At 63.3% G+C, this 57,671-nt stretch carries 43 protein-coding genes (2 of these 43 running past the window's edge); 28 read left to right on the top strand and 15 right to left on the bottom strand.

What is annotated here, in order from left to right:
* A protein-coding gene (locus EDF61_RS10975; protein WP_133834113.1) for a hypothetical protein crosses the window boundary here: on the top strand, positions 1-444 show its 3' portion. 183 nt of this gene lie to the left of the window's left edge; the window shows 444 of its 627 coding nt (coding positions 184-627); its start codon lies off the left edge, out of view; it ends in the stop codon at positions 442-444.
* A 726-nt stretch (positions 445-1,170) separates the two neighbouring features.
* Here EDF61_RS10975 and EDF61_RS10970 read toward each other — a convergent pair.
* Positions 1,171-2,052, bottom strand: a complete 882-nt coding sequence (locus tag EDF61_RS10970) for an SPFH domain-containing protein (protein ID WP_133834112.1) — start codon at positions 2,050-2,052, stop codon at positions 1,171-1,173.
* Positions 2,053-2,185: 133 nt separating this feature from the next.
* Here EDF61_RS10970 and EDF61_RS10965 point away from each other — a divergent pair, with 133 nt between their 5' ends.
* Positions 2,186-3,175, top strand: coding sequence for an aldo/keto reductase (locus EDF61_RS10965; protein WP_105656191.1), 990 nt, complete (start codon positions 2,186-2,188; stop codon positions 3,173-3,175).
* A 23-nt stretch (positions 3,176-3,198) separates the two neighbouring features.
* On the opposite strand, the gene nirB is transcribed toward EDF61_RS10965, so the two are convergent.
* On the bottom strand, positions 3,199-5,814 hold the full coding sequence (nirB, locus tag EDF61_RS10960; protein ID WP_133834111.1) for a nitrite reductase large subunit NirB: 2,616 nt from the start codon (positions 5,812-5,814) through the stop codon (positions 3,199-3,201).
* A gap of 358 nt (positions 5,815-6,172) precedes the next feature.
* Between nirB and nirD the strand changes: the two genes are divergently transcribed.
* Entirely contained in the window at positions 6,173-6,550 is a 378-nt protein-coding gene (nirD, locus tag EDF61_RS10955; RefSeq protein WP_105662151.1) for a nitrite reductase small subunit NirD, read from the top strand.
* Between the two features lie 263 nt (positions 6,551-6,813).
* Here nirD and EDF61_RS10950 read toward each other — a convergent pair whose 3' ends face one another.
* Genes EDF61_RS10950 through EDF61_RS10940 form a run of 3 tightly spaced genes read right to left on the bottom strand, consistent with a single transcriptional unit; the run spans position 6,814 to position 11,847 of the window.
* Entirely contained in the window at positions 6,814-8,304 is a 1,491-nt protein-coding gene (locus tag EDF61_RS10950) for an FAD-dependent oxidoreductase (RefSeq protein ID WP_105656193.1), read from the bottom strand.
* Complete coding sequence (locus EDF61_RS10945; RefSeq protein WP_133834110.1) at positions 8,301-10,436, bottom strand: molybdopterin oxidoreductase family protein; 2,136 nt, start codon at positions 10,434-10,436, stop codon at positions 8,301-8,303. The genes EDF61_RS10950 and EDF61_RS10945 overlap by 4 nt, the downstream gene beginning before the upstream one ends.
* Position 10,437: 1 nt before the next feature.
* Positions 10,438-11,847, bottom strand: a complete 1,410-nt coding sequence (locus EDF61_RS10940; protein ID WP_133834109.1) for an MFS transporter — start codon at positions 11,845-11,847, stop codon at positions 10,438-10,440.
* A 436-nt stretch (positions 11,848-12,283) separates the two neighbouring features.
* Here EDF61_RS10940 and EDF61_RS10935 point away from each other — a divergent pair, with 436 nt between their 5' ends.
* From EDF61_RS10935 to EDF61_RS10910, 6 genes are all read left to right on the top strand, one after another.
* Entirely contained in the window at positions 12,284-12,769 is a 486-nt protein-coding gene (locus tag EDF61_RS10935) for a nucleoside deaminase (protein ID WP_133834108.1), read from the top strand.
* 12 nt (positions 12,770-12,781) lie between these two features.
* Positions 12,782-14,284, top strand: coding sequence for an NCS2 family permease (locus EDF61_RS10930; RefSeq protein WP_105662034.1), 1,503 nt, complete (start codon positions 12,782-12,784; stop codon positions 14,282-14,284).
* A 272-nt stretch (positions 14,285-14,556) separates the two neighbouring features.
* Positions 14,557-16,062 (top strand): xanthine dehydrogenase small subunit, encoded by a 1,506-nt coding sequence (locus tag EDF61_RS10925; protein WP_133834107.1) that lies wholly within the window; start codon positions 14,557-14,559, stop codon positions 16,060-16,062.
* Complete coding sequence (xdhB, locus tag EDF61_RS10920) at positions 16,059-18,392, top strand: xanthine dehydrogenase molybdopterin binding subunit (protein WP_133834106.1); 2,334 nt, start codon at positions 16,059-16,061, stop codon at positions 18,390-18,392. Before EDF61_RS10925 ends, xdhB begins: the two co-directional genes overlap by 4 nt.
* A 2-nt stretch (positions 18,393-18,394) precedes the next feature.
* The gene (gene xdhC, locus EDF61_RS10915; protein WP_133834105.1) at positions 18,395-19,213 is read left to right on the top strand and encodes a xanthine dehydrogenase accessory protein XdhC; all 819 of its coding nucleotides are present in this window, start codon (positions 18,395-18,397) and stop codon (positions 19,211-19,213) included.
* A gap of 126 nt (positions 19,214-19,339) precedes the next feature.
* Positions 19,340-20,104 (top strand): hypothetical protein, encoded by a 765-nt coding sequence (locus EDF61_RS10910; protein ID WP_105656202.1) that lies wholly within the window; start codon positions 19,340-19,342, stop codon positions 20,102-20,104.
* Between the two features lie 114 nt (positions 20,105-20,218).
* Here the strand turns inward: EDF61_RS10910 and mmuM are convergent, their stop codons facing one another.
* Positions 20,219-21,166 (bottom strand): homocysteine S-methyltransferase, encoded by a 948-nt coding sequence (mmuM, locus tag EDF61_RS10905; RefSeq protein ID WP_286172206.1) that lies wholly within the window; start codon positions 21,164-21,166, stop codon positions 20,219-20,221.
* Positions 21,167-21,296: 130 nt separating this feature from the next.
* Between mmuM and EDF61_RS10900 the strand changes: the two genes are divergently transcribed.
* The gene (locus tag EDF61_RS10900) at positions 21,297-22,745 is read left to right on the top strand and encodes an amino acid permease (RefSeq protein WP_133834103.1); all 1,449 of its coding nucleotides are present in this window, start codon (positions 21,297-21,299) and stop codon (positions 22,743-22,745) included.
* A 22-nt stretch (positions 22,746-22,767) separates the two neighbouring features.
* Here EDF61_RS10900 and EDF61_RS10895 read toward each other — a convergent pair whose 3' ends face one another.
* Both EDF61_RS10895 and EDF61_RS10890 read right to left on the bottom strand, forming a co-directional pair.
* A complete protein-coding gene (locus tag EDF61_RS10895) occupies positions 22,768-27,222 on the bottom strand; it encodes a type VII secretion EssC family protein (protein ID WP_133834102.1) in 4,455 nt (1,484 codons plus the stop codon).
* Positions 27,219-28,265 carry an RDD family protein gene (locus EDF61_RS10890; protein WP_133834101.1) on the bottom strand — a complete coding sequence of 349 codons (1,047 nt, stop codon included), beginning with the start codon at positions 28,263-28,265 and terminating at the stop codon, positions 27,219-27,221. Before EDF61_RS10890 ends, EDF61_RS10895 begins: the two co-directional genes overlap by 4 nt.
* Before the next feature lie 145 nt (positions 28,266-28,410).
* Here EDF61_RS10890 and EDF61_RS10885 point away from each other — a divergent pair, with 145 nt between their 5' ends.
* From EDF61_RS10885 to EDF61_RS10860, 6 genes are all read left to right on the top strand, one after another.
* Positions 28,411-28,698: a WXG100 family type VII secretion target gene (locus EDF61_RS10885; RefSeq protein ID WP_066141890.1), complete on the top strand. Its 288-nt coding sequence runs from the start codon at positions 28,411-28,413 to the stop codon at positions 28,696-28,698.
* A gap of 134 nt (positions 28,699-28,832) precedes the next feature.
* Positions 28,833-29,156, top strand: a complete 324-nt coding sequence (locus tag EDF61_RS10880; RefSeq protein ID WP_105656206.1) for a hypothetical protein — start codon at positions 28,833-28,835, stop codon at positions 29,154-29,156.
* 18 nt (positions 29,157-29,174) lie between these two features.
* Positions 29,175-30,560 (top strand): hypothetical protein, encoded by a 1,386-nt coding sequence (locus EDF61_RS10875; protein ID WP_133834100.1) that lies wholly within the window; start codon positions 29,175-29,177, stop codon positions 30,558-30,560.
* Positions 30,561-30,624: 64 nt separating this feature from the next.
* Positions 30,625-31,251: a hypothetical protein gene (locus EDF61_RS10870; protein WP_166650782.1), complete on the top strand. Its 627-nt coding sequence runs from the start codon at positions 30,625-30,627 to the stop codon at positions 31,249-31,251.
* Positions 31,248-31,850: a hypothetical protein gene (locus EDF61_RS10865; RefSeq protein ID WP_133834098.1), complete on the top strand. Its 603-nt coding sequence runs from the start codon at positions 31,248-31,250 to the stop codon at positions 31,848-31,850. The genes EDF61_RS10870 and EDF61_RS10865 overlap by 4 nt, the downstream gene beginning before the upstream one ends.
* A gap of 116 nt (positions 31,851-31,966) precedes the next feature.
* Entirely contained in the window at positions 31,967-32,467 is a 501-nt protein-coding gene (locus EDF61_RS10860; RefSeq protein WP_133834097.1) for a hypothetical protein, read from the top strand.
* Positions 32,468-32,745: 278 nt separating this feature from the next.
* Here the strand turns inward: EDF61_RS10860 and purB are convergent, their stop codons facing one another.
* The gene (gene purB, locus EDF61_RS10855) at positions 32,746-34,155 is read right to left on the bottom strand and encodes an adenylosuccinate lyase (RefSeq protein WP_133834096.1); all 1,410 of its coding nucleotides are present in this window, start codon (positions 34,153-34,155) and stop codon (positions 32,746-32,748) included.
* Here purB and EDF61_RS10850 point away from each other — a divergent pair.
* Both EDF61_RS10850 and EDF61_RS10845 read left to right on the top strand, forming a co-directional pair.
* Positions 34,136-34,567 carry a hypothetical protein gene (locus EDF61_RS10850; protein WP_133834095.1) on the top strand — a complete coding sequence of 144 codons (432 nt, stop codon included), beginning with the start codon at positions 34,136-34,138 and terminating at the stop codon, positions 34,565-34,567. The genes purB and EDF61_RS10850 overlap by 20 nt on opposite strands.
* Positions 34,568-34,569: 2 nt before the next feature.
* Positions 34,570-35,919 carry a hypothetical protein gene (locus tag EDF61_RS10845; protein WP_133834094.1) on the top strand — a complete coding sequence of 450 codons (1,350 nt, stop codon included), beginning with the start codon at positions 34,570-34,572 and terminating at the stop codon, positions 35,917-35,919.
* A 182-nt stretch (positions 35,920-36,101) separates the two neighbouring features.
* Here EDF61_RS10845 and EDF61_RS10840 read toward each other — a convergent pair whose 3' ends face one another.
* Positions 36,102-36,488 carry a phage holin family protein gene (locus EDF61_RS10840; protein ID WP_105656214.1) on the bottom strand — a complete coding sequence of 129 codons (387 nt, stop codon included), beginning with the start codon at positions 36,486-36,488 and terminating at the stop codon, positions 36,102-36,104.
* An 82-nt stretch (positions 36,489-36,570) separates the two neighbouring features.
* Here EDF61_RS10840 and EDF61_RS10835 point away from each other — a divergent pair, with 82 nt between their 5' ends.
* From EDF61_RS10835 to EDF61_RS10810, 6 genes are all read left to right on the top strand, one after another.
* Entirely contained in the window at positions 36,571-37,680 is a 1,110-nt protein-coding gene (locus EDF61_RS10835; RefSeq protein WP_133834093.1) for a histidinol-phosphate transaminase, read from the top strand.
* A 127-nt stretch (positions 37,681-37,807) separates the two neighbouring features.
* Complete coding sequence (pdhA, locus tag EDF61_RS10830) at positions 37,808-38,950, top strand: pyruvate dehydrogenase (acetyl-transferring) E1 component subunit alpha (RefSeq protein ID WP_105656216.1); 1,143 nt, start codon at positions 37,808-37,810, stop codon at positions 38,948-38,950.
* Entirely contained in the window at positions 38,951-39,928 is a 978-nt protein-coding gene (locus tag EDF61_RS10825; RefSeq protein WP_133834092.1) for an alpha-ketoacid dehydrogenase subunit beta, read from the top strand.
* A 20-nt stretch (positions 39,929-39,948) separates the two neighbouring features.
* Positions 39,949-41,364: a dihydrolipoamide acetyltransferase family protein gene (locus EDF61_RS10820; RefSeq protein WP_133834091.1), complete on the top strand. Its 1,416-nt coding sequence runs from the start codon at positions 39,949-39,951 to the stop codon at positions 41,362-41,364.
* A 136-nt stretch (positions 41,365-41,500) separates the two neighbouring features.
* Positions 41,501-43,006, top strand: coding sequence for a hypothetical protein (locus tag EDF61_RS10815; RefSeq protein WP_133834090.1), 1,506 nt, complete (start codon positions 41,501-41,503; stop codon positions 43,004-43,006).
* Positions 43,006-45,582 (top strand): hypothetical protein, encoded by a 2,577-nt coding sequence (locus EDF61_RS10810; RefSeq protein ID WP_133834089.1) that lies wholly within the window; start codon positions 43,006-43,008, stop codon positions 45,580-45,582. The genes EDF61_RS10815 and EDF61_RS10810 overlap by 1 nt, the downstream gene beginning before the upstream one ends.
* Before the next feature lie 31 nt (positions 45,583-45,613).
* On the opposite strand, the gene EDF61_RS10805 is transcribed toward EDF61_RS10810, so the two are convergent.
* A complete protein-coding gene (locus EDF61_RS10805) occupies positions 45,614-47,671 on the bottom strand; it encodes a S9 family peptidase (protein ID WP_133834088.1) in 2,058 nt (685 codons plus the stop codon).
* A gap of 205 nt (positions 47,672-47,876) precedes the next feature.
* Between EDF61_RS10805 and EDF61_RS10800 the strand changes: the two genes are divergently transcribed.
* The 3 genes from EDF61_RS10800 (at position 47,877) to EDF61_RS10790 (ending at position 50,596) form a co-directional block, all read left to right on the top strand.
* The gene (locus EDF61_RS10800; RefSeq protein WP_133834087.1) at positions 47,877-48,653 is read left to right on the top strand and encodes a hypothetical protein; all 777 of its coding nucleotides are present in this window, start codon (positions 47,877-47,879) and stop codon (positions 48,651-48,653) included.
* 344 nt (positions 48,654-48,997) lie between these two features.
* Positions 48,998-50,359, top strand: a complete 1,362-nt coding sequence (locus tag EDF61_RS10795; RefSeq protein WP_286172205.1) for a TRAP transporter large permease subunit — start codon at positions 48,998-49,000, stop codon at positions 50,357-50,359.
* Between the two features lie 18 nt (positions 50,360-50,377).
* A complete protein-coding gene (locus tag EDF61_RS10790; protein ID WP_208294261.1) occupies positions 50,378-50,596 on the top strand; it encodes a hypothetical protein in 219 nt (72 codons plus the stop codon).
* Here EDF61_RS10790 and EDF61_RS10785 read toward each other — a convergent pair.
* Entirely contained in the window at positions 50,593-51,318 is a 726-nt protein-coding gene (locus EDF61_RS10785; RefSeq protein ID WP_133834085.1) for a GntR family transcriptional regulator, read from the bottom strand. The two genes, EDF61_RS10790 and EDF61_RS10785, sit on opposite strands and share 4 nt — an antisense overlap.
* Before the next feature lie 109 nt (positions 51,319-51,427).
* Between EDF61_RS10785 and EDF61_RS10780 the strand changes: the two genes are divergently transcribed.
* Positions 51,428-54,340 carry an FAD-binding and (Fe-S)-binding domain-containing protein gene (locus EDF61_RS10780; protein ID WP_286172204.1) on the top strand — a complete coding sequence of 971 codons (2,913 nt, stop codon included), beginning with the start codon at positions 51,428-51,430 and terminating at the stop codon, positions 54,338-54,340.
* Between the two features lie 74 nt (positions 54,341-54,414).
* Here EDF61_RS10780 and EDF61_RS10775 read toward each other — a convergent pair whose 3' ends face one another.
* The 3 genes in view from EDF61_RS10775 to EDF61_RS10765 are tightly spaced (at most 47 nt apart) and all read right to left on the bottom strand, a layout consistent with a single transcriptional unit that may run on beyond the window.
* Positions 54,415-55,893 carry an amino acid permease gene (locus EDF61_RS10775; RefSeq protein ID WP_133834084.1) on the bottom strand — a complete coding sequence of 493 codons (1,479 nt, stop codon included), beginning with the start codon at positions 55,891-55,893 and terminating at the stop codon, positions 54,415-54,417.
* Between the two features lie 14 nt (positions 55,894-55,907).
* Positions 55,908-57,323 carry an aspartate ammonia-lyase gene (locus EDF61_RS10770; protein WP_133834083.1) on the bottom strand — a complete coding sequence of 472 codons (1,416 nt, stop codon included), beginning with the start codon at positions 57,321-57,323 and terminating at the stop codon, positions 55,908-55,910.
* A 47-nt stretch (positions 57,324-57,370) separates the two neighbouring features.
* Positions 57,371-57,671, bottom strand: partial view of an asparaginase gene (locus EDF61_RS10765; protein WP_286172202.1) — the end only. Its footprint extends 695 nt past the window's final position; 301 of the gene's 996 nt are visible here — the last part of the coding sequence; the start codon falls outside the window, past its right edge; its stop codon occupies positions 57,371-57,373.

Raw genomic sequence — 57,671 nt, 5'->3', positions numbered from 1 at the left:
GCTCCTGAAGGCGACGTCGAAAACACTTTGTGCGGAATATTTCACGAGCAGAACTTCGTCGGGGATGTAGCATCCAGCACCTCAGGGGATCCGCTATGGATCACCGACGTGCAAGCTGTAGAGGCCACGGGCTGGGAATCAAAGCGATCCGTGGCAGCACTGCTACCCGAAGGTGAGACTAGCTTGTTGGCGTGGACTAATGAGAGCCTCAAAGAGGCAGAATTCAAAGAAATCGCTGAGAGATTAGTACCTTTAGAAAGTCCCATCGAAGTCCCTGCCGGGGAAAATGTGCAGGTAGGTCTCGAGGGTGCCGTGAAGAATGGTGTGGAAAACGCTGAAGTTTCACAGCTTCGGGTCATTTATAAGACAGATTTGAAATCGTCGAAAAGCTTTTCTGCTGTCGGAAATATCCGCTACGAATGGCGAGCTCAAAGCTGCGAGTGACCGTTGTGTGACCAAGGTTTCTTGGGCTATCACGTGGTTGAGAACAACAGAATCCCCCAGCCAATACGGTTAGGGGTTCTGTTGCTCCTATTGGAAGCTGACTAGATCAGTGCAGCATTTGTGTAGTCAAATTCGAAGCGCGCCCGCACGCTTATTGACCTTTCAGTTTCAGATGCGAACACATAGGAGTCACGCCGATTTTCGGCGTCGTAGAAACTTGGCGCTGGGGCGTGCTCAAATTCATTGACCTCATCGGCTGCCACCTGCTCCGGCGTGCGGAGAGCAGGTCTTCCTCCAGATCAAATACTGTGTTCTCCTATGGTGCAGTCTTGATGATCCCTTTCAGCGCTTTCACACGAGATGGATCTGAACCATGCCTGCACTCGCGCGAAGCCAGTCAGATGAACTGTGTAGGATTTCCAACCAATTGATAGAAAGAGACTCGGAAAAACACGACATGACCTTCTAAGACGACCCGGCTGAACAGCCAGTGGAAAACGCCTCAGACATCGCCGACAGGTTCGCGGCTTGAGAGTATTTAGGGATCATCAACGACTCTGTTTCAGAAAATTGACCCGCTCATCTCATTAGCAAGTAGCGATTCATAAAACTTTTCCCCACGAGTCACCCCGTAAACACCAGCGCAACGAAGTTCATTAGTGCAGGTCCAAAATTAAGCTAGTCATCGCCCCTGTCCTGTGGACGGGGGCGATGACCAAAGGGGGACTATTTGCTGTCTTTTTCGCCAGTCATCGTAATGGGCTGGACCCCTGAATTCGGGAAGCAGCCGATAGGGCTCTGGCCGGATTCGGCGACGATATCCAGGCACTTGGACGTCAGGGTTTCCGGAGTCAGCGAGCGTTCCAGGATCTTGTTGGCTTCGGCTTCAGCGGTGCTGGTCTGCTTGCGCTGCTGGGCCACGCGGGTCTTGGCGGTTTCCGCCTGCAGTTCATTGATGCGGTTCTGCGTCGGCTCGTCGAAATTGATGATCGGCAAGGTAACCGAGCGGATCTCGATCTGGGTCTTGACCTTGGCCTGCATCTTTTCCTGGACGGACTTCGCCAGGCCCTCCAAGTCCTGGCCGCCGCTGGCCGGTTCGCCGTATTCCAGCGGATCATAGGTGGCCATGACCTCGTTCAATGCGGCGCGGAAGTTGCGGTCGACGAGGTTGGACTGGATGCCCTCGAAGGTGCGGTAATCCAGGAACACGTCCATCGCATCGTCGGTCTTCAGCTGCCACTGGATCGAGGCGTCAACGTCGGCTCGGCCGTTGTTGCCCAGGCGAACCGGGATGGCGCTGCTGGCGGAGTAGACGTCGTTCTGCACCGAGCCATCCAGCTTCTCGACCTTTTCCCATGGCCACTTCAGGTGGAAGCCGTTGCTCACCACGGAGGTCGGCTTGCCCAGCGCGACCTTCACGCCTACAGTGCGTGGCTGCACGATGGTGGTTGACATGATGGCCAGCACGATCAGCGAGACGATGAAGATGCTGATTCCGGTGAAGCGCGTGGAAGAGCGGTTCTTGTTTTCTGGCTTCATGGATTTGCTGGCAAGCATGACGAGCAATCCTACGACGGCGCAAATGACCGCAAGAATAGTGGGGAACATGATCTCCTCGATGGTGTGACGGTAATTTATATTCTATCGTTTAGATAATTGAGAACAAATTCAGACACCGCAACACAGCAGAATGATCTGCCATCGACCGGAAATATGCACTGCGGGCACTAGACTCGGAGGCATGCAAAAACGAGAACTTGGACGTACCCACCGCAACGTGTCGGCCATTGGCCTGGGCACCTGGCAACTAGGCGCTGACTGGGGCTCGGTAGACGAGACCGACGCGCTAGCCGTACTCGATGCCGCCTACGAAGCCGGGGTGAACTTCTTCGACACCGCCGATGTCTACGGCGATGGCCGCAGCGAGCAGCTGATCGGCACTTGGCTGAAGGCCAACCCGGATGCCGGGGTCACCGTGGCCACCAAAATGGGCCGCCGTGTCGAGCAGCTGCCGGAGAACTACAACCTGGATGCCTTCCGCGCGTGGAATGACCGCTCCCGCAAGAACCTGGGCGTGGACACCCTGGACCTGGTCCAGCTGCACTGCCCGCCAACCCCGGTGTACTCCACCGATGCGATCTACGATGCGCTGGACACCATGGTGGATGAAGGCCGGATGGCCAACTACGGCGTTTCGGTGGAAACCGTGGATGAGGCGCTGGCGGCAATTGCCCGCCCGAACATTGCCACCGTGCAGATCATCATCAACGCCTTCCGCCACAAGCCGCTGGAAACCGTGCTTCCAGCAGCCCGCGAGGCAGGGGTGGGGATCATCGCCCGGGTGCCGCTGGCCAGCGGATTGCTGACTAACCGCTACACCCTGCAGACCGAGTTCGCCAAGGACGACCACCGCAACTTCAACCGCGACGGCTCCTCCTTCGACGTCGGGGAGACCTTCTCCGGCGTGGACTACGCCACCGGTCTTCAAGCCGCTGGCGAGTTCGCCAAGCTGGCTGCCGCCGAGGCGCCCGAAGCCACCAGTGCCCAGGTGGCTTTGGCTTGGCTGGCCGCCCAGGACGGGGTGAGCACCATCATCCCCGGAGCCCGCAACGCACAGCAGGCCCGCGCGAACGCGGCTGCCGGCTCGCTGCGGATCTCCGAGGGATTCAACGCCTCGGTCCGCGACCTCTACGACGCCAAGCTGCGCGAACAGATCCACCCGCGCTGGTAGGCAGCACGGGTGGGATGCCGTTCCTAGCCTTGCGGCGCCCCGACCGGGATGCTGGCACCTAGTGCCACCGGCTCGGCGGGGCGCTGCTGTCCGCGCTCGGAAACATATTCCAGCTCGGTATCCGGTGCGGCGGTGTTCACGAAGGAACGGAAGCGCTTGAGCTTCACCGGGTCGGCCAAGGTGGCGGCCCACTCGTCCTCGTAGTTGGCCACGTGGGTTTCCATGGCCGCTTCCAACTCGTCGGCCAGGCCCAGCGAATCCTCGATCACCACCTGCTTGGCCCGTTCCAATCCGCCATCCAGGTCCTGCAGCCAATGCGCGGTGCGCTGCAGCTTGTCCGCGGTGCGGATGTAGTACATCAGGTAGCGGTCGATGTACTTGAACAGCGTTTGATCATCCAGCCCGCCGGCCAGCAGTTGGGCATGGGCCGGGTTGGCGCCGCCGTTGCCGCCCACATACAGGTTCCAGCCATCGGTGGTGGCGATCACGCCGATGTCCTTGGCGCGGGCCTCGGCGCACTCGCGGGCACAGCCCGAAACGCCCATCTTCAGCTTGTGCGGTGCCCGCAGGCCCCGGTAGCGCAGCTCCATTTCGATGCCCAGCGCGGTGGAATCGAGCATGCCGTATCGGCACCAGGATGAACCGACGCAGGTCTTCACATTGCGCAGCGACTTGCCGTAGGCCTGGCCCGATTCGAAGCCGGCGTCCACCAGCTCGCGCCAGATCTCGGGCAGCTGCTCCAAGCGGGCGCCGAACATGTCGATGCGCAGGCCGCCGGTGAGCTTGGTGTACAGGCCGTATTTCTGCGCCACCGCTGCAATCACGCCGAGCTTCTCGGGGGTGATCTCCCCGCCCGGGATGCGCGGCACCACCGAGTAGGTGCCGTCCTTCTGCATATTGGCCAGCACGCGGTCGTTGGTGTCCTGGGCGCCGGCAAGACCTGCATCCATCGGGTGGGCGCTGGTCTGCGAGGAGAGGATATTGGCGATCACCGGCTTGCAGATATCGCAGCCCTGGCCGGTGCCGAAGCGTTCCATCACCTCGCCGAAGGCCTGCAACCCGGCCACGCGGATGGCTTCGTAGAGCTCCGGACGGGAGAAGGAAATATGCTCGCACAGGGCGGTGGAAACTTCCGCGCCGTCCTTGAGCATCTGCGCTTCCATGAGCTTCTTGAGCATCGGCACGCAGGACCCGCACTGGGTGCCGGCACGGGTGCACCCCTTCAACCCGGAAACGGTGGTCACCGGAGCTTCGCCCTCGAAACAACCACAACCGGAAACGGCATCGCGGATGGTGCCGGCGGTGACCGAATTGCAGGAGCACAGCACCGCATCATCGGGCAGTTCGCCCTCCGGCGCTTCGCCGCCCAAGGCGCTGAGGTACGCGCCTGGTTCGCCGGACAGCTCCCGTCCGAGTAAAGGACGCAGCGACTGGTACGGGGTGGCATCGCCAACGAAAATGCCGCCGAGCAGTGTCTTGGCATCGGAGGAAACCACGAGCTTCTGGTACAGGCCACGCGGGGCATCGGCATAGACCACTTCCAGCGCCCCCTCGGCGCGGGCGAAGCCATCGCCGAAGCTGGCCACGTCCACACCGGAGAGCTTGAGCTTGGTGGCGGTGTCGAAGCCAGCGAATTCGGCTTCGCCCCCGGCCAGCTGTTCGGCCACTATTTCCGCCATGGCGTTGGCCGGAGCGACCAGGCCGATGCAGAAACCCTCGTAGTTCGCGACCTCGCCGATAGCCCAGATGTGCTCGATATCGGTGGCGCAATGCGCGTCGATGACCACGCCGCCGCGGGGGCCCATGCCGAAACGGGGTGCCGGGCTGCCTGCTTCGTCAAGGGCCGCGTTGTAATTGCGGATCAGCTCATCGCGGGGACGAACACCGATCGAAACGACCACTATATCCGCATCGATGGTGCGTTCATCAGCCATCAGCACGCCGGTGACAGCCGTGCTGCCAGACTCCTGGCTGGTCAGGATTTCTTGCGGGAAAACGCCGTTGTGGACGGTGAATCCGGTTTGCTCGATGAGCCGGCCCATGGCCTGGCCAGCGCCTTCATCCAGCTGGGTGCCCATCAGCCATTTGCCGCCATCAATGACTACTGCCTCCGCACCCAGTGCTTGGGCACCCGCGGCAGCTTCCAAACCGAGCAGCCCGCCACCGATGGTAGCTACCACCGGGGTGCGGCCCAGGGAAGCTGAAAGTTCCTTGACCTTCTGCGCGATGGACCAGACATCTTCCAGCGTGCGGTACACAAAGGTGTGCTCGTTGCCGGCGATTGGCAACGTGGCCGCGTTGGAACCGGTGGCCAGCACCAATTCGTCGTAGCTGAAGATGCGTCCGTCTTCCGTGGTGACCGTCCGCTTGGTGCTGTCGATAGCGATGGCCTTGGCGTTGGTTTCCAAGGCGACATGCTCGGCTTCCCAGAGCTTCGGATCGCCGAGGGTGAGATCGACTCCGGGGTTGGTTAACGCCTGGGAGAGCGCCACGCGATCATAGGGAAGGTGGGTTTCTTCGGTCAATACCGTGATGCTCAGATCCTGCGGTGCGCGGCTGGCCAGGGCTTCGGTGAAGCGGTGGGCTGCGGGACCGCCGCCGATAACCAGGATGTTGCGTGCATTGTGTGGAGTACCCATGATCAATTTCGACTTTCGCTGGGAAACGGTGAGTTTCAGGCTGATGAGTCCACTGTAGAAAGCATGCTTTGCGCCGCAATTACCCTTGTGTTTCGGCCGGAGCAATTCTCTCCACCATCAGACGAAAGCCAGGTGAAGCGGCTGAAACATATTCGAATCATTCGCAATGGGCAATCGTTGCGCAAAGGCAATTGGACAGGATAAACCAGCGGATTTCCGGGAGAATCCAGGATTCACGGTGCCCATTTTTGCTGTTAGGCATGCTTTACGGACTGGCAACGGCTGGAAGCATCGGGCGAAACATGCGGCTTCTAAGCTCGGTATGTCAGCAGATGCCAACCACGAAGGGCTTACGTTCATGAGCACGCAAATTGCAGAAGACACCCGTGAAGCTACTTTGAGCTTGGCTCCGCTTTGCCGCAGTGCAGAGCTGGAGCGTGGATGGGGAGAAGCGCTGTGGCTTGAGGCCACACAGCTAGCCCTGTTCCGTACCGAAGAAGATGCCTTCTACGCAACCTCGCATCACTGCCCGAACAGCGGCGCGAAGGTCATGGCCCGCGGCATTCTGGGCGACACCATGGTCGAAGGAACCAGCGTGGCCACCGTTGCCTGCCCGCTGCACAAGGAAGTGTACCGACTGGATACCGGCGAATGCCTGAACGCCGATTCGCTGCCGCTGCCAGTGCAGCGGCTCATGGAAATCGAGGGACAGCTATGGATGGAGCAGAGCAAATGAGTATCAAATCAGATCGCAGCCTGAACGTCGAGCATTCGGCCTGGCAAGGCTGGTACGAACTGAACGACGAGACGGATTCGCTTGCAACCAACTAGCTCCGGCTATCGCATTTTCCAGCGGTGGCGTGCAAGAATAAGGCAACTCGCATCATCATCCAAACGCAGGGACGAAAGCTCACGGCTTTCGTCCCTGCGATTTTGCGTTCCGGCCGGGCATAGGCAAGGGCGGCCAGCTCGCTGGGAGCCGACCGCCCATTGGAGCCATTACGCCAGGGCAGGCGCCTTGGCCAGCAACTCTTCGATCTTCGCTTTGCACCCGCCGCATCCGGTGCCCGCACGGCAGTTCTCGCCGACCTCGGCGACGGTGGTGCAACCAGCGCCTACAGCATGGGTTACCTGGCCGTAGGTAGCGCCCGAACAGCGGCACAGCTGATCATCATCGCTGGGGATAGCAGCGATTTGATCCGTTGCCGGATCATCCAGCCGCAAGAGGGCCGAACGGTCTTCAGGCAACGCGGTGGCCCGTTCATAGGCCAGCACGAGTTCGGCACTGGTTTGCGGCAATCCCATGGCCAGGAATCCGGTGACCGTATCCTGCCGGGTGACGATCTTCAGGTACCGTCCGCGCGCAGGATCTGCATAGACGGTTGCCTGCAGATCGGTATCGTCCCAATAACCGGCGCTGATATCGCCGGCTGCAGTCAGCTCGATGCCTTGTCCCTTGAGCATCAATACATCAGAAGCAGAGAAGTCCGGGGCAGCAAGCGGCTCGGAGCCAGAGGAACCAGCCAGCCGCAACAACTGCTGGGACAACCATGCGGCTTGTGCCCAGCCCGGGGCCAGCAGTCCGACCGGTGGCTGTCCGGCAACTTCGGCACAGTCGCCGAGGGCGAAAATTCGCTGCTCGGTATCGGCGCAAAGGAATTCATCAGTCTTAATACCGCGGCCCACCGGTAATCCGCAGCCCGAGGCCAGCTCTGTTCTGGCTCTCACACCCGTGGAAATGAGCAGGGCATCAGCCTGGATCAGTCCGTGGGTGGAAGTCATCAGGCCGGTGAAACCCTGTGCATCCTTCTGAATGCCACTGGCCTTCGCACCAGGGATCACCTCGACACCTGCTTCACGCAGATTACGCGTCAGCAGCGCCCCTCCATCTGCATCCACGACGCGTCCCAAGGGAGCCGGACCATGATGCACCAGCACCGGTTGGGCGCCGGTGCGCGCAATGGCCAAGGCCGCCTCGATACCCAGAACTCCGCCGCCGAGAATTAAAATGCGTTGGCCCAGACCGATCGATTCCCGCAGCTGGTGGGCGTCATCCACCGTGCGCAGCGCGAAAACTCCGGCTGGCAGTGAAGCATCAGCGTGCGGATCGAAATTCAGGCCGTTGAGCGTGGGGATTACCGCTCGGGCGCCGGTGGCGAAAACAAGCCGGTCGTAGGACACATAGTCGTTGCCGCCCAGATGGATCCGGCGCCGTGAGCGATCGATGCCGGTAGCCTGCACGCCCAAGCGCACGTCGACTCCGGCATCGGCCAAGCGCTGCGGATCCACCATGCCCAAATGCCCGAACTCGGCGGCTCCCACTGCCAGTTCAGCGAGCAGCACACGGTTGTAGGCCAGGTGGTCTTCGGCGCTGATGATGGTGATGGCGCAGTGGCCGGCCGCCGCTGCCGGGAGCAGCCCTTCGACAAGGGACGCGGCGACGGGGCCGAAGCCAATGATGATAATGCGTTGCGGGCGTTGCTCGTTCATTGTTCCTCTTTCACAGCGCTCAGCGAAACATGGGCGTGCTTGAATTCCGGCATCTTGCTGCGCGGGTCGACCTTCGCCTCGGTCAGCAGGTTTGCGGTACCGGAATCCGGGTAGTGGAAGGGCAAGAAGACCGTGTCCAGCCGGGCATCAACGGTCAGCCGTGCGCGGGCGGTGACTTCACCGCGTTCATTGCTGATCACGACCTTTTGTCCTTGGACAATCCGGTGGGCCAGCGCGGTTGCTGGATGGATTTCCAGCAGCGGTTCCGGTGCGGCCTGGACCAGCTCGGGGACCCGGCGCGTCTGGGCGCCAGACTGGTAGTGCTCCAGCAGCCGGCCGGTCACCAGGGACACGGCCGACTTACTCATCCGGGGCTCCGGTTGGAAAGCAACTGGCACCAGCACTGCACGCCGATCCGCATGGGCAAAACCGTTAAGGAATAGCCGAGGGGTTCCATTGCGGATGCCGCGCTCGGCCTTCACCTCGGTGCCTGCAGGGCACGGCCAGTAGATGGCCGCCCCGGCATCGAGGTCATCCCAACGCACTCCCGAGTAGTCCGCTAGTCCACCGGCTGAAGCCAATTTGAGTTCTTCGAAGACTTCTCGGGCATCGGGGGAGAAGTGGCCGGGAGCATCCAGGCGTTGGGCGAGCTGGGCGAGGATCCACAGTTCGCCGCGCGCATGTTCCGGTGCCGCCAAGGCAGCGCGGCGGCGCAGGATCCGCCCCTCCAAGTTGGTCATGCTGCCTTCTTCTTCAGCCCATTGCAGCACCGGCAAGACCAGGTCCGCTTGGGCTGCGGTCTCCGAGAGGAAAAAGTCGCAGACCACCAGGAAATCCAGCCTGGACAGTGCGTGGATCACGCGCGACGCATCGGGTGCGGAGATCACCGGGTTGGCCCCGTGGACCATCAGCATGCGCGGACCAGTGGGGGTACCTAGCGCGTCGAGGAGTTCAACGGCGGGAAGCCCGGGACCGGGAATGGTTTCGGGGTCAACACCCCAGACGCGGGCTACATGCGCACGGTGTTCCGGGTCGGTGATCTTGCGGTAGCCGGGAAGCTGGTCGCACTTTTGCCCGTGTTCCCGACCGCCCTGCCCGTTGCCCTGGCCGGTGATGGTGCCGTAGCCGCCGGCCAGGGTTCCGGGCAAGCCGAGCAGCAGCGCGAGGTTGATCGCGGCGGTGACCGTATCGGTGCCGTTGGAATGCTGCTCGATGCCGCGGCCGGTGAGGATGTAGACCGGCTTGCCGCCGGCCTTCGCTTCGCTGGCTGCCTGCGCCAAGGCCCGGGCGGTGTGCCGGATCTGCTCGGCAGGAACACCGGTGACCTGGGCGGTGCGTTCTGGCCACCAGCTGGCCAAGGAGGCTTTCACTGCATCGAAACCGTTAGTGCGGGCGGCCAAGTAGCTGGTGTCGGCCAGGGACTCGGCCACCAGCACGTGGGCCAAGCCCAGCAGCAGCGGTAGGTCGGTGGCCGGGGTCGGCTGCAGGTGCCAGCCAGCATTATCGGCGCAGAGCTTGGCTGTAGCTGAACGGCGAGGATCAACCACGATCAGCCCGCCGTTCTCACGGGCTCCGGCCAGATGCCGGACAAAGGGCGGCATCGTATCGGCCACGTTGGAACCGAGCATCAGGATCATCCCGGCCGAATCCAGATCAGCCAGCGGGAAAGGCAATCCCCGGTCCAAGCCGAAGGCGCGGTTGGTGCCGGCGGCTGCCGAGGACATGCAGAACCGTCCGTTGTAGTCGATGCGCGAGGTACCCAGGGCAAGCCGCGCGAACTTGCCCAGCTGGTAGGCCTTTTCATTGGTCAGCGACCCGGAACCGAAGACCGCGAGTGCGTTGGCTCCGGATTCGGCCCGGATGCCCAGCGCCTTTTCGGCAACCAGATCCAGCGCATGCTCCCAGCTAACCGGGGCAAAGCTTCCATCGGGCTGACGGAGCAGGGGTGATTGCAGGCGTTCTGGGTGATCGAGCAGCGTGGCGGCGCTATAGCCTTTGCGGCACAGCGCCCCGCCATTGGTCTCGAAGTCCCGTCCCTTCAGGCTCACCGGTTCGGTGCCGTGATCCTGCTGGTTGGGTTCCAAGATGATGCCGCACTGCAGGGCGCAATAGGGGCAATGAGTGTCGGTCATCCTAGACTCCGTGCTGGGCGAAACGGGTGCCTGAGCGTGCATAGGCGAACCATGCGGTGGCCATGAGCAGCAGGTAGACCGCGATGAAGATGATGAACGCCGTGGTGTAGGCGCCGGTGCTGGATACGGACAGGCCCAAGGCCTGGGGAATCAGGAAGCCGCCGTAGGCGCCAATGGCCGAGATCAAACCGAGGGCTGCGGCCGCCTTGCGCGAAGAATCCACCTGGCTTGCCTGTTTTCCCTCGTCGCTCAGGGCAAAGACTGCCGGGATCATGCGGTAGGTCGAGCCATTGCCGATGCCGCTTGCGGTGAAGAGCAGCAAGAACAGGAATAGAAACATCCAGAAGTTGGCCCGTGGCAGGCTGAGCACTAGCGCAGCGGTAATCAAGGCCATGGCTCCGAAGGTCGCCACGGTGATGCGTGCGCCGCCGAGCTTGTCAGCGATCTTGCCGCCGTATGGACGGGCCAGGGACGCGACCAGCGGGCCGAGGAAAGCCAAGGTGATGGTTGCGGTGCCCAACGGCAAGGCCGCGTATTCGGGGAAGGTGTCAACGATCAGCTTGGGGAATACTGCCGAGAATCCAATGAAGGAGCCGAAGGTTCCCACATACAGTGCGGAGATGATCCACAGGTGCTTTACCTTCAGGCAGGCAATGGCGCCGCGGATATCTGAGCGGGCCGACGACAGGTTATGCATGTATTTCCAGGCACCCCATGCGGAGAGCAGAATCAACGGGATCCAGAGCATCCCTGCCAGCGGTAGCTGCAACGCCCCGGCGGCGAAGACCGTGACAATGACCGGTACAAGCAGCTGGGCGACCGCCGCGCCGAGGTTGCCGCCGGCGGCGTTGAGGCCCAACGCCCATCCCTTGCGGGAAGCGGGGTAGAAATAGGTGATATTAGCCATCGAGGAAGCGAAGTTTCCGCCGCCGAAGCCGGTCAGCGCCGCAAGGCTGAGCATGACCCAGAATGGCGTGGACGGATCAGCCAGGGCCAGGGAAATGCCGCCGGCCGGAATCAGCAGGAGCAGCGCGGAAATGACCGTCCAGTTGCGCCCGCCGAAACGGGCCACCATGAACGTGTAGGGGATGCGCAGTGTGGCACCGACGAGGCTCGGGATGGAGATCAGCCAGAACAGCTGCGTGGTGCTGTAGCTGAATCCCGCTACTGGAAGATAGACCACGACAATGGCGAAAAGCTGCCAAACGCTGAATCCGAGGAACTCGGCGAAGATGGACCACTTGAGGTTTTGGCTGGCTACCGCAGATCCGGTGCGCTTCCAGAATTCTGGATCCTCCGGGGTCCAATTGCTGACCCAGCGTCCCGGTTGCACTTGCAGTGCCTGCGATGTGTCAGATGCTTCTAGCTGTGCGCTCACGTTATCCGATCCCTTCTCTAGCACTTGATGCATCTGAGCTTCTCAAAGAGGTATTTCGCCTAGGTGCTCAGGTTGTTGCGCCGAAGGGAACTTAAATTCACCCGCCGGATCGGTGCGCCGATAGGCGGCTGTAATGTGTTGGAAACCCGAGCGCCGGGGCAACGATCCAGCTTAGGGATTCGCGGTGCTGGAGGGAGGGGCCAGTCCCGTCGGATCGCTGCTAGTGGGAGAGGGGATGAGCGGCAAGACGGCAAGTTTTTGTTCATGATGCGAAAAAGAGATTTCAAAAGAAGTGTTGCTTACGTCACAATCCGCTGATAATCTCGTAGCTGTCTATGGCGGGCACCCACCTGATGGGTCGCTATCTACCGGGCATGCAACTGATCGATTTCAGGTGACAAGCGCAACCGGTAGCTAGCGCCAAGCAGCGCGCTGCGGTTCTCTTGTCCAAAGCATGAGGAGCCACGCGATGAGCGTTACTACCACTGGCCAAGACTATCTTTCGATGGCCATCGATATTGCCACCACAAATGTCCACAACGCTGGCGGGCCTTTCGGCGCCGTCGTGGTCGCCTCCGACGGCCAGGTCTTCGAAGGGGTCAACCGCGTCACGGCCAACAATGATCCATCGGCGCACGCCGAAGTGGTGGCCATCCGCACCGCGGCCGCCGCCTTGGGGACCTTCGACTTGAGCGGCTGCGTGCTCTACAGCAGCTGCGAACCCTGCCCAATGTGCCTGGCCACCTCGCTGTGGGCCCGCATCGGCAAGGTCTTCTTCGCGGCCAACAGGCATGATGCGGCTGCCGCCGGATTCGACGACGCGGTGTTCTACGACTACTTCGAAGCAAAATCCAACCGCTCGCTGATGCCGGTGAACTGCTTCCAGTCCGAAGGCGGCGAGCACCTGTTGCCGTTCAAGGCATGGGATTCGCAAGAATCCCGGACCGACTACTAAAGGTCCAGGACCATGACCACGACAAGTCGCTTGCCAGCTGGCCCCCAGGGCGCGCAGCGCGGCAGCAAGCCGCGCCGGCCGGGCGGGCCGGGCGGCATCCTGGACGCGTTCTTCAGCATCACCGAACGCGGGTCCACGCTGGCGCGGGAATTGCGCGGCGGGATCGTCACCTTCTTCACGATGGCCTACATCGTGATCCTCAACCCGCTGATCCTCGGCGGATTCAGCGCCGAGGCCGCGCCCGTGGATGTGGCCGGCAACTGGCTTCCGGCCGCGCAGGTCGGGGCCATGACCTCGCTGACCGCCGGGGCCATGACCATCCTGTTCGGGCTGATCGCCAACCTGCCCTTCGGCCTGGCCGCCGGATTGGGCATCAACTCCTTCCTGGCCGTCTCGGTGATCCAGGACGTCACCTGGCCCGAGGCCATGGGACTGGTGGTGGTCAACGGCGTGCTGATCGTCCTGTTCGGGATGACCGGGGTGCGTACCGCGATCTTCCGGGCCATCCCCAAGGACCTGAAGGCCGCCATTACGGTGGGCATCGGGCTGTTCATCACCTTCATTGGGTTCGTGGACTCCGGCTTCGTTACCCGTACCGCCGCCGGGCCTCCGGTGCAGCTGGGCGATGGCGGGTCGATCGTCTCGATCCCGACCATGGTCTTCGTGGTGGGCCTGCTGATCATGGGCGCGCTGGTGGCCCGCGGGGTGCAGGGCGCGATCCTGATCGGCATCGTGATCTCCACGGTGCTGGCGATGATCGCCGAGCTGGTGTTCAGGATCGGGCCAGCCGGCGCGGATAACCCGCATGGCTGGCACCTGAACATGCCGGTGCTGCAGGGAAATATCGTCTCGTTGCCGGATTTGTCGCTGGCCGGGGAGTTCGACCTGTTCGGATCCTTCGGGCGGATCGGCGCGCTGGCGGCGACGATGCTGGTGTTCACCTTGGTGTTCACGAACTTCTTCGACGCCATGGGCACCATGACCGGACTGGCCAAGAATGCCGGTCTGGCGCGCAAGGACGGCACCTTCCCGCGGCTGAAGGCCGCGTTCGTGGTCGAGGGCCTGGGCGCGGTGGCCGGAGGCATGGGCTCGTCCTCCTCCAATACCGTCTACGTGGATTCGGCGGCCGGCATCGGGGAAGGAGCGCGCACCGGGCTGGCTTCGGTCATCACCGGCGTGCTGTTCCTGGGTTCGATGTTCTTCACGCCGCTGACCTCCGTGGTTCCCATCGAGGTGGCTGCCGCGGCACTGGTTCTGGTGGGCACCTTGATGTGCGCGCAGATCCGCGAGATCAACTTCAAGCGGTTCTCCAGCGCCATGCCGGCGTTCCTCACCCTGATCACCATGCCGTTGACCTACTCCATTGCCAATGGCATTGGCGCAGGGTTCATCGCCTGGGTGGTGGTGAACACCGCGGCCGGGCGGTATGCCAAGATCCACCCGCTGCTGTGGGTGGTGGCGCTGGGCTTCCTGGTGTACTTCGCACGGGGCCCGATTACGGCCCTACTGGCCTGAGTTGATACGGGCTATAGTAAGGATCCACTGAGGTGAGGTGGCTCACCTTGATGGTTTGCATGGATGTGAATGATCCGAATTCTGGAGGGTAATCATGGGCGGATGCCTCGCCTGGTCCAAGGGCCAGATAGCGCACGGAAACTGATCCCGCCGCAGCACGCGGCGGCGCCCTGGACGAGCCTGGAACCTCCGGCAGGGCGCCAGATCCCACCCATCATCCAATTCATTCATGGTGCGTCCGGCGATACCCGGGCGCAGGAGGTGTCAACGGCATGAGCGCCGAGGCAACGCAAGAGACAAAATGCCTGGTTACGGTCAACGGAAAGGTCCGGGAATTCGACGGGCCGCCGCATACCAACGCGCTGGATTTCCTGCGCGGGCAGCAATTGATCGGATGCAAGGAAGGCTGTGCCGAGGGCGAGTGCGGCGCCTGCTCGATCCTGGTGGCCCGCAGCGATGGGGAAGGCAGCAGGTGGACGGCGGTCAACGCCTGCCTGCTGCCGGCCGCGGCGCTCGACGGCCAGGAGATCATCACCTCCGAAGGGCTGGGCAGCGTCGCGGCGCTGCATCCGGTGCAGGAAGAGATGGCCAACCGCGGCGGATCCCAGTGCGGCTATTGCACCCCCGGATTCGTCTGCTCCATGGCCGCCGAATACTACCGCCCCGAGCGGACCGCCAATCCCGCAGTCAGCGCGGAGGATAGCGGCGCGCACGAGTGCGGACCCAATGAATTCGACCTGCACGCGCTGTCGGGCAATCTCTGCCGCTGCACCGGATACCGCCCGATCCGCGACGCCGCCTACGCCCTGGGCGAGCCCGAGCCGGATGACCCGCTGACTGCCCGGGCACAGCGCGCCGCACCGGCCCCGGCAGCCACGGATATCCAGCGCGCCGATACCCCTACCGGGGACCTGGGCCGTTTCCGCCGGGCCAGCGACCTGGATCAGGCACTGCAGATCCTGGCCGCCGAACCGCAGACCGTACTGGTGTCCGGTGCCACCGACTGGGGCGTGGAGGTCAACATCAAAGGCGCCCGCGCCCGCTCGGTGCTGGCCATCGACCGGCTGCCCGAACTGCGCCAGATCCACTGGAACGAGCGGTACCTTGAACTGGGCTCGGGCTGCACCCTGAGCGAGCTGGAACGCAAGCTCGCCGGGCAGGTTCCGCTGCTCTCCCAGCTCTTCGGGCAGTTCGCGTCAAGGCTGATCCGCAATAGCGCAACCATCGGCGGCAATCTGGGGACCGGCTCGCCCATTGGCGACACCCCGCCGGCGCTGCTGGCGCTGGAGGCCGAGCTGGTGCTTTCCAGCATCCACGGCAACCGGATGGTGGCGCTTTCGGACTACTTCACCGGCTACCGGCAGACCGTGCGCGAGCCGGGAGAGATGATCACCGCGATCCGCATCCCGCTGCCGCTGGCGCCGCTGACCAGCTTCCAGAAGATTTCCAAGCGGCGCTTCGATGACATCTCCTCGGTAGCCATCGGCTATGCGCTCACGGTGTCGGACGGCATGATCACCACGGCGCGGATCGGGCTGGGCGGCGTGGCCGCAACCCCGCTGCGCGCCGTGGCCACCGAAGCCGAGCTGGAAGGCCAGCCGTGGAACCTGGAAACCATCCGGGCCGCGGCACGCACCATGGGCACCGAAGGAACCCCGATGGATGACCACCGGGCCAGCGCCAACTACCGCAAGGCCATGCTGGCCTCCTCGCTTGAACGGTTCTATGCCCAGCAGCTTGAACGCCGCTTGGAAGCAGGACAGGAGCAGAACTCATGAGCCAGCTATCCCAACGCCCCGACGCACCGGTAGTCGGCCAGCGCCACCGCCACGAATCGGCGGCCGCGCACGTCACCGGCACCGCGCTGTATACCGACGACCTGGCTGCGCGTCTGGCCGGGGTCCTGCACGCCTACCCGGTGCAGTCCACCTGCGCCCATGGAAAAATCCTGGGCCTGGATGCCAGTGCGGCGCAGCAGGTACCCGGGGTGGTCCGGGTCATCACCGCGAAAGACATTCCCGGGGTCAATGACCAGGGCGCCAAGCACGACGAACCGCTGCTCCCGGTGGAAGAAGTCATGTTCTTCGGCCAGCCGGTGGCGTGGGTCCTGGGCGAAGACCTGGAAGCTGCCAAAGCCGGGGCCAGGGCGGTGCGCGTGGAGTACGAACCACTGGATTCGCTGATCACCATCAAGGACGCGATCGGGGCCAACAGCTTCCACGGCATCCAGCCCGAGATCTCCAAGGGCGATCCGGAGGCCGCCTTCGCGCAGGCGGCCCACGTTTTCGAGGGCGATTTCGAGTTCGCCGGCCAGGAGCACTTCTATCTGGAAACCCAGAACTCGCTGGCGATGGTGGATGAGAGCGGGCAGATCATGATCCACTGCTCCACCCAGCATCCCACCGAAACCCAGGACATCGTCTCGCATGTGCTGGGCATCGGCGCCCACGAGGTCACCGTGCAGGTATTGCGCATGGGAGGCGGCTTCGGCGGCAAGGAAATGCAGCCCCATGGCTATGCCGCGGTGGCGGCCCTCGGCGCGGTGCTCACCGGACGGCCGGTGCGGGTGCGGCTGGACCGCACCCTGGACATGACCATGACCGGTAAGCGCCACGGATTCCATGCCACCTGGAAAATCGGCTTCGACGATCAGGGCAAGATCCTGGCCCTGCAGGCCGAGCTGACCGCTGACGGAGGGTGGAGCCTGGATCTGTCCGAACCGGTGCTGACCCGCGCGATGTGCCATATCGACAATTCCTATTGGATCCCGAATATCAGGGTCAACGGGCGCATCGCCAAATGCCATAAGACCTCGCAGACCGCGTTCCGCGGCTTCGGCGGTCCGCAGGGCATGCTGGTCATGGAAGACATCCTGGGCCGGGTGGCCCCGCAGCTGGGATTGGACGCCCGGGAACTGCGCCGCCGCAATTTCTACACCCAGGGACAGGACACCCCGTACTACCAGCCGGTCCGGCATCCCGAGCGCTTGGAGGCTGCTTGGACCCAGCTGCTCGGCTCGGCAGGTATCGCCGCACGCGAGGAGCAGATCGCAGAATTCAATGCCGGGCACGAGCACGCCAAAAGGGCGCTGGCGATGACGCCGGTGAAATTCGGCATCTCCTTCAACCTCACCGCCTTCAACCAGGGCGGCGCGTTGGTGCTGGTCTACAAGGACGGTTCGGTGCTGGTCAACCACGGCGGCACCGAAATGGGACAGGGCCTGCATACCAAGATGCTGCAGGTGGCCGCCACCGCCTTGGGCGTGCCGCTATCCAAGGTGCGCATTGCTCCCACGCGCACCGACAAGGTGCCCAATACCTCGGCCACCGCAGCCAGTTCGGGCAGCGACCTGAACGGCGGCGCGGTCAAGGATGCGTGCGAGCAGATCCGCGGCCGGCTCGCGCAGGTGGCCGCCGGACAATTGGGGGTTCCGGCGCAAGATCTGCGCTTCAGCCGCGGCAGGGTCACCGCGCTGGGCAAGAGCGAATCGCTGGGTTGGGAAGAAGTGGTCAACGCCGCGTACTTCCAGCGGGTCCAGCTTTCGGCCGCCGGCTTCTACCGGACCGAAGGGCTGCATTGGGACCTCTCGCAGATGACGGGCAGCCCGTTCAAGTACTTCTCCTACGGGGTGGCGGCCAGCGAGGTGGAAGTCAGCGGCTTTGACGGCTCCTATGTGCTGCGCCGCGTGGATATCGTCCATGATGTGGGCGATTCTCTCTCGCCGCTGGTGGATCTGGGGCAGATCGAGGGAGGGTTCGTGCAGGGGGCTGGCTGGCTGACCCTGGAGGATTTGCGCTGGGACACCTCCGATGGCCCGAGCCGCGGACGGGTGGCCACCCAAGCCGCGAGCACCTACAAGATCCCGAGCTTCTCCGAGATGCCCGACGTCTTCAACGTCAGCTTGCTGGACAAGGCGCATGAGGAAGGCGCGGTCTACGGTTCCAAGGCCGTGGGAGAACCGCCGCTGATGCTCGCCTTCTCGGTGCGCGAGGCACTGCGTCAGGCCATTGCCTCCTTCGGCCGCTCCGGGCGTTCGGTGCCGCTGGCGTCCCCGGCGACTCCGGAAGCGGTGTTCTGGGCGATCGAAGCGGCACGGGAGGAGCGGTAGCCATGCTGTCGTGGATTGAAGCTGTCACCGCGCTGCGCAATGAGCGGCGTCCCGCGGTGCTGGCCACCATCACCGCGGTGCGCGGGCATGCCCCGCGCGAGGCCGGCGCGAAAATGGTGATTGCCAGCCAGGAGATCTTCGGAACCATCGGCGGGGGCAACCTGGAGATGGCTGCCATGGAACGGGCCCGGCAGATGATCAGCGCGAGCGGGAACCAGCCGCAGAGCATCACCATGAAGCTCAGCGACAAGGCCCCGGCCAAGTACGGCAGGCAATGCTGCGGTGGCGAGATCACGGTGCTGCTCGAGCCCTTGCCGGTTCCTGCCACGGTGGCGATTTTCGGGGTGGGAAATGTGGGCATGGAATTGGCCCGCATTCTCTCCCGCCATGACCTGGAGCTGCATCTGATTGATTCGCGCCCGGAATTCCTGGCGGACCTGCCGGCCCTTGAACCGAGCGTGGCGCGGATCCATTCGGCGGTGGCGGTGCTCGGGGAGCAGGTGCTCAGCTGCCTGCCTGGGGGAACGCACGTGCTGATCATGACGCACGATCATGCCGAGGATTTCCATCTGTGCGATGCCGCGTTGCGCCACCCGGGCTTGGGATCGATCGGATTGATCGGGTCGAGTGCCAAGTGGGCCCGCTTCCAGAAGAATCTGCGTGCCAGCGGCTTCAGCGACGAGCAGATCGCGGTGATCCAGTGCCCCATTGGAATCGAGCAGGTGCGGGGAAAGCAGCCGGCGGTGATTGCCGTGTCCGTGGCCGCCGATTTGCTGGCGAGGATCACGTCCGGGGCAAAGCAGCCGGTGCGCAGCGCCTAGGTGCGGGGCCGGCGGGCGATTATGAGAATTGTCTAACGTGGGGAACAAGTAGCAATGCTGGGGAGTTTAAACAGGGGAGAGCGGTGCTTCGTGCACCGCGCCCGCAACGTCTAGGAGGCCAATTCCATGTCCATGTTCGACAAGCTGCTGCGCAAGGGCAAGCAAATGGCCGGCGAGTACGTCCGGGAACAGCTCAACCAGCGCGGCTCCAATAGCAACCAGCGTGGCTCCAATAACCAGCAACGCGGCTACCAGCAGAATCCCGGCGGCTACCAGCAGCAGCCGCAGCACCAGAACTACGGCGAGCGCGGCTACGGCAACCAGCCGGCCTCGGCACCGTCGCGCGAGGACCAGGCCGCGATCGAGAAGTACCGCTACATGCTCCGTACCGCTCCGCCGCAGGATATGGAACGCGCCCACGCCGAGGCTTTCGCCCGGCTGACCCCGCAGCAACGCGAACTGCTGCATCATGAACTCTCCGAGCAGTTGCCGCCAGCAGAACGCCCGATGAGCCAGGACCCAAGGGACCTGGCCCGTTCGGCAACCCGCGCGGAGATGTCGCGTCCCGGGTTCATGGACAAGATCTTGGGTTCCGGCGGCAAGGGACGGGGTATGGGCATGGCTGCCGGCGCGGCCGGCGGCTTGGGTGTCGGCCTGCTCGGCGGCGTGGCAGGTGCGTTCATCGGTACCGCCATTGCCGGACCGCTGCTTGATGGTTTCGCCGGTATCGGCGAAGAGTTCGGTTCCATGGCCGAGGGCCTGGGCGATACCGTATCCGGTGCCGGGGAACAGCTCTCTGCGGCCGGTGAAGGCTTGGGCGGCCAGGCCGAAGGCATGTTCGGGGACTTCCTCGGCGGCGCCGGTGGGGACTTCGGCGACTTCGAGTTCTAAGGTAACTGGTCCCAGGCCGGCAGCAACTGCGTGTTGCTGCCGGCTTTTTCGCGCACTGTCCAGGCCTGCGGACAAGCCGCTGGCTCAGCGGAAGCCGAAGTGCCGGGACGGGCCTTAGCCGAGCTGGATGGCTTCGCGGACCCGGGTGATCTGTCCCGGGGTGACCTGGCAGCAACCGCCAATCAGGCGAGCGCCCGCGGCCACGAGTTCAGGAACCGCTCCGGGCAAATCATTGCCCTCAGTTCCTGGGACCCACACACGAGCTTCGTGGTCCCAAATTTCACCGCTATTCGGGTAGGCCAACAGCGGCAAGCCGGTTTCTTCTCCCAGGATCTGCAACGCGGCCACCGCTTGGGGTACCGGGCAGCAGTTCACGCCGACTGCGTCCCACACACCGGATTCCTGAACGATTCCGGCCACGACTCGAAGATCGGTGCCATCGCCCAGAACCACTCGGCCTTGATCATCGGCGCGCACCGCAAGGCTGAGCAACGCCGGCAGTTGCAGCTCCCGAGCCAATACGGTCAATGCTTCTGCTTCTGCCAGGCTTGGCACGGTTTCAAAGATGACCAGATCGGCACCGGCATCAGCCAGGATTTCCAAGCGCTTGCGGTGCCAGTTAGCCAGCTCGGAGGCCGTCTTGCGATAGGCGCCGTCGTATTCGGTCCCGGCGCCCGGTCCGGCACCGTAGGGCCCCACCGAGGCGGCCACCCAGCGTGCTGTGTCCGTGCGCCCAGCGCTGGAGGCTTCTCGCGCCAGGCGCACGCTGGTGCGCAGCATTTGTTCCATCTGCTGCTCGGAGCCCACCTGAGCCAGGCCGTCATAGCTGACCTGGTAGGAGCAAGTCGTGGCAACTTGGGCACCGGCAGCGAAAAAGTCCTGGTGCGCCGCGCGGACCTCTTCGGGGCGGTCCATGAGGATCTGCGCTGACCACAGGTGCCCGGTCACGTCATTGCCGCGATCGGCCAGATGGGTGCCGAGACCGCCGTCGAGGATGATTGGCGGGCTGCCTTCGGCGCGCAATGCGTCACGGAAATTGCTGGAGTGGTTTGGGGTATGCACGTCATCGAGGGTACACGGCGAGTGCTTGGATGACCGACCTTGACGCCGTGTGACCACAGATGACATGCCCGTCCGGGACTGCCGTCCAAGCTCGATATCCTGCAAGCGCATTCATTCCACAAGGAGCCCCATGACCGAGAGCATCGTCAGCACCAACGAGACTGCACCAGCCGATTCCGGACTGCTAAGAACCATGACCTCGCGTCATCTGGTGATGATCGCTTTGGGCGGGGTGATCGGCTCGGGCCTGTTCGTTTCCTCCGGATACACCATTGCCCAAGCCGGGCCGCTGGGCGCGGTGCTGGCCTATGCAGTCGGAGCCTTGGTGGCCTACATGGTGATGAGCGGGCTGGGAGAGCTATCGGCGCGGCATCCGGTGGCAGGAGGATTCCATGCACACGCCACCCGTGATCTTGGACCAGCGTGGGGTTTTGCTACGGCGTGGCTCTACTGGCTGTGCTGGGCGGTAGCCCTGGCCAGCGAATTCACCGCAGCCGGGCTGCTGATGCAACGTTGGTTCCCCTCGATTTCCGTCTGGGTCTTCTCACTGGTTTTCGCTGCCTTGCTGTTTGCGTTGAATGCGACTTCATCGCGGGTCTTCGGAGAAACCGAATTCTGGTTTGCGCTGATCAAGGTGGCGGCGGTGCTGCTGGTGGTTGTCGTTGGCGCCGCCACGATCATCGGCATCAACCCGGCCAGTGACGCCGGCGCGATTGGCCTGTCCAATTTCAGCACCGAAGGGGGACTGTTCCCTGCGGGGATCACCGGAGTACTGGTCACCGTCCTCTCGGTGTTCTACGCATTCAGCGGCACCGAGCTGATCGGCGTCGCGGCCGGCGAGGCGAAGAACCCGCAGCTGAGCATTCCGCGGGCCATCCGCACCGCCGTGGTTCGCCTGGCGGTGTTCTTCATCGGTGCCATCGTGGTCGTAGCCGCAATCATCCCGTTTGCCGAGGCAGGCGCGAATGAGAGTCCCTTCGTCACGGTCCTGGATGTCGCCGGCCTGCCAGCCGGTGCGGACATCATGAACTTCGTGATCATCACCGCCCTGCTCTCGGCAGGAAACTCCGGACTGTACTCATGCGCTCGCATGCTGCATTCCATGGGAGCCGCAGGCCAGGCGCCCAAGGCCCTGTCCAAGACCAACAGCAGGGGCATTCCGATGCTGGCCCTGAGCCTGTCGATCCTCGGCGGACTGGTATCGCTGTTCTCCAGCTTCATCGCGGCGCAGTCGCTCTTCATGGCTCTGGTATCCATTGCCGGGTTTGCGGTAGTAGCGGTGTGGATCGTGATCTGTGCATCGCACCTGTCGTTCCGCCGGCACTACGTTGCCCTGCATGGATCCACCGATTCCCTGCCCTATCGGGCACCATTGTTCCCGATTCTGCCGATCATCGCCTTGGTGCTGCTTGGCGCTTCACTGGTGGGTGTGGCTTTTGATCCAGTGCAGCGACCAGCACTGTACTTCGGCGTCCCGTTCACCCTTGCCTGCTTGGCCTATTACCGCTGGCGCCATGGCGCTGGGGTGTTCAGCCCGCAGCGTGAAGGGCAAAGTGCGGGATCGTTCGCGGGAAACTGAACCGGCGCAGAGTCCGTCGGCCCTACTGTTCCACGAGTGGAAGGTGGACCAGGGTGCGTTGCCCGTTTTGCACCATGAATCCGCGGCCCGGCGGGAATTCGTGGCGCTTGACGCGCGGGAAGGGCACCTTGAACAGCGAGTCCCCGTCGTAGGCGTCGGGCTTGAGCGCGATGCCGTGGCGGTTGGACTTCAGTTCGCCGAGCAGCCCGAAGCTGGAGGAGAACGCGTTGATGTCTCCGTCGGCGATCAACAAGTGGTCGGAGCGGTTGATGGCCTTGAGCAGTTCCTTCAGCGGGCGCTCGGCATCCGAATCGGCGAACTCGGTGAAGTTCTCCACAACGAACACGATCTTGCCCGGCATGGAATCGTCGGCGACCAGATCCAGCATGTCCTTGGCGAACTGCCGGGTCTCGGCCGGGCCCGAGGCCGTGCCGTTCCAAGTCCGCCAGCCGCGCAGCTCGGCGCGCCGGCCGCCAATGTGGAAGAACTGGGTAGCCGGGTTGGCGCGTTCCAGCGCGGTGACCATGGCGCGCAGGGTGTTGGTCTTCCCGCTTTGCGGCGGCCCGGCGATGACGAAGGTGCCGATGGGCTCGAAGCCGCAGGGTGCGAGGGTGGCATCCGACAGGCCGATGGCCGGCTGCCCGTTGACCGTGTCGGGCAGCGCCGCCGCGGAGAATTCCTGCGGTAGCGACTCGACTCCGGCCGCCTGCGGGGCACCGGAAGCTGCCAGCTCTTGGGCCCAGCTGGTGGTCAGCGCGGTCTGCTCGGCCACGTTCGCGGTGCCGCCCAGCACGGCGATCTGCGCCTCGTGGCCCTTGATGATGGCGCGACCCGGGGCACTGCGTTCGCCCAGCACATCCTTGGCCACGCCCAGCACGTTGTAGGCCTGCTCGTCGGCCATGCGCAGCACCACGCGCTGGGTGATGTTCGCGCTGATCGCGGTGGGCACCGCGCCGAAGCGGTCGGCGGTGGTGACCACGTGCACGCCCAGCGGGCGGCCTTCGCCCACGATGCGCATGAACACCTGGTAGTACTCGCCGCGGCCGTGGCCCAGCTCCCAGTCGCTGCGGAACTGGCCGAAGCCGTCGATCAGCAAGAAGATGCGCGGCTCGGACAAGTCCCCGGTGACCTGGCGGTATTCGCTCAGAGAGGCGGCGTTTGCGGCCGCGTACCGGGCCGAGCGCTCATCGAGGTGCTCGGCCAGGATGCGGAAGACGCGCTGGATGCGCTCCACGTCATCGCCGCCGATCACCGCGCCGACATGCGGCAGCGGATCGAGCGACCGCAGCGAGCTGGTGCCGAATTCCAGCGCGTACACCGCTGCGGTGCCGGCCGAAGGGTTGGCTCCCGCGGCGATCGCGATGCTGCGCAGGGCCGCAGACTTGCCCGCGCCGGAGGTGCCGTAGACCAGCAGGTGGCCGTCGGTATCGGGTTCGAACCAGGCGGTTTCCTGGGCCTGGTGCTCGGGGATGTCGGCCAGGGCCAGCGGGATCCGGCTGTCCGAATCCGGGGCGAGCTCGCGCAAGTCCACAGTGGCCGAGAGATCATCGAGCCAGGGCCGGCGGGGTGCCGGGATCCCGGCCCCGTTGGATGCGGCGATGAAGCTGGAGACCAGGCGCTTCTGGTCGTTCGGGCCGCTGTTCTCCTCGATGTCCGGTGTCCCCGATTCGGGCTGCTCCCAGACGCGCGCGCCGCCGAAGCGCAGGTCCTCCACCCGCACTTCGGCCGTTTCGGGCTCGTCGGTGGTCCAGCCTCCGGCGTAGCCGGACTGGAAGGGCACCAGCCGGCCCGGGCCGGTCTTGGCGATGCCGCGGCCGGGCAGCGACGGATCGAAGCCGGCGGCGATGGGGTCCTCCACCACGTCATTGGAGTCGGCGGCGTCGGCCATGCGCAGGGCCACGCGCAGGTTGGTATTGGCGCGCAGGTTGTCCTTGATCACCCCGGCCGGGCGCTGGGTGGCCAGGATCAGGTGGATTCCCAATGAACGGCCGCGCTGGGCGATGTCCACTACGCCGTCCACGAATTCCGGGACCTCCCCGGCCAGGGCGGCGAACTCGTCGACCACCAGGACCAGGGCCGGAGGGGTCTCCGGGTCCTGGCGCTTTTCCAGCTCCAGCAGGTCCTTGGCCTTCTTGCGGTGGAAGAGCTTCTCGCGGTGGTGCAGCTCGGCACGCAGGCTGGTCAGCGCGCGGCGGACCAGGTGCGGGGAGAGGTCGGTGACCAGCCCGACGCAGTGCGGCAGCTCCACGCAGTCGGCGAAGGCCGAGCCGCCCTTGTAGTCCACGAAGAGGAAGGTGACCCGGTCGGGGCTGTACTCGGCGGCCATCGCCAGCACCCAGGCCTGCAGGAATTCGGACTTGCCCGAGCCGGTGGTGCCGCCTACCAGGGCGTGCGGGCCCTGGGTGCGCAGATCCAGGCTCATCGCATCCGGGGTGCTCTGGCCGATGTAGGCGCGCAGGGTTCCGGCGCGCTTGAGCCGCGGCCGGGGCCCGGTGGCGGCGCGGTCGATCACCGAGTTGTTCTGCTTCCAGCGCTCGAGCACCGCGTCCGGTGCTTCGGCCAGATCAGTGCCCAGGATGCGCAGCAGCGACACCGAGTCCGGGATATCCGAAGAGTCCGGGACCAGCGAGCTGGAGTCAACGATCGGAGCCAGCCGACGGGCGAAGTGCTCTGCATGCTCGCGCGAGACTCCTTCCACGGTCACCTTGCGGGCTTCTTCGCCGGCGCGCACCCAGCCCACGCGGGCATCCTCCGGGCCCCGGGTGACATCCACGAAGGTGCGGCAGGCCGCGGGCAGGGACTGGACGGTGGGGGCCACGAAGATCGTGTAGATGCCCACGGCCGGTCCGCGCTCGATGATCTGCGAGAGCCGGGCGCGGTCCACCGGGGCGTCATTGCTGACGAACAGCACCAGCGAGAGGTCCTTGGCTACCGGCAGGCTGGTGTTCTGCTCGCCGGCTTCCTTGCCCAGCTCCATGGAGGAGTTGCGGGTGGACAGCGGGCCCAGCCGGTAGGAGGCCGGGTCGTTGCGCCGGGCAATGAGCTCTTCCAGGGCGTTGAGCAGCACGGTGCCCGAGGTCTGCGTATCGGCCAGCGCCAGCTGGGCCAGCGGGGAGCGCGGCCCGGTGGTGTGCGGCAGCCACTTGAACCATTCCAGGTCCCCGGTCCAGGCCGGGTCGATGATCGCGGCGGTGCACAGGTCGTTGGGGGCGTGCAGGCCGAAAAGCTGCACGGCCAGCGAACGCAGGACATCAGCGGACTGCAGCCGGGGCCCGGCAATGCCGATGGCGCCGGCAGAGGGAAGCAGCTCGATGATCGGCACATCGTCGATCATCCGGTATTGCTCGGTGAGCTCTTCGACCCGTTCGACGTATTCCTGCAGTCCTGCCCGGTCCGCCAACGGGGCCACGGTGGTGCGGCTGCGGGCGGTTCCCGAGCCCAGCCGCAGGGAGAGGAAGTTCCAGTGCTCCGGGCGTCGGGTCCAGAGCAGCTGGCCCAGGGACTCGGCCTGCTCGAAGACCGTTGCGGTGGCTGGGGCTTCGCTGCGCCGGTGGGCGCGTTCGGCTTCCTCCCCGGCCAGCAGGCCATCTTCCAATGCCTCGAATTGCCGTTCGAAGGTCTCGATTTCCAGGCGCAGCTTGTTGTTGTTCTGGGTGCGCTGGCCGATCAGGTTGCCCAGCATCATCAGCGGCGAGACCAGCACCACGATTAGCGACAGCGCGCGCTGGGTCAGCGAGAAAATGGTCAAGCCCATGATCAGCGGTGCGAAGATCATCGGCCAGGGGAAGAGCTTGGGGCTGGCTTCCTGCGGGATCGCCGGGCGAGGCAGTTCCTCGCCGGGGTAGCGGATCTCCACCCGCGGGGAGCGGTTGAAGAGGATCGAGCCGCCCATCTCGTAGACCGGGGACTGCCCCGTGGCGGTCCCGTGCAGCAGCTCGAAGTAGACATCCGTGGCGCCCAGGGTGATCAGCTGGCCGGGGATCACCGAGACGCGCTGGGCCAAGCCGCCATCCACCAGGATGCCGTTGGCGGAGTTCAGGTCCACCAACTCGATCTTGCTGCCCACCTCGATGCGCGCATGCCGGGTGGAGACCATGCGGTCGTTGAGCACCACGGTGGCCTTCTCCGAGCGCCCCACATAGGAGGTGCCGGCGGGCAGCGCGAAGGCCATGCCGGCATCCGGGCCGTTGGCCACGCGCAGCACCGCGGCCGCCGAGCCGCCTGAGACGAAGGCGTCGGTAGTCGGCACGACTTCGATGGTGAAGCCCGAACCCAGTTCCGCTTCGGCCAGCGGGGTGTGCGGATCGAGCTGCACCGGGGCGGTGCCGGTGGCCGTGGCCAGCAGCGTGGGGTGCTCGGGAACCTGCTCCCCGGCCAGGGCGCGGGCGGCATCTCCCACGGTGGCGGTCGCATCGCAGGTCAGGATGACGTCCACGGTGCTGGTGTCCGGTCGCCTGAGCGTGGCCTTGATTTTCACTTGGCGGTCTCCTGGAAGGTAATGCGGAAGGTGCGGCTGCCGACTTGGACGACGTCACCGTCATTCAGATGCAGGCGGACATGGGGCGGTGCATTGTGCGGGGCGCGGGAGGCGACGATGACCTGGGTGCCATTGCTGGATCCCAGGTCCATGATCCAGGCATTCGCCCCGTCGCAGCCGAAGGCCAGATGCGTTTTGGACATCAGACGTTCCGGGTCCTTCAGCGCGACCAGCAGTTCATTGCCGGTGCCCGCGGTGGCCTGGGGCGCACGCCCGATCAGCCCGGATTCGGGAACCGGGATGTAGGACCCGTCGTCGAAGGCGAAGGCCGCGCGGCGGACGATTCCCAGCCCTTGCTCCGAAGGCGAATGCCAGTCGCTGTTCTGCGCTCCGACAATGCCAGCGGTGGACCGGGCACGCGAAGGCACGGCGGCTTCTTCGCGCCCGGCGTCGTCTTCGATCGTTCCCAGTGACGGCAGATGCTCGGAGATATCCCGGTCCGGGCGCGAAAGCAGGTATTCGGCACGGGCCAGCGCCCGCGGGTTGGTGGGGTCCAGTCCATTGCGCACATCGACCACATAGGTCTGGGCAATCTTGTCCAGCCAGCTGCGGCGGTGCTCTTTGTCGAACAGGCAGGAGGCCAGCAGCAGGACGGGGCCAATGAGCGGGAGGAGATGGCTGAGCAGGAAGGCGAAAGACGCGACCATAACGCGGGGGAAACCCGGTGCGGCGAAGCGGCCCAGTCCGGTGGCGCGCAGTCGCATCGCGGACTTGCCGGGCGAAGAGCCCTTGCGGCTGTTCATCGTGAGCAAGACAATCAGGTAGACCAGCAATAGCAGGGCACTGACCGCGGATAGGACCAGCGGAACGGTGGAGTACTGCCCAGTCACCCGGAAAATCACGTAGCCGATGCCGGCGGGCAGCAATGCAGCCAGCGAAATAGCGTAGTCGATAAGGTAGGACCAAATGCGCAGGCGTGCTTCGGCCGGCCGCATTCCGAGGGTGGAGGATTTGGCGAGGGCTGCTGCTGAAACGACGTCCATGGGACCTTTCTACTTCAGTTCAATGCCGGCCTGCCACGGGGAGTTCTCCCCATTGAACGGAGGCCATCTGCCACATTATTCTAGACTCTGAACGAACTAAAGGGGCCCTGAAAGCGGGCCAGTCGACAAGTCGAGGAGCATTATTGTGACTGATTTCAAGGCCAATTACGGCGAAATGGAAGCCATGGCATCGAAGCTTGACACCGGGCGAGAAGACCTGGATGGCGTACTTGAGCAGCTGCAGTCCGGCGTGGACAAGCTGTTGGGCGAGGACTTCACCACCGAGCACGCTTCGGGCCAGTTCGGCGAAGGCTACAAGGACCTGAACGATGGCTTGAAGAAGGCTTTCGACGGCATCAATGACATGGCAATCGCCCTGCGCGACATGATGGAGCAGATCCAGGACACCGATCGTTCCATGGCTGGTAAGTAGGCCCATTTTCTTACGGACTAATGTGGCCGCCTTGGGAAGTTGCGGGCGGCCACATTTTTCTTGCACCGCCTGATCTTTCATTACCGAATTGTCTTTCAGCGTCGTCGCTGGATACCCGAGGAGTCGTTTGCACCATGGCCGATGAGATCTATTTGGCGCGCCTGGAAGAAATTGTCACGGAGCTAGGCAATAGTATTAAGGATTTCGAGAATGCGTCTGACTTTGCCAAAGGCATGGCCGGCTCAGTGGGAGACCCGATGGGCAAAGGCGATCTGAAAGACCGGGTCAAGGACTTCGAAGACAACTGGAACGATACCCGAGATGACCTCCTCAAGAATCTTGAAGGAGTGCATACCGGGTTGAAGGACATCAAGGACGGATTCGAAGAGTGGGATCTGGAAACGAAGAAGGCCTTCTTGAATTCACGTGCTTCCGACGCCCCCAAAGAAGCAAAGTAGACGGAGAAAACTGACGATATGACCTTGGAATCGCCAAAGGGCTCACCCCTGCAGCTCATCGAAGGAAATCCTGATGACCTGCTCCGGAGCGCCAAGGACCTGATCACCTCGGGCGAAGAGATGGAACGCACTGCGAACAGGCTGGAAGATATCAGCAATGGAACTTCAGATCTGAAATCCGAAGCTATTGCCAAGCTGCGCGAGAACGCTGGAGAAGTATTTCCCGAATTGCGCAAGGCAGCCATCCGATACGACGGCACGGGCCAGGCCTTGAAGAAATATTCGTATTCTTTGGACCGGGTCCAAGGCGCGCTCCAGATGTGTACCGCCGAGGGCGGTGTGGATTCATACACGACCTTGAATGCGCTTATCACGGACATCGAGGATGCGCACCAGAGCGTGCAGACCAAGAGAAGCCAGGAAGACACTGCCGAGGGTGCAGTAGATGATGCCGACGGATTCCTCGGCTTCAGCGAAGGAACCGACGAGGAAAAAGCGGAGGCCAAAAGCGATCTGACAGAAGCAACCGCTGCGCGCGAAGAAGCCGAAGAAGACCTGCGTGAGCTGTGGGGCAAATTCGACGGTCGCGTTTCCTATTGGGAAGATGCCTACGATGAGGCAGTCGGCGAAATCGAGGATGCGTTCAAAGCCGCGGACAACGATGACAAGTTCCTCTCTACCCTGGGTTCGGTTCTAGGTTGGATTGCCTTGGGCGTGGGCATTGCGGCCTTGTTCATCACATCGCCGGTGTGGGGACCGATCGCATCAGCAATTGCGGTGATCGCTGCCGTTGCCGTGGTGGCAATCGAGGTCATCAAGATGGTCCAAGGCGATGGGGACTGGACCAGCTTGCTAATAGCGGTAGTCGGAATTATCCCGTTCGGCCGTTTTGCTGGAAAAGCCTTCTCCGGCTTAAGCAAGGCATTCCCGTCGGGGATCAAGGCAGGGTCCAAAGCGGGGCCTCGGAATATTATCAAGGCCTTTAGCAAGACGCGTTCCAGCACGGGGCGCGGCATTGTCAGGTCTTCCATCAAGTCGGGCACCAAACGACCACTGAAAACTACGATCCGTGGAAGCCGCCAGACCAAAGCCAAGATTCGGCGCAACAACCGCAAGATCGAGCAAAAGTACCAGCAGAACGTCTCCGGCAAGAGCAATAAGTATTTGGATGGTTTCAATAAGGAATTCAAAGGCGACTGGAAAACATACGTGAAGTACATCTCGGAGGGAAGCGCGACAAAGCATCGCGAGATGGCTGCGTACATACTGAAGAACCCTGACGACGTGGGTCCCCAAGCTAAGGCCTGGGCGGAAAAGATTGCGAAGCACGGGAACTGGGAAGACCGGGGCAACGTCATAGTGACCGCGCCTCCAAGCATCTGGGACTTGACTCGCGAGAAGTAGCTTAGGCGCGGAGCAATCCGTAAAGTGAACATCCGAGCTACACATTGAATTGGCGGGAGAAACGATGAGCGCAACACCACCAGCGTCGAAGGCGCGTCCCCGAGGCATCGGATATAGCTTGCTTTATCCGGCAGGTTGGCGCGAATTCAACAGCAGTGTGGAGCACGAGCAGGCTTTGACGAAGCTGGTGACTGCTGAGCCCAAGGCACTTGGGCGCGCAGACCTGGTATTGATGCTTCGACGGCAAATGCACCAGACGTTCGAGTACTTGAGGCGCCGTGGATCACTTGGCTTCGCAATGCCGGTAGAGAAACTTGCCGTCGGTGCAATGCCGGTTTCCGTGATCCTGACACCACTCAAGGTGGGGCCCTCCGGCACTTTGCTGGATGCTGCGCGAAAGGCCGCAGGCGGCAACCAGATCGAAATCGAAGATGCCGACGGAGCAGACTGGTACCTCTGGTCTTCCGTGGAGCAAGCTGCCGAAGCTCCCGAGCTCAAGAACAATGGCCTGAACATGGTTGTTCCTCGTCCTTTGCCGGATGGAAGCATCGATCCGGATCCAAAAGCTGGATTGTGGTTGCTTTATTCCTACGCGCACGTTGAGTCGGAGAATGGTGAGGCATTCGCCGAAGGATTAAGGTCGTTGGGCTTGTCGATACTGGGAACTTTCAAATGGGTGCCAATTCAATGACAACATACGAGATTGAACCGGATCTGGAATTCTGGATTCCAGTACCTCGCTCATTTCCTGAAGATAATTGGGCGACGGCGGAGCAATGGGCACAGGACCTTGCGGAATTGGCCATCCCGGAAGATCCTGAGCTGCGGAAGGTCTATGAGCAGCTGGCTTTGGACGTGGCGAACAACCAGATAGCCGAAGCCGAGCATACACTCTGGTATTCGCCTGAAGATGGACACGCACTGGGCACTGCCCATTTGATAGTTCTGGATGACGACCCTGCCCTGAGCTTGGAGGAACTGGCCCGGCCGGACTACGAATCGGCGGCACCGGTCCAGATGAGCGAATACCACTCGGAGTCACTTGGCCAGATCATCCAATTGTCTTCCGTCATCGCGCTGGATGGGAAGCGTGAAGGAAACGGTTCAGCTGTGCTGCCGGCCATCGGGCATGTGAGGACCGTTGCGCGTTCGCACGGGCTGGTATTCCTGCTGGAAGCCTACGACTCGGACCTGTCTGCGTTGAGCTTCATGATGGACCCTATGATCGACTTTTTCGAAGCCGTCAACTTTGAAGAGGATGAATTCGATAGTGAAATGGATGAGAATTGAATACTGCCAGATCCAGGCTCCCCGAACACAAAGATTTTGTAACTAACTCCTTGCATCTATATCCAAGAATCGATAAGGGGTTTTCCCTAATGCTGTTGGGCGGGATTCTGTGCATCGTGGGAATCTATCTAATCGCGAATGATTTACCCTCGACATCAAGTTATCTATCCCAGATTGTTTTGCAAGGAATTCCGACCGTGATCGGAGCCATTCTTGCTATTTTCGGAGTCGTCGCACTTGTCACCGCACTAAAAGGCGCGGCACGCAAGGGCAACGAGGCGATCGACCTGAGATTCAAAGCCAGCGGCCTGACCGTTCGGGGCGGTCGCAAGATCAACTGGGATTCGATTACCTCGGTGACAGGTATCGAGCATGTAAATAATGCGAAAGTCCAAGTCCTTTGGGACCGAGCCGATCTGAACCGGTCATTGGAAATTTATGTTGATGATTCCGTGGATGGCCCCATTGGAAACTCCAAGGATGGAACGACATACGTTCGGGTTTCGCTTCGCCATTACCCTGCCATAGAGTACCGGACCCTTTATGAGCAAATGCTGGACCAATTCGAAAAACGCGGCATACCCCTTGCATTCGAGGCACGAGCTACGCAGTTCTGAATCTCCGCGTACCGGAGCTCCATCGCCGATGCCGCTAACCGTTATTTCAAGCGGTTGAGAATCCTGCAAAACGCCCGGGGCTGTAGTGGTCTGCGGCTCAGCACGTAGCTAGAAGCGGAGCGGTCCGCTGTCGGTTTCACGAAATCGAAAGCGCACTGATCGAACGCAAGCAGTTCTGAGCCAGCATGCCCGACATGCATTACGACAGAAGCGCCGTTGCACCCAGACCTTACCGGGGCAACGGCGCTTCTATTTACGCAATTTCGGCTAAATGGACGTCATTTCTTCAGGTGGTCAACCAGCTGCGAAGCGATGCCGTTGTAGCTGCCCGGGGTCAGCGACTGCAGGCGGGTTTCGGCTTCAGCCGACAGGCCCAGCTCGCCAACGAATTCCTTCAGGCGGGCCGCATCCACGCGGTGGCCGCGGGTCAGGTCCTTCAGGCGCTCGTAGGGGTTGTCCATGCCTTCGACACCGGCGATAGCCTCGGCGCGCATGACCATCTGGATGGCCTCTGCAAGGACCTCCCAGTTGTGGTCCAAGTCGTCAGCCAGCACGGCTTCGGCGACAGACAGTCGATCCAAGCCCTTGGCAACGTTGGAGATTGCCAGCACCGAGTGGCCGATGGCGGTACCGATGTTGCGCTGCGAGGAGGAGTCGGTCAGGTCGCGCTGCCAGCGGCTGGTGACCAGGGTGGAACCCAGGGTGTTCAGCAGGCCGTTGGAGATCTCCAGGTTGGCTTCTGCGTTCTCGAAGCGGATCGGGTTGACCTTGTGCGGCATGGTCGAGGATCCGGTGGCGCCGGCCACTGGGATCTGCGCGAAGTAGCCGATGGAGATGTAGCTCCAGACATCGGTGCACAGGTTGTGCAGAATGCTGTTGAAGCGTGCAATGTCTGCGTAGACCTCTGCCTGCCAGTCGTGGGATTCGATCTGGGTGGTCAGCGGGTTCCAGGTCAGGCCCAGGTGCTCAACGAAACCCTTGGAGATCTGCTGCCAGTCAGCGGTAGGGACCGAAGCGTAGTGGGCAGCATAGGTGCCGGTAGCGCCGTTGATCTTGCCCAGGTACTCGGTCTTCTCGACGCGGTCCAGCTGGCGGGTCAGGCGCCACGCCAGAACTGCCAGTTCCTTGCCCAGGGTGGTTGGGGTGGCTGGCTGGCCGTGGGTGCGCGAGAGCATCGGCACGTCGCGGGAGTCCTCGGCCATCTTGGCCAGCTGTGCCACCAGGTCGCGGGCTGCCGGCAGCCATACCTGCTGCACGCCACCCTGGACGCCCAGAGCGTAGGACAGATTGTTGATGTCTTCAGAGGTGCAACCGAAATGCACCAGCGGCTTGAGGTTGCCAATGCCGATCGCTTCCAGGCGGTTAGCGATGTAGTACTCGACAGCCTTCACATCGTGAACGGTGACAGCTTCGATCTCTGCCAGTTCCTTCACGGAATCAGCGTTGAAATCGGTGACGATCTTGCGCAGTGCTGCCTTCTGTTCCGCAGAAAGCGGGGAGGTGCCTGGAAGAACGGAGTTATCGGTCAAGTGGATCAGCCATTCAACTTCAACGTGAACGCGATCGCGGTTCAAAGCCGCTTCGGAAAGGTAGTCGACCAGCGGTGCCACGGCGCTGCGGTAGCGTCCGTCGAGGGCAGTCAAAGTCAGTGGTTCATTAGCAAGGGAAGTGCGCGCAATCTCAGCCATACTCATATTCTTCCATCCTCGGCGCTACATCACATCTTTTACTTCACTGCTGTTTCCACAACCGGTCGCCAAACGTGCTGGTGCCCCATTGCTGCTGTCCATGATGGTGGACAAATTCTCAAGGATGCGGAGCAAGGAAATGATGTTTCAAGCGACGCTGCTGACGGTGGCAAGTCAGCTCGATGACGCCCAGAAAACCACTAAGTTCGCCATCGCACAGTTGGGTTCAATCCGGGCATTGACTTGGAATTCAAAGGCTGGCAAGGCGTTTCTAGACAATGTTGAGGAGCTGAGCCAGCGACTGGAAATGCTCAATGGCGAGCTGAACAACGCTGAAGAGTACTTGGGGGTTGCCATGCGTGAGATCCAAAACCTCGAAGCGCAAATCATGAACCAGAGAATGGCCTCGTAGCCATGGGATATGAAGTCAATTACAACGAGCCGGATTACGCCCAGGCAGGGGAAATCTGCCAGCGGGTTGCTCGCGACATCAATGGCATATCCGACGCTTTACTCAGGGCCGCGCAGGCTGCGGACAATTGCCAGGGGGACCTGAATCTGCAGTGCATGGCGGCAGGCATTGAAGCCAGGGGCTATGGTATCGGGCATCTAGGCGATTTGATCAGAGACAGCTATCAGCAGGCCAGGGAAGGCGAAATCACAGCGTTCGAACTTACCGGAAAGGTCTCTGCGGCCATGCGGAATTATGAGGTTGCCGAAGCCGCAGTTGAACGGATGATGCTCGTAAGCACCAGCGCAGTACTGGTCGGGGACTTCATATCCAAGACCCGCGATAACGGCTGGCGTCCGCCGAGGGAAAGCATGGAGACCTTTTTGCGCTTGCTGATGTCCTACATCCCGCACTGGCCCTTGGCGCCGAATATGACCTTGACCGAGCAAATCGAAGGTACCGCCAAGTCGCTGTCGCGGATTATGCGGCTGCTGGGGTCAAACCGGAATACCGAAATAGAGCTCGCAGGGCAAGATCCAGCTCAGACGGTTGAACTGGATGGCAAGATGAGAAGCTATTTCCAGCTGCACGAAAAGCTGGAGGGCGAAGGCACGGAGAACAACGGAAAGATCATGATCGTCGAAGCTGACGATGATACTTATATCGCGCTCTTTCCGGGGACGCAGGATGACGCCGAAGTTCCTTCGCCTTTTGGCCCGGAAGGCATCGCTGACGGCTTCGGGGTGGAATCCGAGAATTTTGTGGAACCGCTCGATGAAGCATTAAGGCTCAGCGGAGCGAAAGAGGGCGATGAAGTAATCCTCTCCGGCTACTCGCAAGGAGGCATTCACGTAGCCCAGCTGACGAAGAACAAGTTCTTGAAGCGCAAGTACAAGCTGAACAAGTTGCTGACCCTTGGTTCTCCCATCGGCACTATTGATCTGCCAGAGGATATCCGCAGCCTATCCGTAGAAGACCGAAAAGATATGGTGCCCGGCACCGATGGCGGACCCAATCCCCGCAAGGGCGAGCATTACACCACCACTTTCCCAGGTCCGCGCGAGCACATGCAGGACATCTTGCCCGAAGACGGGCTCTTTGGCCCGTCGCATCATCTCAAGAATTACGGTGACCACCTCCTGGAACTCGATGAGGACCCGAAACTGGAAATCAGAGAGCATCTGAAGCAGTTCTACCTTCCCGAATCCCCGCTGAAAATCCGCATGTTCAAGCTGGAGCGCAAGCAAAAAGAACGTCCGCCCTTGAAGGAAGAAGACAAGGAGCGGCTCAAGCACATGGCACCACGCCACTAAAGCGCTCAAGAACTGCAACCAGCCGGCCGGATCAGCATCACCGGGTATCACCGTGCTGATGAATGGTGCTGTGGATCAGGGCATAAGATGGGACGCTGATCGGGGGCGGCGAATCGGATATTAACGAAAGAGGACGGCACCTGTCGGATGCCGTCCTCTTCTTGTACTGCGTCGAATACCGCTTACTCGTTCTCGCTCTTGACGAACAATCCGAGGACCGCAGAGACGATGGAGATGATAATCGTGCCGGCGATGGCATCCCACCAGAACTGCTCGATGACCAGTTCAATCGGGGTGAAGGTCGTCAGCCATGAAGTCAGCAGGAGCATCAGGGCGTTAATCACGATAGTGAACAAGCCCAAGGTGAGGCAGGTGATTGGCAAGGAGAACAGCTTGACGATCGGACGGACCAAGGCGTTGACCAATCCGAAGATTGCGCCAACCGCCAAATAGGCGATGACCGTGCTTACTGCACCTTCGCCGGCCGCGACGATCTTGAGGCCGGGCACAATCCAGACGGCGGCGGCGAGGGCAAGCGCATTGACGATGACTCGAATCAGAAAGCTCATGCCTTAACTTTGGCATAGAAATCTGGGATTAGGATGAACCGGAGATATCGCTAAACCCTTAGTGAGGGCTAGGCTTTGAGGTATGACTGAGAACCCGGTGACCCAAGATCAGGTGCAGCCACGCTCTGTAGTTGCACGTTTGCCCAAATACGCTGCGGGCAAGCCGCCTGCCCCTATTGAAGGCGCGAGAGCTTACAAGCTGTCATCGAATGAAATTCCCTTCGGTCCCTTGGACGCTGTGCATCGGGCGGTCGTGGAGCAGTCCAGCCTGAATCGCTACCCTGATCCGCTATCGACCAAGCTGCGCGAAGCACTTTCCGAGTACTTGGACGTTCCTGCGGAAGACATCGTGACCGGGGCCGGTTCCCTTGGCGCGTTGGTGCAGATCCTGAACGCCTTCGCGGGCCAGAACGAAGACGGCATCCAGGATGAAGTCATCTATGCGTGGCGTTCCTTCGAGGCCTACCCAATCCTCGTGCAGACTGCCGGTGCGCTGCCCGTTGAAATCCCGTTGCTGGAAGACGGGCGCCACGATCTGGAATCCATGATCGCAGCGGTGAACGAGAATACTTCAGTCATCTTGCTGTGCACACCGAATAACCCCACCGGTCCGGTACTCAGCCAGGCCGAAATCGATGACTTCCTGGCACGGGTTCCGAAGAACGTGCTGGTTGTCCTGGATGAGGCCTACACCGAGTTCGTCCGCGACGAGAAATCGGTGGATGGCATCCATACCTACAACGAGAACGAAAATGTGGTTCTCCTGCGCACTTTCTCGAAGGCTCACGGCCTGGCGAATCTCAGGGTGGGCTACTCGGTGGCTCACCCGGAGATCACCGATAACATCCGCGTAGTGGCCACCCCGTTTGCCGTCTCCAGCGTGGCCGAGGATGCCGCGGTCGCTTCGCTGGCCCACATCGACCAGGTGCTTGAGCGCGTTGAGGGCTTGGTCATGGAACGCGAACGAGTTGCCTCGGCCCTGTCCGGGCAGGGCTGGAAGATTCCTTCCACCCAGGCGAACTTCGTCTGGCTTCCGCTGGGCGAAAAGACCGATGAGTTCGTCGAGCGGGCAAACGCCGTGGCGCTGTCGGTGCGCGGCTTCTCGAACGAAGGAGTGCGCGTCTCCATCGGCGAAGTTGAAGCAAACGATCGTTTTATTGAACTGTGCAAGGAATCACTAGACCTGGCATAGGGGCAACTGGTGCTGATTTCTCGCGTTTTAGCGGTCAGTGCCTATAGGCTTAGAAATTAGACAAGCCGTATATGTCCCATGCGGAATGTATTCCGTGTGGGGCATATTTATGACCGAAGGATGATAAATGACGCGTGCTGCGACCGAGGCGACGGAGCCGGATCTGATTCAGATCCTGACTCCAGACGGCCAGCGTCAGTCCCATGGAACGTACGATGCGTATCTGGGTGACGTTGATGATGACATGCTTCGCGGCTTCTACCGCGACATGGCATTGACCCGTCGATTCGACCAAGAGGCCACAGCATTGCAGCGCCAGGGCCAGTTGTGCCTCTGGGTTCCGCTGCGCGGGCAGGAAGCGGCGCAGATCGGTTCCGGCCGTGCCACCCGCCGAAGCGACTACATCTTCCCCACCTACCGCGAGCACGGTGTGGCACTGACCCGCGATGTGTCCTTCTCCGAAATGCTGCGCCTGTTCCGCGGCATCTCCGGAGGCGGCTGGGATCCCCGGGAAAACAACTTCCACATGTACACCATGGTGCTTGCCGCGCAGATGCCGCATGCCGCCGGCTACGCAATGGCTTTGAACATGGAACAGCGCGGCTGGGATGAAGCCCGTCGCGCCAAGGAGGGCAACGCCGTAGTCGCCTACTTCGGCGATGGCTCCTCCACCGAGGGCGAAACCCATGAGTCCATGGTCTTCGCCAGCTCCTTCAACGCACCGGTGGTCTACTTCTGCCAGAACAACCAGTGGGCGATCTCCGTTCCTTTCGAGGTCCAGTCCAAGGTGCCGCTGGTCAACCGCGCCGCAGGCTACGGCATGCCGGGAGTGCGCGTGGATGGCAACGACGTGCTGGCCGTTCTGGCGGTCACCCGCTGGGCGCTGGAACACGCACGCAGCGGCAAGGGCCCGGTCCTCATCGAGGCTGTCACCTACCGCCTCGGCGCGCATACCACCGCCGATGATCCAACCAAATACCGCATGAGCGAAGAAGAGGCCCAGTGGGCCCCGAAGGACCCGCTGATCCGCCTGGAAACCTACCTGCGCGAGAACAACCTGGTTGACGACGCCTACTTCGAGCAGCTGGCCGCCGACGCTGATGCGATGGCTGCCAAGGTCCGCGAAGACGCCATGGCCTTCCCTGTCCCGCCGCTGGCCAAGTCCTTCGAGCAGGTCTACGCCGAAGCGCATCCACTGATCCAGGAAGAACTGGCCTGGCATCTGGAATACGAAGCAGGATTCGCCGATGCGGCTGAGGGAGAGCACTAAATGACCACCACAATGACCCTGGCCAAGGCCATTACCAGCGGCCTGGACAAGGTGCTGGAGTCCAATGGCAAGTCTCTGCTGATGGGCGAGGACATCGGGCGCCTCGGTGGCGTCTACCGCATCACCGACGGGCTGATCGACAAGTATGGCGAGCACCGCGTCATCGACTCGCCGCTGGGCGAGGCCGGCATCGTCGGCACCGCCGTGGGCATGGCCCTGCGCGGCTTCAGCCCGCTGGTGGAAATCCAGTTCGACGGCTTCGTCTTCCCGGCTTTCAGCCAGATCACCACCCAGCTGGCCAAGATGCACGCCCGCTCCGAGGGGCGTCTGACCACGCCTGTAGTCATCCGCATCCCTTACGGCGGCGGCATCGGCTCCATCGAGCACCACTCCGAATCCCCGGAGGCGCTGTTCGCCCACACCGCGGGCCTGCGCATCATCACCCCGTCCAACGCGCATGACGCCTACTGGATGATCCAGCAGGCAGCCAGCTGCCAGGACCCGGTGATCTTCTTCGAGCCCAAGCGCCGCTACTGGCTCAAGGGCGAGGTCGATACAGAAACCCCGGCGCTGGATGCCTTCAAGGCGCAGGTGGTCCGCCCGGGCACCGACGCGACCATCGTCGCCTACGGCCCGCTGGTGCCGATCGCCCTGGCTGCCGCTGATGCCGCGCTGGAAGATGGCCGGTCCATCGAGGTCATCGACCTGCGCTCGCTGTCGCCGATCGATTTCGACACCATTACCGAATCGGTGCAGAAGACCGGCCGGCTGATTGTCACCCACGAAGCGCCGACCTTCGGCGGCCTGGGCGGCGAAATCGCGGCCCGCATCACCGAGCGCGCCTTCCTCTCGCTGGAAGCCCCAGTGCTGCGCGTGGGCGGATTCCACATGCCTTACCCGATTTCCAAGGTGGAGTCCCAGTACCTGCCGGACATCGACAAGTTGCTTGAAGCCCTCGACCGGTCTTTCGCTTACTAAGCGGAATCCAAGGAGTAGTAATGACAGTCTTTAATCTCCCCGATGTGGGCGAAGGCCTGACCGAAGCGGATATCGCCTCCTGGAAGGTCAAGGTGGGCGACACCGTTGAGGTCAACCAGATTTTCGTGGAAATCGAAACCGCGAAGTCGCTGGTCGAGCTGCCCTGCCCCTTCGCCGGGGTGGTCACCGCATTGCACGCGGCCGAGGGCGATACCGTACTCGTGGACAACCCGCTGATCACCATCGATGAAGAAGGCAACGCGGCACCTCCAACCGGCGTGCCCGAAGCAGCCGAAGCCCTGAGCACCGCCGCACCGCAGGCCTCGGAGGAACCCGGCCCGCTGGTCGGATCGGGCCCCACCGCTGATGCCTCGGTGCGCCGGGCACGCACCACCCGCCACGCTCCTTCGACGGCCGGTGCGCGAACCGCAGCGGTGCGCGCCTCCGGCTCCGCCTTGGCCGAGACCATCTCGCGCCGCGCGCAGTCCCTGGGTACCGCGGTGACCCGCGAAGTCGACCGCCGCAAGCCTGCGGTGGCGAGCTTCGTGGACCGCGTGCTGGCCAAGCCGCCGGTACGCCGGCTGGCCAAGGAGCTGGGCATCGACATCAACGACGTGGTGGGCACCGGCAACCAGGGCGAGATCACCCGCGAAGACGTCAATAGCTACCAGGCCCAGCGCGAAGCCGAGCATGCAGCGGCGCCAACCTATTGGGCCCACGGCCAGCTGGCCGATGCCCGCGTGGAACGCACCCCGGTGCGCGGCGTGCGCAAAGCCACCGCCAAGGCCATGGTCGACTCGGCCTTCACCGCACCGCATGTCTCGATCTTCGTGGATGTGGATGCCAGCCGAACCATGGAATACGTGCAGCGCCTGAAGAAGTCCCGCGACTTCGAGGGCATCAAGGTCTCGCCGCTGCTGGTGCTGGCCCGTGCCGTGATCTGGGCGGCGGCCCGCAACCCTTCGGTGAACGCCAGCTGGGTGGAAACCGCAAACGGCGCCGAGATCCACCAGAAGCGCTTCATGAACCTGGGCATCGCCGCAGCCACCCCGCGCGGCCTGCTGGTGCCGAATATCAAGGACGCCCAGAACCTGAACATGAAGGAACTGGCCATCGCCCTGAACGATCTGGCCACCACCGCTCGTGCCGGCAAGACCCGTCCCGAGGACATGCGCGATGGCTCGCTGAGCATCACCAACATCGGCGCGCTGGGCATCGACACCGGAACCCCGATCATCAACCCGGGCGAAGTAGCCATCGTTGCCTTCGGCACGATCCGCCAGAAGCCATGGGTCATCGACGGCGAAGTGGTCCCGCGCTGGATCACCACCCTGGGCGGCTCCTTCGACCACCGCGTGGTTGATGGCGACCTCTCGGCCCGCTTCATGGCCGACGTGGCGTCGATCCTGCAGGAACCGGCGATGCTGCTGGACTAAGGGTTCCCGGACCAGCGAGGCAGTCCACCGCCCCGCGCAGAACCTTTAGGGGATCTGCGCGGGGCGGTGTCGTCCCCGCGGTTCGAAATGTTCCTTGAGCAGGGTTATTCAAACCCCTGTTGATACAGTTGTTCCCATGAACCGCACGTGTCGCACCGACCTGAAGTACCCCGGCAAGCTGCTGCTCGCGGGCCTGTTCGCAGCCCTGGGACTGGGCCTGGGACTGGGTGCCGTGCCGGCGCAGGCAGCCGGGGATCCAACTCAGCCAGAGGCCACGGCTCCGGTCTACCCGTCGGCGACGCCCAACGAGGACTCCGCAGATGACGGCACCGTCCTGATCCCATCGGTGACCTCCCAGGAAGGCAACTTCTACCTGGCGGTCACCGACGCGGCACTCGATGAGGTGGATTCGGAAAGCATCATGGACCAGGTCCGGCAGGCCGTGGGCGAACAAGATGCGAAGATCCTGCTCGGGGTGGACCAGGAACCCAACAACCTCAAGGGCGCCGGGCAGCTGGTGCGCGGGATGCTGATGTTCGGCGACAGCGACGCGCTCAGCGATGACTGGCTGGAGAACGGAAAGACCCTGGGCTATGTCGGGGAAGGCTGGATCGCCGTCGGGGTAATGCTTCCCCAGGATGCTGGGGATCCGGTGGAAATCGCCGTGGATCCCGGGCGCGATGTGCGCGAAAGCGCACCGGGAAGCCGTGAGCGGATCCTGGAGGCAGGACAGGGCGAGTTCGCCGCAGGGGATTACACCGCGGGGATCACCGCCGTCGCGCTGGCCACCACGCAGCAGCTGCAGGCGCCGCCTGACCGGACTCTGTCCAAGGCGATCGCCTTGGGCGCGCTCGGTGCGGCCATTGCCTTCCTGCTCGCCTGGGCCTGGCGTGCCAAGCGCCGCAAGGCCGGGCAGGCCGCCGCCGCTGACCGCATTAAGCAGGCCGAGCTGCTCGAGTCGCGGATCCAGCAAGCAAGCAATTACCTGGGCCGAAAGCCCGTGCCCGACCTCGGCCTGCCGGGGGAGAGCCGCTTGGCACAGGTGATGGCAGAACTGGAAAGGCAACGGGCCGGCTCCCAGCTAGGCGCCCGGCGCGCGCTGGACACGGACCCGGGTTCCCCACAGCAGGAGCAGGTCTCCGAAGCCCAACTGGACCAGCTGCGCAACCGCGAGCACGAGCTCTCGCTGCTGCGTGGCGCGGTCCAGTTGGCCCATGCCTATACGGCCCGGCCGCGGGATGCGGGCGAAGCCTGGAACCGGATTTTCGAGTACCACCGTGAGCGGCTGGAAGACCTGGCGCTGTTCCTCGACCTTCCCGGTGCCGGGCAGCTGGGCTGCGCCCAGGCCGCGCGCACCGTGATCATTACCCATACCGATGAGCTGCAGCTGCTGCGAACCCGGGTGGGCCGGCGGGGCACCGGGGCGGAGGATTCTCCTGGAATCCTTGAGCGGCTATGGGAGTTGCGCGACGAGCTCGATAGCGTGCTGCGCGATGCGCTGGGGCAAGCCGGGCAGGCGCGGCTCAAGGTCCCGCAAGGGCTGGGTGAACGGATGGCAGGCAAGCAACCGGCCGCCGATGCGCTGGAGAATGATCCCATCGCGGTGCTCAGGAATTTCGCGCCAGGAAGCGGGACCCGCTGATGCCGGCCCGCTTGATGCACGATTCCACCGGGCGGCGGTTGCACCGCCCCTTCCATTGGACTGCCATCGCCGCCATCATCATGGCGCTGGTGACCACCGCGCTGGGCGTGCGCGCGGTGCTGGCCGTGCAGGCAGCCAACGTCCCGGACCCCTACGAGGTCCAGGTGGTGGTCCGCGGCGATAACGGCTTCAACATCACCCAGCAGGCGGTGGACGCCGAGCTGGCCCGGCACCCGGCGCGTGCCACGGCCCCGCTGGAGCTGGTCATCACCGACCGCTGGCTCACGGGTGATGAACTGCTGCGCGGGCAGGTGCCGGAAAACCAGATCATCGTCTCGACCAGGATGGAGAACAGGGATCCCGGGCTAAGCGACGCTGAACAGCGCTTCGCCGGGGCGGGCCTGGACCGCAGCCTTGCAGCATCCGACGACGCGCATACCGACCTGCGCTTCGACATCGAGCACGCCTTCACCAAGAACGTTTCGGTAGGCCATGGGCCCAAGGCGGCGGTGGCCGCCGCGCATACTGCCGCCGTGCTGCTGGACGATTCGCCCAGCAGCTCGGCGATCTTCTGGTTCGCGGCCGTGGGTGCGAGCGCCATGCTCACCGCCGCGTTCCTGGCCAGCGCCCTGCGCTACCGCTCGCGGTGGGCATCGCGCCACCGGCGGCTGGCCGCGGCGCAGCGCAAGCTGGCTCGCGTGCTCCTTGACCTCGAAGCACTGGAAGCGACCTACCAGGCCACCGAGCAATCGCGCCGTCCTGCCGGCTTCACCAAGGCGTGGCGGCAGCTCGAATCCCTGTCCCTGGATGCCGCCCGCCGCGAAGCGCCCTTGGTGCGCTCGCTGTTCACCCGGGCTGAATGCCTGGAACAGAGCACCGGGCAGCAGCTGGCGGCCTTTGAGGCCGACACGCGCAAGCTGACGGAACTGGCCGACTCGCTGATGGGCGCCGGCTCGGTGCATGCGCACCTGGCTGGCACCGGATCCACCTTCGACAAGCTCAGCAGCCCGATCAACGATGCGGCCACGGCGCTGCTGATCCGGCTGGACACCGCCCCGGGCACCATGGTGGCCGGCAAGGACCTGGCGGATTTCCGCAGTGCCCTCGGAGAACTGCTCAATGCCGCCCATGGCGATACCAGCCAGCGCACCGCCATCGAGCGCTGGGCCGAGGCCGAACGGCGGCTGGCGAAGCTCGCCGGGAAGATCGCTGCCCGGCTGCGCCGGTATCCGCGGGGCCTGCAGCAGCCGGTGCCCCAGATCGGCGCCCAGCACAATGAGCTGCGCTCCAGCCTGGGCTTGCCGCCGGTATCCAAGCAGGGTGCGCTGGCGCAGATCGCCACGGCGAACTCGCTGGCACGCGGGATTCTCGGCGATACGCTTCAGGCCGATCAGGAGGCAGACGGCATGCCGCGCGAGCCCGGTGCTTGGCGGCGCGCGCTGGCCAAGTTCGCCGGCACCGTGGGCACCGAGGGCGATGAACCGCCCAAGCTGCGCCGGGCGTGGACGGCGGGGCTGCTCTCTGCCCTGCTGCTGGGCAGCCTGATCGCCGCGGGGCTCATCGTGTCGTCGGTAGCCAACGAGCCTGGACGCACCCATGAGGGGTCCGGACGGGGGATGGAACTTGACATCGATGACCAGGGAAAGCTGGTCGACGAGGCCGAGATCCGCCGGTACATGGAAGAGGATTTCGACACCCCGCAGCAGATCCTGGTTGCGGTGCGCGATGCCGAAGCCTACCTGGAACTCAAGTACTTCGACGGCTCGGAATACCGCGATTCGACGCCCGAGAGCGTGCGCACAGCGATCTTGCGGATCAAGGACGAATACTCCGATCGCGCGGATCCGGCCAACGGCGAATTGCCCGAGGACCTGACGATCATCCCGCTGCTGATCACCGACGAGGGCAAGGGAATCGTCCCCGGGCTGATTTCGGGGGCAGTCATCAGCGGCACCGCCTCCTGGGGAACGACCGGCGGGTGGGAGCATGGAAGCATCTACGAGTCGAACTATCCGGCCATGGAAGCTGCCAGCGCGGCCGAGGACTTCGCCGTGGTGCTCAAGCAGGCCGGGTACGAGCAGCCGGACTACAGCACCTCGCTGCTGTACTGGATGCTCGTGTTCATGCTGTTCTTCACGGTGGTCAACGTGGTCCAGGTCCTCCAGTACCTGCTCGGGGCGACCTCGCAGCTGACCCGGTTCTCCCGCGGCTCGCGGTCCGTCCAGCATTCGCGCCGGCAGCTGGAGGAGCTGGCCATGGGCTTGGAGGATTCGCAGATCAATGCGGTGGCCGTGCTCGGCGCGACCGCGGCCCCGAATGCGGACGAGGCAGGGCAGCGATTGTTCGAGCGGGCCTTGATGATGGCTTGGCGCGAAGCCCAGGAATTGTCCTCGATGACCCTGGGCCAGCGCCTTGCCGCCGGCTATGCCCAGCGCGCGGCGCATCTGGCCCGGCTGGTAGCGCTGCTGGGCGAACGCGATGCCGACGTGGCGCGGCGGGCCAAGGCCCTGGTACTGGCCAGCCGCGGTGCCGGGGGAGATGCTCCAGCGCCAGTGGAACTGCCGGGGCGGCAATGACTCCGCCCCGGCAGTCCGGCACTGCGCGGTTCTAGCCCAGCAGCTCGGGCAGCTCCTGCGGCGCGTTGCCCAGCACCTTCTGGGAGAGGAACTCGGTGACTACCTGGTACCAGATCTTGGCGTGCTGCGGGGACAGCACCCAGTGGTTCTCATCCGGAAAGTACAGGAACTGGTGCTCGGTGCTGCCGTCTTCCTTCTGGGGCAGCCCCGAATCGGCCAGCAGCTCGTACCACAGGCGCAGGCCCTCGCCGATGGGCACCCGGTAGTCCTTGTCGCCATGGATGACCAGCATCGGGGTGACGATGCTGCCCACCGAATGATGCGGCGAGTTCTGCTCGCGCATTTCGGGGCTCATCTCGCGGGTCCAGTAGAACGCGGCGTCGGTGGTCTTGCCGAAGCCTTCCAGCGCCCACAGGCTGGCATGGGTGACGATGGCCTTGAAGCGGTCGGTGTGCCCAGCCACCCAGTTGGCCATGTAGCCGCCGAAGGAGCCGCCCATGGCGGCGGTGCGGGTTTCATCGATGTCCGGCCGCGCCTCGGCGGCATCGGTGATGGCCAGCAGGTCCGTGTACGGTTCCTGGCCCCAGCGGCCCCAGCCGCGCTGGATGAACTCCTGGCCGTAGCCGGTGGACAGGGCCGGATCCGGCAGCAGCACGGCATAGCCCTGGGCCACCAGCAGCCATGGGCTCCAGCGCCAGCTCCAGGCATTCCACGAGCCCAGCGGCCCGCCATGGATCCACAGCAGCAGCGGCGCCTTGTCGGCGGCAGAAGCGGTGGCGGGCAGGGCCAGCCAAGCGCGGATGCTCGACCCGTCTTCGGCGGTGGCTGACACCTCGGTGAGCGTTCCGGGCAGGGCCGGGCGGGACACCGGGGAGCGCAGCTCGGTCAAGGCCGCGAATTCGCCCGGCTCCAGGTCCCCGGTATGCGCCAGGTCGATGGCTACCGGTTCGGCCGGGTACAGGTAGCTGGAACGCAGCGCGTAGGCGGTACGCGAGTCGCTGCTGATGGCCAGATCGGTGTACGCGCCGTCATCGGTGAGCCGGGTGATCTTGTCGTTGTACAGGCTCAGATGGAAGACCGGGGCGTGGCCGTTGTCATCGGCGGTCAGCAGCAGCGAGCGCCCGTTGGGAACCCACTGCAGGTCATTGACCCAGCGGTCCCAGCCGGCGGCGATCCGGTGGGTGGCGCCGTCGGCCAGATCCATCAGCCACAACTCGAAGACCGGGGCGGTATCGGCGGTGGAACGCTCCCAGCGGGCGTAGGCCAGCTGGGTTGAATCCGGGCTGATCTTGCCCAGCGTATATTCGTACGTGTCGTCGGGGGCCAGCAGCATTTCGTGGGCGCCGGTGTGCAGGTCGATGCGCATCACTCCCGGGGCTGAGGAAGCCCGGCCTTCGGGAACCTGCCATTCGGTGACCAGGAAACTGCCATTGGAAGCAACGTCGTAGGAGGTATCCTCCAGATTCGCGCCGATGCCCGGGGTGAGGTCGGTGAGCTGGGTACTGGTGGCGTCCTGCAGGCCCGGCAGGGACCCGGTGTAGTAGTGCGGGGTGGATGGGCCCAGATCTTCGTCCCAGTAGCGGACCGGGTAGCCCGTGTGCAGGATCGCCGAGACCTTCTTGTCCTTGCGGCCGGTGCGCAGTGCCGCTTCGGCGTCCAGGTCCTTGGCGCGGGAGAAGGCCGAGGCGCGCAGCACGATGGTCTGCGGGGACTGCTGGCAGATCCGCAAGGACTGCACCCCGGCAGGGTGGGAAATCACCGAGCGGGCTTCGCCTCCTGCTACCGGCAGGATCCAGCCTTCGGCCTTGGCGTCTTCCTTCGACGAGCGCTTGGCCACGAAGAGCAGGTCGCCGTTGGCGGTGAACTGCGGTTGTGATTCGCCGTGCTCGCCGAAGGTCAGCCTGCGTGCTGGTTCTTCGCCTTTGGGATCCAGCGACCAAAGGGCGCTTTCGTATTTCGTCCCGTCCTCGGAAAGCTCACTGAGGGTGGTGACGAGCTTGGTGCCGTCGGGGGAGAGCGCCAGGCCGCCGAGGCGGCCCAGGCCGATAAATGAATCTAAATTATGAAATGAATGCTTAGAGTGTTCCACTTCACATATCTTGCCACTGTTCGCGGCTGGGCACTACCGGAAATCGAAAATTACCTGGCCTCGGGAGCACGACCGGGACAACTTGCAACTAAGGCGTGATGCCGCCGCTATTGGAAAAACCTGCAATTGAGTGGAGGATGAATTCAATGGGGGAGCTCGCGATGTCAGCTGCATGACCGGATCATGGATCAAGGAGTTGGAAAAGATGAACCGTGCCAGAACCCGTCTCGGCGCGCTCCCGATGATGTGCGCAGCAGCCCTGATGCTGGCTGCCTGCCAGGGAGCCCAGCCGGACTCGACACCCAGTCAGGAACCTGCGCCAAGCGGCACATCGCCATCGGCAAGTGCCAGCGCGCCGGAGGCTTCGAGCCCCGAATCCAGCCCATCGCCAAGCGCCGAAAGCCCGGATGCGCCAAGCACGGCGGCGCCCGAGCTGAGCCAAGAGCATGAAGTGCATGGCATCCAGTTCATGATCCCGGAGCAGTGGACCGCCATCGGGGATGACTGCGAGGGTGAATGCACCGAATGGGATGAATGGGAGATCAAGGACGCGCAGGGCAAGCATGTGCTCACGCTGATCCCCACCACGGCAACCTCGCCGGATGGGGACATGTCGCTGTACGAGCGGGAGCTACTGGACCGCGAAGAGCTGCCGGACCCCGGAGCTGGCACCGGCTTCCATCCCGCCAGCCTCATTGCCGAGTTCTGGGAATCGACCAGCCAGGAAGATGGCGAGAAGGATTCCGGGTTCGATATTGCCCTGGTCGATGACCAAGTGCTCGCCCAGCGCAATGAGAACCCGGATCTGAACTTCTTCAAGGTCGGCGAGCAGTCGCCGATGATGTGGGTCGAAGAGGACTATCTGGAAGACCACGGCGTCCCGGATGACCCGGTGAAGCAGCAGGCGCAGCAGTTCCTGGATACCCAGGAATACGCGTTGGTGCGCGAAATCCTGCTCAGCGTGCAGCCGGCCAAGGGCTAGGCCTGGTTAGACCGGGCGGATCCAAGGAAGGCAGTGGAAACCGTGGAACCACCGTGGTTACTGCTGCCTTTCCTGTTGCTCAAAAAGCCGGAGCCCGCGGAAATGGGCTGGACGCGGGTTCGGCAGTCCAAGTAAAGATGCGGGTCCCCAACGGTTTATGCATCAGGCGAAGCAAGTCTTGCAGTGCCACCTCTCTAAATCGCAGATGCAAGCTGGGTCCCTGCCGCAATATGCAAGGGCGGTTAGCGTTTGGCTGAGGTGTGTAACCAAAGGGCAAAAAGATGTCCATGTCACATTGCGTGGCCTGTAACATGCTACTGTGTGTAAGCACACAAAGTCATAACGTGAAAGGTGCACACATGGGCGTGCTGGCACTGGGCGTATTCATCGCCGTGACAGTCATAGTTAACGTCGTACTGAAACGGCGTATTTCAGAGGCGCTTGTACTAGCGCTGATAGCTTGTTCTCTGGTTGGCGGTGCGGATGCGCTGAAGTTGTTGAGTGCAGCCGTGATTGACGGCTTCCAATCCGATGTGACCTTCGCAGGCATGGCCTTTGTGTTCATGGGAGTGATCGTCTCGGCGACGGGCCTGATCGAGCGACTGATCCACATCCTGAACTCGATGTTCGGGCGGGTGCGTGGCGGATCGGCCTACGTGTCGACCTTGGGCTCGGCCGCAATCGGGCTGGTTGCAGGGTCGACGGCAGGCAATACGGCTACGGTTGGATCGGTGACCATTCCGTGGATGAAGGAAAACGGCTGGTCGGCCAATCGCGCGGCAACGCTGGTAGCAGGCAATTCCGGGCTGGGTGTCGCCCTGCCCCCAAATAGCACGATGTTCATCCTCTTGGCGATGCCGGCTGCTGCTGGCATTTCTGCTGGCGACGTATATGTTGCCCTGGCCATCGGCGGTGCTTATTGCGTGCTCTACCGCATGATCCTGGTGTTCACTTGGGCTCGTGTCGACGGCATTCCCGCAGCGAATCGGGATGGCATGGCGACGTTGGGGCAAGCGCTGCTCGAAGGATGGCGCTCGTTGCTGATCTTCCTCGGTATCGCGATACCTGTTGCGCTGACCTTCGGCCCGCTGTTTGAATTCCTATCCCGCCCGGAGCTGGTGGGCAAGGACTCGATGGGATCGATCTCGATAATTGTTTGGGTTCCGATTCTCATCTCTGCGATCGCTTTGATCGAGGGGCGAAAGCGGTTCTTCGCACCGGATTCGAAGTTCAAGGTGATCTTGAATCGTGAGCTGCCGCAGTTCGCCACCGTTGGCGTTTCACTGTTCGCGGCGCTGAGCGCTTCGAACATCATGGAGGCACTCGGCGTCGGCCCGCAACTTTCCGATTTCCTCGGTTCACTGGATATGCCAAAGGCAGCGATTGTCGCAATCGTCTGTGTCATGGCTGTCGTTGTAGCCACCCCGCTGTCCTCGACTGCAACTGCAGCGGCCGTGGGCGCTCCGGCCGTGATGGCGCTGACCAGCGTGGGCATCGATCCAGTGATCGCCGTGGTGACAGTGCTGCTGTGCACCTCGACCGAAGGTTCCTCTCCTCCGGTTGGCGCGCCGATCTACCTGGCCGCCGGCTTCGCCGAAACCAATCCGACCAAGATGTTCATGCCATTGCTGGGCTACTTCGTGCTGCCGATGATCGGCATTGCCTGGCTTGTCGGCATGGGCTGGCTGCCGATTCCGATTTCGTAGGAGAAAAACATGCGAATCATGAAAATTCTGTTTCTGTTCTTCTTGGCGCTGTTCATGATCGGCGGCACTGCGATCGTCGGCACGCAGCTGGCCGGAGTGCTGTCGCTGAATGGCGACATGGTCACCGGGGCCAAGCAGGTCTTGTACCCGTGGACCTTCAGCTTCGCGACAGCGTGTGCTCTGTGCGCCTTCGTGCTGCAGTACTCAAGGGAATACAAGGAAGAAGAGCAGGACTAGTAGCCAGCTGTCAGTTCTGTCCACAAGTTTTCAGGGTCAAGGTCCAAGCCTTGGCCCTGAACTGCTTGTGCGAGCAATAGCTTTCCGGTAGCGACCAGGTGCTGGCGCATGGCAAGCGCCGCCGCTGGGGCGTTGCCACTGGAGATCGCGGTGATAATCGGCTCATGCTCGGCCATGATGTCGCCCAGCGTACGCTGCTTGCCCGCTGTGGAAACGCCGAGCAGCCGCGTGGCGACACGAAGGCGGTTCACGATATTGCGCCCGCGGTTGGATTGCGCGACCTCGAGGATGAAGTCGTGCAGCTGCTGGTCCAAATCAAAGAACTCTTCGGTCAGATCGCCTGCGGCGCAACGAGCCAAGCCGGCAACGATCTCATCGAGCTGCGCTGCGATCTGCGGGGTGCAGGCCTGTGCAGCCCGGAATGCGGCGGGAACCTCCAAGGCCAGCCGAAGCGAGAAAATTTCTGCGACATCCTTGGGCTGGGTCGGGATGATGCGGAAACCGCGATTGCGCGCGAATTCCACCAATCCTGCTTCCTCGAGGCGCAACAGGCCGTCGCGCACCGGCGAACGGGAAATCTTCAGGCGGTCAGCCAGCTGGTACACGCTGTAGAGGGTGTCGGTCTTGAGTTCCCCAGAGATGACTGCTGAACGGACGTAATCCATCACCTGTTCGGTCAATGTGCGTCCATGCTGGGCGGGGACTTGGGGATCGGAGGTCATGAACTGATTCTCTCATTGAAACCTTCCGGAAAGATTTCACGTAATCGGGAAACTAGACAGCATGTAACATGTTACTCTGGTTGAACTAATCAACGAGAGGCGCGCCACCATGTCAGCTCAGTCGAGTATCCAGACCTTGACCCCCGAGGCCATCGAGATGCGGGAACGGCTACGGACCGATCTGACCACCCGGGCTGCATATATCTCGGACGCCTCGATTTTCCGCCGGGTGCCGCAGGCCGTGCTCGAAGTCCGCGACGAGAACGACATTGCCCTGAGCATTGAGTATGCCAAGGCCGAGGGGCTATCGATCACCTCGCGCGGCGGAGGGACCTCGGTCGCGGGCAACGCCATCGGCGAGGGGCTCGTGCTGGATACCTCGCGCTATTTCAACAAGATCCTCGAAATTGATCCCGAGGCGAGAACCGCACGCATCCAGCCGGGAGTCATCTGCGACCAGCTGCGCGATGCGGCTGCTGAATACGGGCTGACCTACGGGCCCGACCCGTCGACCCATAGCCGCTGCACCGTAGGCGGCATGGTGGCCAACAACGCTTGCGGCTCGCACTCGCTGGCTTGGGGCACCGCCGCGGACAACGTCGTTTCCATGAAGGTCATGCTGGGCGACGGTACTGTGGTCGCGATCAACAGCGACGGAACCAGCAGCGAGGAGCTTGACGGAAAGCTCAAGGCCCTTCGCGATGCGAACCTCAAAGAACTGCGCACCGAACTCGGCCGCTTCGCGCGCCAGGTATCGGGCTACGGCATGCACTACCTGCTGCCGGAAAACGGGTTCAATGTCGCCAAGGCGCTGGCCGGCTCCGAAGGCACCTGCGGGGTGATCACCGAGCTGGTAGTGCGTCTTGTCGAGAAGCCGAAGCACACCGCACTGGCCGTCCTGGCCTTTGAAACGGTTTTCGATGCCGCGGCTGCGGCCTCGTCCCTGCGCCGGCCCGGCCTGGCCACCGCGGAAGGCATGGGCGGCGATCTGCTCGACGCGCTGCGAAGCCGCCCCGGGCAGGAAAAGGCCGGATCCAACCTGCCGGGAATGGGCACAGCCAACCGCGGTGGCGTAGCCAAGGCTGGCGGCTGGCTCTTCTGCGAAACGGCTGGCCAAACCATTGAACAAGCGCGAAGCATCGCCGATGAGCTGGTGCAGTCAGCCTACGCCGCACAGTCAGGAGCCGCTATCGATGCGGTTGTCGTCACGGACCATGCCGAGGCCCGTACGCTATGGAAGATCCGCGAAGCATCCGCCGGCATCGTCACCCGCCTGCCAGATGGCGGCGAAGCCTGGCCATCCTGGGAGGATTCAGCGGTCCCGCCGGAAAACCTTGCCGGCTACCTGCGGGATCTGTACGCGCTGATGGAAACCCATGGACTGCGCGGCATCCCATTCGGCCACTTCGGAGAGGGCTGCGTCCACGTGCGCATCTCCTTCGACTTGGGCACCGACGAAGGCGTCGCGATCTTCCGCCAGTTCATGGAGCGGGCCGCCGACACCGTGGCCAAGCACGGCGGCTCGCTCTCCGGCGAGCACGGAGATGGCCGGGCACGCTCGGAACTGCTCAACCGCATGTACAGCCAGAAGATGATGCAGGCTTTCGGCAGCTTCAAGGCGGTCTTCGACCCCGAGGGCCTGTTCAACCCGGGAGTGCTGGTCAATCCCGAGCGCATTGACGATTCGCTGCGGCCCGGACCCGGGCAGCGCAGCTTCGAGCTGACTCCGGTGCATGCGCTCTCGCGCGACAAGGGCTCTCTGGTCAACGCAGTGAACCGCTGCGTGGGCGTGGGATTGTGCCGTTCGGACGAGGGAGCCATGTGCCCCTCCTTCCAAGGCACCCACGATGAGGTGAACTCCACGCGCGGCCGTGCCCGAGTGCTCTCCGAGATGTTCCGCGGCAGCACCCTGCCCGAAGCGTACAAATCCGAAGAGGTGAAGGATGCCCTGGACCTCTGCCTCTCCTGCAAGGCCTGCGCCTCCGAATGCCCGGTTAATGTGGACATGGCAACGTACAAGTCGGAGTTCCTGCACAAGTTCTACGAGGGCCGCATCCGCCCGATGGCGCACTACACCATGGGATGGCTGCCAAAGCTCACCCACTGGATGCACCAGGTGCCTGGCTTGGCTTCCCTGGCCAACGCGGTGATGCGCGTCGAAGCCGTGCAGCGGCTTGTCAAGAAGCTTGGAGGCATTGAACCGACGCGCAAGATGATCACGTTCTCAGCCATGTCCCTGCAGCGCTGGGCAGCCAAGCGGAACGGAACGGCGGCCGAAGCTAAGCAGGGCACCGTGGTGCTGTGGCCGGACTCCTTCAACAACCACCTCGATACCGGACCGGGCCAGGCAGCAGTTGAAGTGCTCGAAACCCTGGGCTACCGGGTGATCATTCCCGAGGGATTCGTCTGCTGCGGCCTGACGTGGCATTCAACCGGCCAGCTGGATACCGCGCGCAAGGTCATCAAGCACACGCTGGATGTCATGGAACCGCTGGTCAATGCGGGCTACCCGGTGATCGGGCTGGAACCTTCGTGCACGGTGATGCTCGGCCACGAGATCACCGAGCTGGTTCCCGAGGATCCGCGCGCGGCCGCGCTGTCGGCCGCCGTCGTGCCGTTTGCGGATTTGATCGCCAAGCATGTTCCGCAGGACGGCCAGCCCAATGCCAGCTGGCCATTCGGGCAGCTGAACGTCGGTGCAGTCTCGCAGGTCCATTGCCATGAGCGTTCGCAGGGCGACCACGGGAATTCCTCGGCTGTGCTGCGCAGCATCGGCATCGACGAGCGCGAGATCGAAACCGGTTGCTGCGGCTTGGCTGGCAACTGGGGATTCGAGCCCGGGCATGCGCAGCTCTCCCGGTCGCTGGGTGAGCGCGAGCTCTTCCCGGCTATCCGCAACCGAGCGCAGGACGACGTGGTGCTCGCCGACGGTTTCTCCTGCCGCACGCAGATCGCCGAGGGCACGGATGTGCGCGGCATGCATCTTGCGCAGGCGCTGCTCAAGGCCAAGATCACCAGCTAGGGCCCGGCCGGCACGCAAAAAGAACCGGCCCGGGAGCAGCACGAGGCTGCTCCCGGACCGGTTCCGGGATCCTGCTACCGCTGGCCGGTTGGCTGCTCGTTGTGCAGCCGCGCCTTGGCGATCTCGTTGATCCGTCCGCGGCACAAGTACCAGCCGCCGATGATCAACGGGATGATGACCACCAGCGAGGCAATGGTCCAGGTGCCGATGGGATTATCGAAGGCCATCATCACCAGCACCAGGGCCAGGAAGCCCAGGGTGACCCAGCCGGAGACCGGAGCCAGCGGCATCCGGAAGCCGGGGCGCTGCTGCTCGCCGCGCTTGGCGGACTTCACCAGCGCCATCTGGCACAGCACGATCATCCCCCAGGAGGCAATGATGCCGATGGCCGCGAAGTTCAGCACGATCTCGAAGGCCTTGGCCGGGACCACGGCGTTGAGCACCACGCCGAACACGGCCACCACAGCGGTGATCACGATGCCGCCGTAGGGAACCCCGGCCTTGTTCATCCGCCCGGCGAATTTCGGCGCCGAGCCGTTCAATGACATGGAGCGCATGATGCGCCCGGTGGAGTAGAGCCCGGCGTTCAGCGAGGACAGCGCCGCGGTGAGCACCACCAGGTTCATCACCACGTCCATGCCCTGCACGCCGATGGATCCGAAGAAGGTCACGAACGGCGATTCCCCGGCGCTGTACGCGGTGTAGGGCAGCAACAGCGAGAGCAGCACCAGCGAGCCGACGTAGAATACGGCGATGCGGATGATCACGGTGTTGATCGCCTTGGGCATGACCTTTTCCGGATTCTCCGTTTCGCCCGCGGCGGTGCCGATCAGCTCGATGGAAGCATAGGAGAAGACCACGCCCTGCATCAGCACCAGCACCGGCAGCAGGCCATTGGGCAGCAGCCCGCCATTGGAGCTGAGCAGCGAGAAGCCGACCTCATGTCCTGCCAGCGGCGTGCCGAAGATGACGAAGTAGCAGCCAATGATCAGGAAGGCCACCAGAGCCACGACCTTGACCAGTGCGAACCAGAATTCCATCTCGCCGAAGGCCTTGACCGAGATCAGGTTCATGGCCAGCACCACGGCCAGCGCCAGCAGCGCCCAGAGCCACTGGGGCACCGAGCTGATCCACCCCACGTACTTGCCGAAGAAGCCCATGTACAGGGCCACCGCGGTGATATCGACAATGGCGGTCATTACCCAGTTCAGCCAGTACAGCCAGCCGGTGGCGAAGGCCGCCTTCTCGCCGTAGAACTCGCGGGCGTAGGACACGAAGGAACCGGTGGACGGGCGGTGCATGACCAGTTCGCCCAGCGCCCGCAGGATCAGGAAGGCGAAGAAGCCGCAGACTGCGTAGCTGATGACAATGCCCGGTCCGGCTTCGGCCAACCGGCCGCCGGCACCCATGAACAGCCCGGTGCCGATGGCGCCGCCAATGGCGATCATCTGCATCTGCCGGGAGGACAGGCCCTTGTGGTAATCGTTGTCGCCGGCCGTCAGCGCGGCATCGGGGACGTGCGCCGCGGTGGCGTGCGGAGTGGAATTATCCATATGATTCCTCGGATCTAGTCGGTGAGGTTGGCGAGGCGCTCGGGGGAGAGCAACTCATTGAGGTCTTCGGCCGAGAGCAGGCCGCGTTCGAGCACCAGCTCGGCCACGCCGCGCCCGGTGTGCAGCGCTTCGAGGGCCACCGAGGTGGATGCCGCGTAGCCCAGCCGCGGGTTCAGCGCGGTGACCAGGCCGATGGAGTTCTCCACCTCGCGGCGCAGCGCCTGCTCGTCCACGGTGATCCCGTCGATGCACTTGTGCGCCAGGGTCAGGCAGCCGTTGGCCAGGTGCTTCAGGGAGAGCCCGATCGAGTGCACAATCACCGGCTCGAAGGCGTTCAGCTGCAGCTGCCCGCCCTCGGCGGCCATGGTCACGGTCAAGTCGTGGCCCACCACCTGGTAGGCGATCTGGCTGACCACTTCCGGGATCACCGGGTTGACCTTGCCGGGCATGATCGAGGAGCCGGACTGCACGGCCGGCAGCTGCAGGTCGTTCAGGCCAGCGCGCGGACCGGAGGAGAGCAGGCGCAGGTCGTTGCAGATCTTGGAGATCTTCAGCGCCACGCGCTTGAGCACGCCCGAGAGGTGCACGAACGCGCCCACATCCGAAGTGGCTTCGATCAGGTCCGGGCTGGTGGTCAGCGGCAGGCCGGTCAGCTCGCGCAGGTGGCGGCAGGCGGCCTCGGCATAGCCTGCCGGGGCGTTCAGCCCGGTGCCGATGGCGGTGGCGCCGAGGTTGATCTCGGTGACCAGGCACAGCGATTCCTCCAGCCGCGCCCGGTCCTCGCCCAGGGTCACGGCCCAGCCGCGGAACTCCTGGCCCACGGTCATCGGCACGGCGTCCTGCAGCTGGGTGCGGCCCATCTTCACCACGGTGCGGAACTCGGCGGCCTTGGCGATGCACGAATCCTGCAGCACCTCGATGGCTGCCAGCAGCGGCTGGGTGGCGAAGTGCGTGGCGATGTTCACCGCGGTCGGGTAGGCGTCGTTGGTGGACTGCGAGAGGTTCACATGGTCGTTGGGGTGCAAGAAGGAGTACTCGCCCTTGGCATGGCCCATGATTTGCAGCGCCAGGTTGGCGATGACCTCGTTGGCGTTCATGTTCGTGCTGGTGCCGGCCCCGCCCTGGATCGGGTCGATGATGAACTGCTCATGCAGCGCCCCGCCGGCGATGGCCTCGCAGGCCTGGTCGATGGCGTTCGCGCGCTGGGTGTCCAGCAGCCCCAGCTCGTGGTTGGCACGCGCCGCGGCCTGCTTCACGCGCGCCAATGCGCGGATCAGGTGCGGGTTGCCGGACAACTCGGTGCCGGTGATGTCGAAGTTCTCCTTGGCGCGCAGCGTGTGCACGCCCCAGTAGGCATCCGCCGGGATATCGCGGTCGCCGATCAGGTCATGCTCGCTGCGGGTCTGGCCGCTGAGCAAGGTTTCAGGCATGGTGGATTCTTCTCCAGGATTCGTTGAAATGGTTGGAACGGAAAAAATTACAGTGCGGCCAGCAGGCCCACGGGCGCACCGCCGCCAAAGGCCGGGCTGGTAGCCAGCGGTTCAAGGGCCAATGCGGCCTCGGAGCCCAGGTGCTCGGCGAGCAGCTTGGCGGTGATCGGCATCCGGGCGCGGTCCGAGCCGTCGGCGATCTTCACGGCCAGCGCGCTGCCATCGGGCAGGCCCACGGCCTGGATGCCCTCGAAACCGTCCTTGGCCACGGAGCCGGGCACCGCGCGCATCAGGGCGGTGACATCGCGGCCAACGCCGGCTACCAGTTCCGGGTAGCCGGCCATAGCC

The organism is Arthrobacter sp. JUb115, assembly GCF_004365035.1.
Classification (GTDB): Bacteria; Actinomycetota; Actinomycetes; order Actinomycetales; family Micrococcaceae; genus Glutamicibacter.
The sequence above is the reverse complement of the archived record's forward strand: the minus strand, read 5'-3'. Positions and strand labels throughout refer to the sequence as shown.

Coding starts and splice junctions, on each gene's coding strand:
- EDF61_RS10970 (WP_133834112.1), bottom strand. CDS start 2,052: ATGTTCCCCACTATTCTTGCGGTCATTTGCGCCGTCGTAGGATTGCTC.
- EDF61_RS10965 (WP_105656191.1), top strand. CDS start 2,186: ATGCAAAAACGAGAACTTGGACGTACCCACCGCAACGTGTCGGCCATT.
- nirB (WP_133834111.1), bottom strand. CDS start 5,814: ATGGGTACTCCACACAATGCACGCAACATCCTGGTTATCGGCGGCGGT.
- nirD (WP_105662151.1), top strand. CDS start 6,173: ATGAGCACGCAAATTGCAGAAGACACCCGTGAAGCTACTTTGAGCTTG.
- EDF61_RS10950 (WP_105656193.1), bottom strand. CDS start 8,304: ATGAACGAGCAACGCCCGCAACGCATTATCATCATTGGCTTCGGCCCC.
- EDF61_RS10945 (WP_133834110.1), bottom strand. CDS start 10,436: ATGACCGACACTCATTGCCCCTATTGCGCCCTGCAGTGCGGCATCATC.
- EDF61_RS10940 (WP_133834109.1), bottom strand. CDS start 11,847: ATGCATCAAGTGCTAGAGAAGGGATCGGATAACGTGAGCGCACAGCTA.
- EDF61_RS10935 (WP_133834108.1), top strand. CDS start 12,284: ATGAGCGTTACTACCACTGGCCAAGACTATCTTTCGATGGCCATCGAT.
- EDF61_RS10930 (WP_105662034.1), top strand. CDS start 12,782: ATGACCACGACAAGTCGCTTGCCAGCTGGCCCCCAGGGCGCGCAGCGC.
- EDF61_RS10925 (WP_133834107.1), top strand. CDS start 14,557: ATGAGCGCCGAGGCAACGCAAGAGACAAAATGCCTGGTTACGGTCAAC.
- xdhB (WP_133834106.1), top strand. CDS start 16,059: ATGAGCCAGCTATCCCAACGCCCCGACGCACCGGTAGTCGGCCAGCGC.
- xdhC (WP_133834105.1), top strand. CDS start 18,395: ATGCTGTCGTGGATTGAAGCTGTCACCGCGCTGCGCAATGAGCGGCGT.
- EDF61_RS10910 (WP_105656202.1), top strand. CDS start 19,340: ATGTCCATGTTCGACAAGCTGCTGCGCAAGGGCAAGCAAATGGCCGGC.
- EDF61_RS10900 (WP_133834103.1), top strand. CDS start 21,297: ATGACCGAGAGCATCGTCAGCACCAACGAGACTGCACCAGCCGATTCC.
- EDF61_RS10890 (WP_133834101.1), bottom strand. CDS start 28,265: ATGGACGTCGTTTCAGCAGCAGCCCTCGCCAAATCCTCCACCCTCGGA.
- EDF61_RS10880 (WP_105656206.1), top strand. CDS start 28,833: ATGGCCGATGAGATCTATTTGGCGCGCCTGGAAGAAATTGTCACGGAG.
- EDF61_RS10875 (WP_133834100.1), top strand. CDS start 29,175: ATGACCTTGGAATCGCCAAAGGGCTCACCCCTGCAGCTCATCGAAGGA.
- EDF61_RS10870 (WP_166650782.1), top strand. CDS start 30,625: ATGAGCGCAACACCACCAGCGTCGAAGGCGCGTCCCCGAGGCATCGGA.
- EDF61_RS10865 (WP_133834098.1), top strand. CDS start 31,248: ATGACAACATACGAGATTGAACCGGATCTGGAATTCTGGATTCCAGTA.
- purB (WP_133834096.1), bottom strand. CDS start 34,155: ATGGCTGAGATTGCGCGCACTTCCCTTGCTAATGAACCACTGACTTTG.
- EDF61_RS10845 (WP_133834094.1), top strand. CDS start 34,570: ATGGGATATGAAGTCAATTACAACGAGCCGGATTACGCCCAGGCAGGG.
- EDF61_RS10840 (WP_105656214.1), bottom strand. CDS start 36,488: ATGAGCTTTCTGATTCGAGTCATCGTCAATGCGCTTGCCCTCGCCGCC.
- EDF61_RS10835 (WP_133834093.1), top strand. CDS start 36,571: ATGACTGAGAACCCGGTGACCCAAGATCAGGTGCAGCCACGCTCTGTA.
- pdhA (WP_105656216.1), top strand. CDS start 37,808: ATGACGCGTGCTGCGACCGAGGCGACGGAGCCGGATCTGATTCAGATC.
- EDF61_RS10825 (WP_133834092.1), top strand. CDS start 38,951: ATGACCACCACAATGACCCTGGCCAAGGCCATTACCAGCGGCCTGGAC.
- EDF61_RS10820 (WP_133834091.1), top strand. CDS start 39,949: ATGACAGTCTTTAATCTCCCCGATGTGGGCGAAGGCCTGACCGAAGCG.
- EDF61_RS10815 (WP_133834090.1), top strand. CDS start 41,501: ATGAACCGCACGTGTCGCACCGACCTGAAGTACCCCGGCAAGCTGCTG.
- EDF61_RS10810 (WP_133834089.1), top strand. CDS start 43,006: ATGCCGGCCCGCTTGATGCACGATTCCACCGGGCGGCGGTTGCACCGC.
- EDF61_RS10800 (WP_133834087.1), top strand. CDS start 47,877: ATGAACCGTGCCAGAACCCGTCTCGGCGCGCTCCCGATGATGTGCGCA.
- EDF61_RS10790 (WP_208294261.1), top strand. CDS start 50,378: ATGAAAATTCTGTTTCTGTTCTTCTTGGCGCTGTTCATGATCGGCGGC.
- EDF61_RS10785 (WP_133834085.1), bottom strand. CDS start 51,318: ATGACCTCCGATCCCCAAGTCCCCGCCCAGCATGGACGCACATTGACC.
- EDF61_RS10780 (WP_286172204.1), top strand. CDS start 51,428: ATGTCAGCTCAGTCGAGTATCCAGACCTTGACCCCCGAGGCCATCGAG.
- EDF61_RS10775 (WP_133834084.1), bottom strand. CDS start 55,893: ATGGATAATTCCACTCCGCACGCCACCGCGGCGCACGTCCCCGATGCC.
- EDF61_RS10770 (WP_133834083.1), bottom strand. CDS start 57,323: ATGCCTGAAACCTTGCTCAGCGGCCAGACCCGCAGCGAGCATGACCTG.